This is a genomic window from Meiothermus ruber DSM 1279, assembly GCF_000024425.1.
Taxonomy (GTDB): Bacteria; Deinococcota; Deinococci; order Deinococcales; family Thermaceae; genus Meiothermus; species Meiothermus ruber.
In genome coordinates, this window is record NC_013946.1 from 439,978 (window position 1) to 494,010 (window position 54,033).

Sequence of the window (54,033 nt, forward strand, 5' to 3'; positions counted from 1 at the left end):
ACCACCGGCTGGTGCAGACCCCCCAGGGCTTCCGCCGCGAGCTGCTATGGCAGGCCCACCAGCAGGCCCGGGCGGCCGGGATCGAATTTACCGATGATGCGCAGTTGGTTCGCTGGTTGGGTCATCCGGTGGTGCTGGTGGAGGGCGACCGTCGGATGTTCAAGGTGACCTATCCCGAAGACCTGATTCTGGCAGAAGGGTTGGCGCAGGTATGGAACTGCTAGCCCCGGCCAAGGTGAACCTGGGTCTTTCGGTGCTGGGCCGCCGCCCCGACGGCTACCACGAATTGCACACCCTGTTTGCAGCCCTGCGGGTGGGCGACCGCCTCTGGGTGGAGGCCATTCCCGAGGGAATTGAGCTGGAGGTGTGGGGCAGGGGCCTGCCCGCTGATACCAACAACCTGGTATACAAGGCGGCGCAGGCTTACCTGACGGCTGCTGGCTGGCCCGGTGGGGTGCGGGTGGTACTGGAAAAGAACCTGCCCCTGGCCGCGGGGCTGGGTGGGGGTTCCTCCGATGCGGCGGCGGTGCTGCGGGCTTTATCCCAGCTCTATCCATCCGCCCTCGAGCTGCCGGGGCTGGCCCTTGGGCTGGGGGCCGACGTGCCCTTTTTCCTGGGGCCGGGCCTGGCCGAAGGGCGGGGGGTGGGTGAACGACTGACCCCCCTGCCGCCCATCCGGGCTGCGCTGGTGCTGGTGAACCCGGGCATTGCGGTTTCGGCGGCTGAGGCCTACAAGGGCCTTACACCCGAGATGTGGCAGCCCGAACTGGATGTGGCGGGGGTGGTGGAAGCCATACAGGTGGGGGAGGAGCCCCCTTACTGGAATACGCTCGAGCGCTCCGTATTTCGCCTGCACCCCTACCTCGAGGCCCTCAAACAAGAGCTGTACCGCCTGGGGCTCAGGGGCGTGCTGATGTCGGGCTCGGGTTCTACCCTGTTTGGGCTGGCCCGTGATGGGGCCGAGGCCGGGTATCTGGCTGGGGTGCTGCGGGATAAGCACCCTGGGTTCTGGGTGGTCGCTACCGAGACCGTAAGCTAAGCGCTGTACATTTGATGGTGTAAGCCGTATTATCCGGGCGTCATCGGGGGTGCCTGGGCAGCCCAGGCTGAGAAACACCCTTTGAACCTGATGCGGTTTGTACCGCCGTAGGGAGCATGACGCGGAACCCTCCCGATGACATGGAGGGATTTTTTTATGTACAGAACCCCAAAAGCTGGATGGTTGGTTGGGTTAGGTGCGCTGCTACTGCTGACGTTTGGGCTATGGCCCGCACGGGCGCAACAAACCACCCTGACCGTCCTGACCCACGATAGCTGGAGCCTCGACAAGAACCTGGTTGCCCGCTTCGAGCGGGAGAGCGGTATTCGGGTTCGCTTTCTGAAGGGCGGCGATGCCGGCGAGATGCTCAACAAAGCCATTCTGAGCAAAGGCGCCCCCATTGCTGATGTGATCTACGGCTTCGATAACACCATGCTCTCGCGCGCCCTCGAGGCTGATATCCTCCAGCCGTACCGCTCGCCGGAGCTGGCCAACCTGCGCCCTGAACTCCGGATTGACCAGACCTTCCGGGCCACGCCGGTGGACTTTGGCTATGTGGCCCTTAACTACGACCGGGATTTCTTCAAGGACAAGCCCCTGCCCCAGCGCTTCGCCGACCTGGCATTGCCGGAATTTGCCGGGCTGTTGGTGGTGCAGAACCCGGCTACCAGCTCGCCGGGGCTGGCTTTCCTGCTGGCCACCGTGGCGGCTTTTGGGGAGGATGGTTACCTGGACTTCTGGGAAAACCTGCGCAAGAACGGGGTGCGGGTGGTGAGCGGCTGGAGCGAGGCCTATTACACCCACTTCACCCGGGCCGGCGGCGACCGCCCGCTGGTGGTCTCGTACAGCACCAGCCCGGCCGCCGAACTGTACTACAGCGAGGCCCAGCCCAAGCCCACCGAACCCCCCACGGCCAACCTCTTCTTGCCCCGTAGCTCGTTTTTCCAGGTGGAGTATGTGGGCATTTTGAAGGGTACGCGCAATCTGCGGGCGGCCCAGCGCTTTGTGGACTGGCTGGTTTCTAAGCCCGTACAAGAGAACATCCCCACCCAGATGTGGGTCTATCCGGCCCGGCAGGATGCCAGGCTGCCGGAGGTCTTCCGCTTTGCCCAGGTGCCCCCTGAGCCAGCCCGCCTGACGCCTCAGCAGATCGCAAACAACCGCGAGCGCTGGATTCGTGAGTGGACGCAGGTGGTGGTGCAAGGGCAGACGGCACAGGCGGTAAAGGCGCGGCGTTAGGTTGGCTGCGGGTATGGCAAAGGCCTCCCGCGCCGCCTCCTGGCTGGCCCTGCCGGTGCTGGTGTTCCTGGCCCTGGCGCTGCTGTACCCTTTGGGGCGCATTGTGGCCCTGGGCCTGACCGAGGGGTTTATCGCCACGCTGGGAGATCCCTACTACCGCTCGAGGCTGCTCTGGAGCCTGGCCTATGGCCTGGGTTCCTCCTTGCTTTGTATTGGGATGGCCCTGCCCCTGGCCTACGCTTTTCGCTACCGCTTCCCGGGCCGGGACTTCTGGCTGGCCTTCTCAGTGGTGCCCTTTGTGCTGCCCACCCTGGTGGTGGCCATGGGTTTTTTAAGTCTGGTGGGCCCCCGGGGTCTGCTGGGCATCAACCTGTACGACACCCCCTGGATTCTGTTCTGGGCCAGCCTGCTCTATAACCTGGGCCTGGTTTTGCGCCCCTTGGTGGCCCTGCTGCCCATGCTGAGCACCCCCCTGCAGGCAGCCCGCACCCTGGGGGCCAGCCCCATACGGGCCTACCTGCGGGTGGGGATACCCCTTTTGACCCCGGCCCTGCTGTCCGGCGGAAGCCTGGTGTTCTTGTTTAGCTTTACCAGTTTTGGTGTGCCCCTGCTGCTGGGAGGGCCGGGGTGGGCCACGCTCGAGGTAGCCACCTATCAGGCCCTGGCCCAGCGCCTGGCCTTCCCGGAAGCCAGCGCACTGGTACTGATGCAGCTCGTGGTGACCGGCCTGGTGCTGTGGTTGTACCTGCGCTTGCAGACGGGGTGGGTGGTGGGGCTCGAGGGCGCCGAAGCCCCTCTACCCCTCATGAGGGGCCGCGCTTTGGCTCTGGCCATCGGTGTGGCTGGGGTTTTTTTGCTGCTGTATAGTCCCTTGCTGGCGCTGGTATGGCGGGCACTGGAGCGTCCTGGGGCCTGGCTATCGGTGTGGCGCAACCCCGACTTTACCCCAGGCCTGCTGGCCTTGCAAAACACCCTGGCCTTTGCCGGGGTGGCCCTGCTGGGGGTGCTGCCCGTGGGTTTTTTGTACGCCTATGCAGTCTGGCGGGGGGCCCGCTGGCTGGATGGGCTGGGCCTGCTGCCCCTGATGGTCTCACCGGTGGCCCTGGGCCTGGGCTACCTGCTGGTCTACCCCGGGCTTAGGGGCTCCATCTGGCTTTTGATAGGGGCCTACATCCTGCTCAGCTACCCCTTGCTCACCCGCACCCTGTTGCCGGCCCTGCAGGGGCTGCCCCAGGGGGTGCTCGAGGCCGCCCGGGTGTTGGGGGCCTCACCCTGGCGGCGGTTTATAGGGGTGGAATGGCCCCTGGTTCGCCCCTCGACCACCGCCGGCCTGGCCCTGGCCCTGGCGGCCATCCTGGGGGAGTTTGGGGCCACCCTCACCCTGCAACGCCCGGAATGGGCCACCCTGTCCCTGGCCATCTACGAGCGCCTGGGCCGGCCTGGGGCCACCCCCTTTTACGAGGCGGTGGTGCTGGCGGTGGCGCTGATGGCGCTGTGCACGGTTTTGCTCCTGGGGTTGCAGAAGGGCACCTGGGAGCGCTGATTCTTCCCCAAGAAAACGCTATTGACTGCGCGGGGCTAAGCCCGCACCTCCCGCCGCTGGAAGAGCACGTAGGCCACGGCGAAGAGCCCTATGGTGAGGGCGATCAGGCCCGTAAGCTGCGGCCAGGCCAGGAGGAAGCTCTGCCCCAGGGGAAGGGGTGAGCCCAGCAAGGCCCCCTCGAGCTGGCTGATGAGCACCGGCCCCAGGCTGCGCACCCCAGGGTTGAGCAGGGCCTGAATGGCCTCGGCGTACAGGGTGTTGGGCGAAAGGCGTGAGAAAGCCAGCAGGGCCTCGGTCTGGCGCAGCTCGCTCTCGGGGTTGAAGGGGTCGAAAGGGGCCACAGCCTGGGCCAGCAACTGGGCAATGATGCCCCAGAACAGCGCGAAGAAGAGCCAGACCGCAATGGCCGCCAGCGCCGAGGTGGCGGCGCTGCGGAAGAGCACCGAGGTGACCAGGGCAATCCCCAGCCAGACCCCGGTATAGGCCAGGGTGGCCAGCAAGAAGAGCAACGCCCGCGCGACCTCCTCGCTGCTGGGGGGTACGCCCAGGAAGATCAGGCTCAGCCCCACCACCAGCAAAAACAGGGCCAGCAGGATCAGGGCTATAGTAGCCAGCCCGGCTAAAAACTTGCCCCACAGCAGGGCATCGCGGTAGATGGGCTGGGCCAGGATGCGCGAAAGGGTGTTGCGGCTGTACTCACCGTTGATGGCATCAAAACCCAGGGCAATGGCGGCCAGGGGCAAAAAAAAGCTCAGGAAGGCCACAAACGAGGGCAGCGGATCCTGGGCCGCAGTAAAAACCCGCAGCAGGAGGAAGGGGTCTTCGCTGATGGTCTGGCGCAGGGTCTGGGCCCCGGCATAGACCGCCCCCACCGCCGAGAGCAGGATGAGCACCTCCAGGATGCGCATCCGGGTGCTGCTCAGGTGGTCGGCCATCTCCTTGAAGAAAACTGCCCACAGCCCCGTCCAGGGCGAGCCTTCACGGCGACGCGAGGTAGAGCTATGCTGCATGGCGCACCTCCTGGAAATAGCGGGCGTACACCTCGTCCAGACTGGGCTGCTCCAGCACCAGGCTCTGGAGGGCAGCCCCGGCCTCGAGCACGGCTTTAGCCACCTGGGGGCGGATGTCCTGGGTGGCTTCCAGCCGCAGCCCCTGCCCCTCGGCCTGCACCCGGCTCACCTCGGGCAGGGCCTGAAGCCGCTCGGCCAGGCCGTTTAGGGGGGTGGCCTCGAGGCGGATGCGGTAGGCACCCCCCAGAACCCGCTGGGCCAGCTCCTCCACCCGTCCCTCCAGCACCAGTTTTCCCTTGTGGAACAGCCCCACCCGGTCGCAGATGGCCTGCACCTGGTGCAGCAGGTGCGAGGAGAGCAGCACCGTAATGCCCTCGGACTTAAGGCTGCGGATAATCTGCAGGAATTCCTGGGCGGCCTCGGGGTCCAGGCCCAGGGTGGGCTCGTCCAGGATCACCACCTTGGGCTCTTTAAGCAGCACCTCGGCCAGTCCCAGGCGCTGGCGCATACCCCGCGAAAAAGCACCCACCGGGCGGTGGGCCACCTCGGTCAGCCCCATGCGCTCCAGCACCCGCTCCATGCGGGCCTTGGCCAGGGCAGGGGGCAGCCCGTTGAGCCGGGCGATGTAGGAGAGGTTCTCCCAGGCGCTCATCTCGCCATAAAACCCCACCGAGTCGGGCAGGTAGCCCACCTGCCGCTTGAGCGAGAGCGGTTCGCGCGCCGGGTCGAGGCCCAGCACCCGCACCTGGCCCGCGCTGGGCTCGGTGAGGCCCAGGAGCATCAGGATGGTGGTGGTTTTGCCGGAGCCGTTGGGGCCCAGCAGGCCATACACCTCGCCTGCCTCGATGCGGAGCTCGAGGCCCTCCACCGCCACCACCCTGCCGTAGCGTTTGGTTAGGCCTTGGGTCTCGATGACCATGGGCCCTCCTAGCGCCGCCCAAAGCGTGAGACCGCGAACCCCACCGCACCGACCGCCACCGCAATCAGGGCCACCCCGATCAGCCCCCACAGGGTGGAGGTCTGCACGGTCACCCGGTAATCGGCCGAGGCCTGGGCTCCTTCGGCGCTGGCCCGTAGGGTCAGCATGTAGTCGCCTGCAACGGCCCGGGAGGAGGGCTTGATGCGGGCGGTAACCTCCGACTCGGCCCCTGGGGCCAGCCGCTCGATCTTGTCGGGCTCAAACCTGACCTCCCAGCCCGAAGGCTCGCTGGCGGAAAGCTCGAGGTTCTCTGCCGGGGCGCTGCCGTTGTTCTTGACTACCAGCTTGATGGGGTTCTCACGCCCGGCATAGGCCCGCCCTGAGAGCCGCTCCTCCGGCGTGGAGAGGCTCAGCTCGACCTGGCCGGTGATATCCAGGTTCACGGCCAGCTCGGCCTTGGCCTCCCCGGCCAGGGCCCGCAGGGTAACGGCATAAACTTTGGCCTCCACCTGCCTGGGGGGGGTGACCTGAACCTCCAGATCGCGGCTTTCCCCGGCTTTTAAGGGCAGGCTGTTGATCTCCTGGCCGCCAAAGGCGGTGCTGAAGCTCACCCGGAAGTTCTCGGGGGCGTCGGCCTCGAGGTTGACCAGCAAATCCTGGTCGCTCTCGTTTCGAAGGGTAACCCGGTAGCGGAAGCTGGCGGTGGGGGTGCCTTTGAGCACGGGGAGCTCGGTCTCGAGGGATAGCCGCTTGGGCAGCACCTGGCCCAGCGTGAGGGCAATGGGGAGCTCGGCCCGTACCCCGCTGCCCTCGGCCACCAGCCGGAAGCGGTAGGTGCCGGCTCGCACGTTTTGCGGCGGTTCAAGCCGCAGGGAAAGGCTCTGCTCTCCATCGGGCAGCACATACACCGCGCCCACCACCCGGCCCCCGCCCAGCAGGCTGGCCTTCCAGCCCGGGGCCAGCTCGGCGACCCGCACCTGCACGGTCTGGGGCGGCAGGTTGTAGCCCTTGAGGGTGATGGGTAGGCTGATGGTTTCACCCAACCGCACGCTTTGCGAGGGGTAGGGCGTGTACAGGGCCAGACCACGGAACCCCTGGGCCAGGCCCAGGCTCATCATCAGCAGCAAGAGCGCAAGTAGGCGTGGCATGCTTCACCTCCGCACGAAGTTTTTCACCTGTGAATCTAGAAAAGAAAGATGAAATGTACATTAAAAGCATAACGATACTTGACAATATTATGCTCAACTTTTATAATAAGCGACTGTAGGGAATCTGATAACAAAGCCCTACGAAAGGAGGTTTCAGTATGCTGGACATTGTTCGGAACGTACCTGTTCAGACGATGCCTCTGCGGAGCTGGAATCTCTCGAGCGTAAACGACTTCTTCCATGAGTTCGACCGGCTCTGGAACGAGGTGACGACATCCCTGGGCAGCGCATGGCCCGCTGGTGTCTACCCCTACGATCTTTACGAGACTGGGGACAGCCTGGTGCTGGAGATGGCGGTGCCGGGCCTGCGCAAAGACGACCTCGAGGTACGCCTGGAAGGCAACCGGCTGACCATCCGGGGTACTTACCCAGAGGCCCAGGGCAGCGATGAGCGCCGCTACTGGTCGCGGGGTCTGCCGCGCGGCAGCTTCGTGCAGAGCCTGACCCTACCCGCCTCGGTGGAGGTGGACAAGATTCAGGCCACCATCACCGATGGCCTCCTGCGCCTGACCCTGCCCAAGGTGGAGCAGGCCCGCGTGCGCAAGATCGCCATCAGCGCGGCCTAAGCAAGCCGGCTTTTCTCAAAGCGCAGCTCCATAGCTCATGGAGCTGTGTCATTTTTTAACTTGCAGGAGCCCGGCGAGCAGAGAAATCAGCACGGCCAGCCCCGCTACCGCCATAAAAGATACCCGCAGCGAGGTCACCTGGGCCACCAGGCCGATCAGGGGCGGCCCGCTCAAAAACCCCAGGTAGCCCAGCGTTGCCACCGAAGCCAGCGCCACCCCGGGCTGCACCCCCGGCACCCTGCCGGCGGCGCTGAACACCAGGGGAAACAAGGTGCAGTAACCCAGCCCGATCAGCACAAAGCCCAGCATGGCGACCTCGGGGCGGTTGGTAACAAGCGTGGTTATGAAACCGCTGGCGGCCAGCAGGCCACCGGCTCGAGCCATCGCCACCGGCCCAAACCGATGTATGAGGGCGTCGCCGCTCAGGCGGCCCACCACCATGGCCACCGAAAACGCCGAGAAGGCCAGCGCGGCCACGGCCTCGCTGGTGCCCATCTCGTGCTTCATGAATACCGCGCTCCAGTCGGCCACAGCCCCCTCGCCCAGGCCGGTGCAGAACACGATCAAGCCCAGGCCCAGCAGCACCCCTCGAGGCCAGACAAAGCGCGGCCCGCTCGCGGCTGGTCGAACCTCGAGCAGGTATCGAGTGGCCGCCAGCATCAGCAGCCCCGTGACCAGGGCCGTCCAGGCAAAGAAGGGCAGCGGTGCCAGTCCGCCCGCTGCGGCGGCCCCTCCCAGGGCGGCCCCTACCAGGCCCCCCAGGCTAAACAGCGCATGGAAACTGGACATAATGGGCCGGGTGTAGCGTTTTTCAACCTCCACGGCCTGGGCGTTCATGGCGATGTCCATGGCCGCGTTGGCGAAGCCAAATACAAACAGAGCCAGGCCCAGCGCCCAGCCGTTGGGGGCCAGGGCCAGCAGGGGTAGCGCGGCGCAGTTGCTCATGGCGGCCCAGGCCAGCACCGGTCGGCTGCCCCAGCGCGCGATCAGCCAGCCGGTTAGGGGCATGGCCAGCACCAGTCCGATGGGGCCTCCCATCAGCACCAGGCCCAGCTCGCCGGCGTTCAGGCCTAGCTGCTGCTTGATGGCCGGAATGCGTGAAACCCAGGCGGCCAGCACCAGACCGCATATAAAAAAAGTTACATAGATGGCCTTCCGAGCCGGAGCGAGTTGATTGGGGGCTGCGGTACTCAACGGGTGTTCCTTTCTTGACGCATCGTCTCTTAGCGGGTCAGCCGTTCGATGAGGGGGCGGTGTTGCGGAAATTGCTGTACCAGGGCTCCGCGTTGGGCCAGCTCGAGGTCGGCGAACTCGAAGCCGGGGGCCATGGTGCAGCCTACCAGCGCATAGCTTCCAGGGGTGTCCAGGCTGGCGGCCAACCAGCAGCCGGCAGGAACCGTCGCCTGGAAGCGGTGCCCTTTGCTGGGATCAGGGCCCAGGGATAGCGACGAAAGCGTGCCTTGGGGTGAGATGAGCCACAGGGTCAGGGGAGCGCCGCTGTAGAAATGCCAGACTTCGTCGCTTTTGAGCCGGTGAAAGGCCGAAAAATCGGGGTGTTCGAGCAAAAAGTAGATGGCCGTGGAAAAAGTCCGCGGGCCGTCAAAACGGGGGGGTAGGTGAGGCTGCGCGATAAGCTCGCTGGATACGTAGGTCTGGCGATAGAAGCCACCCTCGAGATGGGGTTGCAGGCCAAGGTGCTCCACCCAGAATTTAGCGCTATACATGAGCAGCCTCCGGTTCACCGCTGGCGACGGCGCCTGTTTGCAAAGATCCGACCGCTATCAGGCCAGATGCCGTCGGCAATGAGATGCAACCATTGCGAGGCATAATACCCCAGAACCAGTGCCCAGATAACCTCCTGGGGTGGGGCCTTGAAGTGGGGTTGCAGGTGGATGTTCAGCCCCAGGTAGCTCGAGAGGGTGGTGAAGAACCAGTACACCAGCACGCCCATTGCGCCCAGGTACAGAATCCGGGTTAGGGGGCCCACCACCCAGGTGTGCGAAAGACCCCGATGGGTAAACATCCAGCCATAGGGCACCCAGAGCCAGCCCATCCAGCCCCAGCGCCCCTTGGCCCGCACCTGTTGCTCAGCCAGATCTAGGTCGGGGGTGATGAGGAAGGTTCCTAGCAGGTAGCTGCCCATAAAGGCCACCGCCACCGGCTGGGGAACCTCGAGGTCTTGCCGATAGACCCAGTAGGCGGCTGTGGCCAGTCCTAAGACGCTGAGATTGATGGCTTCGTGAACGCGACCCGAAGGCACGGCTGTAGTTTACGTGTTTGGGGGAATAAGAGGGGCTCTTGATTCCCAATTGACCCTGGAGCGGCATCCCGGGTAGAGCGGCGATAAATTTGTTTTTATCAGAAATTTTGCACCAATATAGCAAATGGCGAAATCTGGAAAATCTAGAAAAATGCTGTTTTGAACAGGTTTAAAAACACAAACGGCTGCCTGGAAAAACCGGTCTCATCTTTAGCCTTCGGGGTTCTGGTAGACTTTGTAGCCGTGACCGTGGAGGCTCGGACTGCCCCCAAACGCGAAGCAATCCTCGAGGCAACCATCCGAGTGTTGAGGGATCGGGGGTTGTCGGGGCTCAAAGTCGAGGAGGTAGCCCGGGAAGCCGAGGTCGGCAAAGGCACGGTTTATCTCTACTTCCAAGATAAACAAGACCTGCTCAAGGCGCTGGTGGAACACCACACCTTTACCTACTACCGCAAGGTGGAGGAAGTGGTGAGCCGCGGTGGCCCCTTTCGTGAGCGCCTGGCCGAGGTGCTGCGACTTCGGGTGGACTGGGTGGAGGAGTGGCGCGGTTTGTGGGCGGCTGTAGCCCGAGAGGCCCAGCCTGAGGACACCACAGGCTGGCTCAGGGGTATGCACGAGCACTACCAGCGCTTGCTGGAGAGGCTGGTGCAGGAAGGTAAAGCCAGGGGGGAGGTGCGGTCTGAACTCGACACCTGCCTGACCGCCGCCAGCATTGCGGCCCTGGCCTGTAATCCCCAGCTCGAGTTTCCACGGGAAGCCTACCTCGAGCACCTGCTCGAGGTACTACTGAAAGGAGTGGCGTTGTGAGCGAATACCGTCCAGGAGACAAGGTTGTTTTGCCGCCGTATGGTGTAGGAGTGGTGGCGGGGATCGCCCAGCGTTCGGTGGCTGGCTCGGACAGAGCCTATTATCAAGTTGATTTCCCTGGAACCCGCTCGAAGGCTTATGTGCCCGTAGAAGCGCCGCAAACCACCCGTTTGCGTCGGGCCTTGTCGCCGGATCAGGTAAACGAGATTCTAGCCTTGCTACAAGAAGGCCGACTGCCCCTGCCCCGTCAGTGGGCTGCCCGCCACCGCAAGACCACCGAGATCCTGGCCGATGGCGACCCTTTCCGCATTGCCACCCTGGCCGGTCAACTCCGGGCCTGGGAACTTGAAAAGGGCCTGCCCGATCTCGACCGTCAAGCCCTTCGCCGGGCCATGCACCTTCTGGCAGAGGAAATTTCGCAGGTGCTCGAGATCACCCTCGACGAAGCCCGCAAGCTCTTCGAAGAAGCCGTGGGCGAGAGCCTAAACTAAAAAAGCAAAACAACGCCAATCGGTAGGGCCGGCCGGCCCTACCGATTGATCTTAACAGCACTAGGCGCCGTACTTTTGCAGCTTGCCGGCATGGGCTAGCAGCAAGGGCATCAGCTCCACCCCACGCAGGTGGCCCAGGCTGCCTCTGGCGGCCTCGTCCTCGGTGAAGCGCTGGGCGGCGTCGTTGCGGAGGTAGGGGCCATAGAGCAACAGCGGCACCGGGTGCCAGGAGTGGGCTTTCAAAACCGAAGGGGTGGAGTGGTCGCCGGTGATGGCCAGCACATCGGGCTTCAGGGCCAGCAGCTCGGGCAACAGGTGGTCAAAAAGCTCGACCTTATGCACTTTTTCTTCAAAATTACCGTCCTCGCCGGTGCTGTCGGTTTTCTTGAAGTGCAGATAGAAGAAATCGTACTTGGCCCAGTTTTCCTGTAGGGCCTTTACCTTGCCCTCTGGAGCGTCTTCCACCCCTTCCACCGGCAGCACCTCCATGCCCACCAGGCTGGCTACGCCTTTGTACATGGGGTAGCTGGCCACACAGGCCGCGTTTAGCTTGTAAACCTGGGCCATGCCGGGGAACCTGGGCTTTTCGGAGATGCCCCGGAAGAGCGCCCCGTTGATCTGCGGCTCGTCTCGCAATACCTCCTGGATGCGGGTGGTAAGGGTGTTGAGCACGCTGGCGGTTTTGGCGCTGGCGGTGTCGCCGGCCTCGAGGGCCTGGGCTTGCAGCGGGGCCACACCGGTTTTCTGGGGGTCGGTGTCGCTTACCTTGTCGCCCAGCCCTTCCCCACGCAAAATCACCACAAAGCGATGCTCGCTCTCGGTGTAGAAGGTTACCTGGACGCCGTTAATCTCGCGGATGGCGGTTTTCAGTCTGTTCACCACACGCACATTCTCCGCGTCGCTGGGGCGGCCTGCCCGGCGATCCTTGACCAGCCCGGCGGCATCCAGGGTGGCAAAGTTGCCGCGCACCGCCACGTCGCCGTCTTTGAAGTCGGCCCCAATCCCGATGGCCGAGAGCGCCCCGCGCCCCACCAGGTACTTGAAGGGGTCGTAGCCAAAGAGCGAGAGGTGGCCGGGGCCGGAACCGGGGGCCAGACCGGGGTAGACCGGGGTCAGGAGCCCCAGGGCGCTCTTCTGTGCCAGGGCATCCAGGTTGGGGGTATGCGCTGCGGCCAGCTCGGTGGGGCCGCCGGGGGTCTGGGGCAGGCCGCCTACGCCGTCCAGCACAACCAGGAGAATCTTGGTGGGGGTTTTTTGCGATAGCTCTGTGAGGATGGGGAGCATGTCCATGCGCCCATTCTACCGAGGGAGTAGCTGTGCGATAGATACGTGGGCCAGGTGCATGGCAGGTAGAGCCCTCAGTAAAAGATGGGGGGCCGGCTCGACATCCACTCCTCGGGTAGCAGGCTGTACATGTAAAAATCCCAGGGCTCTCCCCGGATCCAGCGCCAGCGGCGCAGAAGCCCCTCGCGCTGGAAGCCCAGTTTTTCCAGCGCCCGCTGCGAGCGGGGGTTATGCACGTGGGCAATGGCCTGGATGCGGCGCAGATCCCAGGGCCCAAAGGCAAAATCGAAGAGCACCACCTTGGCCTCGGTGTTGATGCCACAGCCCCAGTAGGGCCGCCCCAGCCAGGTCTCGGTCTCGCCCAGCTTGTTGGGCCAGTCCAGGTGCAGCCCGATCACCCCCGCCGGCCTTCCCTCGGCCTCGATGATGAAAAAACCCTCCTTGGTCTGCAGATGCCCCAGGTACTGGTAGGTTTCGTCGGGGCTCTGGTGGGGGTTCCAGTAGACAAAGGGGGCCATCTCGGGGTCGGACATCAGCGCGAACAGCGCCTCGGTGTCCTCGAGCCGAGGGGGGCGGAGCAGAAGCCGGGGGCCGCGCAGTTCCATGTGTTCCTAGCATACGCAAAAAGACCCGCCGAAGCGGGTCTTGGGGGTTGCCAGGTTCCTTACGGACGGTCAATGGTGATGACCGGTGAGATCCAGCTCTCCCAGTCGGCGGGGTTGCTCATCCTGCCGGTGGGCTTGAGCACCCGCAGTTGCAGCTTGTACTGCCCATCGGGCACAGCCTGGAACTCACTGGGCACCGGTATCTTGTTGCCGTAGACATCTTCTTTAGCGTACCTGGTGATGCGGGTGCCGTCCCAGGGAATGGCAAAGAATCCGTTGGCGCTGGAGTTGCGCGGGATGTACTCGCCGTAGTCGGCCCGGCTGTACTTGGGATGAATGGGGGCGTTGGTGGCCGCGTTCAGAATCACCATCTCGTAGACCTGGGCCCCGTGCTCGAAGTGGGCCAGCACCACTGGCAGGTCGTTGCCCTGCAGGGTGAAGGTGCCACCGCTGGGGAGCAGGTCGTAACCGGTGCCGGCGGCGTTAAGCTTGCCGAGCAGGGGGAAGCCTGCGGAGGCCGGGGTCAGAATCTGCACCGCCTGGTAGCCGCCCTGCATTCCTACGTAGGGCACGTTCATCATGAGGCCCGCGCCCACCGGCTGCAGGAGGATATAACCGCCAAACAGGCCCTTGTTGGGTAGGCCTGCGGGCGGGGTGATGGTGACCGTAAGCACGGCCTCACCCCGGGCCGGTACGGTGACCTGGGTGTGGCTAAAGCTCACCGTGGCTGGGGCAATGGCAAAGCTGGGGCTGTAGATGCTGCCGAAGGCCGAGGGGCCGGGCAGGTGGACGGGCCGGTAGATGAGCGGCACGTTGCTGCGGTTCTTCAGCACTAGCCGCTCGGTGTGGGTGCCGGCTTTCTCGGCAAAGGAGATGGCCGAGGGGGTCACGGTCACCCGGTTCTGCACCGCCGCCACGATGTCAATCATCCCTGCGCCCTCGCGGTAGCTGGTCTCGGGCAGGCCGGAGCTCGGGGCCAGGGCGAAGAGCTTGGGCATGGCGGTGTTTTGCAGGTACTTGCGCACCTCGCTGGGTTTTTGTGGGCCCCAGAAGGCGGGGTTGCCTTCTAGCAGCAGTGCCACCGCGCCGGCCACGTGCGGGGCCGACATCGAGGTGCCGCTCAGGATGGCGTAGCTGCCCTGCTCCAGGGGTACCGCCGAGCGGATCAGGCCACCCGGAGCGCCCAGGTCGGGTTTAAGCTTCAGATCCTGGCTCAGACCCCAGGAGCTAAAGCTGGAGATCAGGTTGCCGGTGGGGTTGCTGACCTGGGTGGTGTCGGGTGTCCAGGTGAGGGTGGTGGGGCTGGTCAGGCCGCGCAGGGCCAGGCCATCGGCCTGGGAGATGCTGATGCCGAACTTGCCGGCCACACCGGCCACCCCACCGCCGGCAAACAGGCCGGGGGCGTTGTTGTGGATGATCACGCCCACCGCCCCAGCGGCCACGGCTTTCTGGTACTTTTCGTTGAAGGTGCAGGCCCCGCGTTCCATCAGGGCCACCTTGCCGTTGGGGTCGGCCAGCAGGGCATCGGCGTTGCAGCCCCGGCCCACCCAGACCACCTCGGCGCTGGTGCCGCTGGTGGGGGGGGCTTCGGCCCCGCCCAGCACCAGGTAGCCCAGCGGGGCCCCGGTGGCATTGACCACAGCTTTCTGGGCATTCACCGCAATGTTGTCGAAAGAGGCTACGCTCAGCACGCCCTCGGTGGCGGCAGGGTCGCCGGTAGCAAAGAGGCCCAGGTTGCCGTTGTTGCCGGCGGAGGCCACCACCACGGTGCCGCGTTTGACCATCTTGGTGATGGATTTGCCCAGCACGCTCCAGCCGAAGGGGGAGCCCAGGCTCATATTGACCACGTCCATGCCGGCGGTCTCGGCCCGCTCGAGCGCGGCCAGGATCACGTCGTCACCGGTGGAACCCTCACAACCAAACACCTTGTAGGCGCCGAATTGAACCCCTGGGGCCACGCCGGTAATTTGGCTGTCCTTACCGCCCACAATCCCGGCCACATGGGTGCCGTGGCCGTCGCAGTCGTCGGGGTTGGGGTCGGGCACGGGGGTGGACTTCGCAGGGTCGGAGGCGTCGTAGGCATCGCCCACGAAGTCGTAGCCGTCCACGATTCGGCCCGCAAAAGCGGGGTGCTCGAGGTCGATACCCGAGTCGATGATGCCCACCTTGACCCCCCGCCCGGTCAGGCCCAGGTCGTTTTGCGCGATGTCGGCCCCGGTCTGGGTGATGGCGCTGGCCAGATCGGGGTTGGCTGCCTCACGCGGGGGAAGTTTGTAGGTGCCGATGGGGTAGACCCCTTCCACGCCTGGCAGGGTGTAGAGCAGTTTGCGGTTATTGCCCGGTACTTCTACGGAAAAGCCGTTGAAAAGCTGAGTGTAGGCGAACAGAATCTTGACCCCGGCGGCCTGGGCGGCCTGGCGGAAGGCGGCGTGCTGGGCCTGGATGCTCTGTAAGCTGATGCCGTCGCTTACAGCACCCCCGGAGAGCTCCACAAACCAGCGGGTGGGGGTTTCATCTACCATTGGGCTGGCGGGGGCCGGGGGTAGGGACGCGATGACCTCGAGGCTGGGTTTGCTGCTCCTGGGGCCCCCACAGGCTGCCAGTAGAGCCGACATCCCGACTAGCAAAAGTAGCTTTCGCACACGAACTCCTTTTGGGTTTTTACGCAGACAAAGCTTTTATTGACCTGTTCCCACGAACTTTGCTTAAATAGCCAATAGTCAACCAATCAACCCCCCCTTTCTGAGAACTCTCTGTGAAGACATCTGCAATCCTATCGCTTTTAGTGCGGGGAGAGGGTAACCCGCCACAGTTACTTAGACGTTTCATCAAGACGGGATTCGTTACAGCTTATTTTTTTATTGCCAGCACCGAATTGTGCGGCATCGGCTATGATGGGTCGGTATGGCGAAGGACAAAGGCCTCACCCCACAATCGCAAGACTTCAACGAGTGGTACAACGAGGTGGTGCTCAAAGCCGATCTGGTGGACTATGGCCCGGTGCGCGGCACCATGGTGGTCAAGCCCTACGGGTACGCCATCTGGGAGAACATCCAGCGTGAACTCGACCGCATGTTCAAGGAGACCGGCCACCAGAACGCCTATTTCCCCCTCTTCATTCCCATCAGCTTCCTGCAGAAGGAAGCCGAGCATGTGGAGGGCTTTGCCCCGGAGCTGGCTGTGGTGACCCAGGCCGGTGGTGAAACCCTGGAAGAGCCCCTGGCGGTGCGCCCGACCTCCGAGACCATCATCGGGCACATGTGGGCCAAGTGGATCCGCACCTACCGCGACCTGCCCCAGCTTTTGAACCAGTGGAACAGCGTGGTGCGCTGGGAGCTGCGCACCAAACTATTCCTGCGCACCACCGAGTTCTTGTGGCAGGAGGGCCACACCGCCCATGCCACCCAGGAAGAAGCCGAGGAGGAAGCCCGCCGCATGGCCGGGGTGTACGCCACGGTGCTGCGCGACTGGTGCGCCATTCCGGGCTGGGAAGGCCCCAAGACCGAGTCGGAGAAGTTTGCCGGGGCGGTCTACTCGATTAGCTACGAGGCCATGATGCGCGATGGCAAGGCCCTGCAGTCCTGCACCTCGCACTACCTGGGCCAGAACTTCGCCAGGGCCTTCGATATCCAGTTTCAGGACAAAGACCAGCAGAACAAGTACGTGCACACCACCTCCTGGGGCTTCACCACCCGGGTGGTGGGGGCCCTCGTGATGACCCACGGCGACGACAAGGGCCTGATTCTACCGCCCCGCCTGGCCCCCATCCAGGTGGTGATCGTGCCCATCTACAAGGCCGAGACCCGCGAGGCGGTGCTGCCGGCTGCCGAGCGGCTTTACCAGGAGCTCAAGGCCGCCGGTATCCGGGTGCACCTCGACGACCGCGACCAGTACAGCCCGGGCTACAAGTTCAACGAGTGGGAGCTGAAGGGCGTGCCGCTGCGCCTCGAGCTGGGCCCGCGCGATGTGGAGGCCGGAACCGCGGTGCTGGCCAGCCGCCTGGGGGGCAAGGAAACCCTGCAGATCTCCGAGCTGCTGGGCCTGCTGCCGGCCAGGCTCGAGCAATTCCAGCGCGACCTGTACCAGCGGGCGCTGGAGTTCCGCGACGCCCACACCTGGGCGGTGGACAGCTACGAAGCGTTCAAAGAAAAGGTCGAACAGGGCTTCGTGAAGGCTTTCCACTGCGGCGACAAAGAGTGCGAAAAGCAGATCAAGGCCGAGACCACCGCCACCACCCGCTGCATTCCCTACGACGAGCCCGAGGCCCAGGGAAGCTGCGTCCGCTGCGGTAAGCCCAGCGCTTATGGCAAGCGGATTCTGTTCGCCAAGGCCTACTGAGCGATGCCGAAAGTACCAAAGGCTACCAGCCCAAAGCCGAAGGACAAAGCGCAGGGCTCGAGCGGGAGGGAATCGCTCAAAGCCAAAAAGCAACGGGCCCAGCGAATTCTGGCGGTTATGGAGCAGCTCTACCCGCAGGCCGCCACCGAGCTACAGCACAAGAACCCCTTTGAGCTGCTAATTGCCACGGTGCTCTCGGCCCAGGCCACCGACGCCTCGGTGAACAAGGCCACCCCGGCCCTCTTCCAGCGCTACCCCGATGCGTTTGCCCTGGCCCAGGCCACACCCGAAGAGGTGGAGCCCTACATCAAGACCATCGGCCTGTACCGTTCCAAGGCCAGGAATATCGTGCTGCTGGCCCGCCGCCTGGTGGAGCAGCACGGGGGGGAGGTGCCAGTGGACAAGGCCAAGCTGCGCGCGCTGCCGGGGGTGGGCTGGAAGACCGCCACGGTGGTGCTGGGGGCGGCCTTTGGGGTGCCGGGGATTGCGGTGGACACCCACCTGACCCGCCTGGCCGCCCGGCTGGGCTTGTCGGCCCAGAAAGACCCCGAGAAAATCGGGGGCGACCTCGAGCGCCTCTTCCCCAAGGAGAAGTGGGTGTTTGTGCACCACGCGCTGATTCTTTTTGGCCGCTACCGCTGTACAGCCCGTAAGCCGCAGTGCCCGGGCTGCCCCCTGTACGACGACTGCCTGAGCCAAGGGGCTTGGTAGCCGGAATCAGTCTTCCCAGCGCCGGACTTTTTGGGGCAACCGGCGCCAGCGCCTGGGGCGAAAACGGGCCTCCAGGCGCCGCCAGCCATAGGCCAGCGCCCCCACCAGGCCTGCGCCCACCGCCAGCACCCACAAGGTGGTGATGAGCCAAAGCACCAGGAACAAACCCACCGTTCCAGCCAGCAGTAGTATCAACACCCCCAGGGGGCCCTGTGGAAGCCTGAACTGAAACTGCCTCACACCAGACAGGGTAAAATAAAAGGGATGAGGAGGGTGATGGCCCGGGCGCTCGAGCCCGGCCCGGCCTTGGCGACAAGAGGGGTGGAATCGGTGTGATTTTTTGGCCGCCTTCTGCCGGGGTGTGGCCTATAATGCGCTCTATATGCCGGGCTCCGACAGCCTACCCATGGTGTTCACTGCGGCCCTGACCGACCCGGGTCGCAAGCGGGCCCTCAACGAGGATGCGGTTACCCAACTAGTAACGCCCTACGGCGGTATTTTTATTGTGGCCGACGGTATGGGGGGCCACCGCACCGGCGAGGTGGCCTCGCAGATGGCCGTCAGTCAGATATTGGAGATTCTCAGACATAAGGAGCCCTCGCCCCAAGGCCTGCTCGAGGCTTACGAGGCTGCCAACGAGGCCATCTATCTGGCCGGACAGAAGCCCGAGTCGCGGGGGATGGGCACCACCTGCACAACCCTCTGGCTCGACCTGCCCTATGCCCTGATCGCCCATGTGGGCGACTCGAGGGCCTACCTGCTGCGCGACGGCGAGCTTATGCAACTCACCCAGGATCACTCCTGGGTGGCCGATCGGGTACGGCAGGGCCTGCTCAGCGAAGAAGAAGCCCGCAACCACCGCTGGCGGAACGTGATCACCAACGCCCTGGGCTCCTTCTCCAGCGCGCGGGTGGATCTGGTGGGCCTGAAGGTGCGCCCTGGCGATGTGTTTTTACTCTGCTCCGACGGCCTCAGCGGGGTGCTGGAAGACAGGGTGCTGGCCGAGATGATCCTGACCAATCCCCCTGAGCCGGCGGTGGTTAAGCTGGTGAAGCTGGCCAACGACTGGGGAGGCCCCGACAACATCAGCGCGGTGGTGGTGACGATTGGCAGCCAGGTGGCTGAGAATCCCAGGCCCTACGCTTTGCCCCTGGAAGCCAGTGAGGGGCGCCCTGTGCGACTGCAAAGCGGCAGCGACCCCGAGGTGCTCACCACCCAGATTGTCGAACCGGAGAGGAAGGTCACTTTCTGGCAGCGCTGGGGTAGTCTGATTCTGCTCCTGCTGTGGTTTGGTCTACTGGGCTTTGTTCTGTTCAACCAATTTGGTACAGGGTCTACCCCGTGAAGGACATTTTTCCATCCCCAACTGCCTACAATGCGGCGCGGGGGTGGGTATGCCTATCCAGTGGAGTCAACAATATGAAGTAGGAGACCCTCGCACCGATCGTCAGCACCAGAACCTTTTTGAGTACGTCAACCGCATCGAACAACTGATTGAGCAGGGCAGAGCCGGGCGGCTCAACTCCCAAGAGGTGGAGCATCTGTTTATTTTTTTGGATGCCTATGTGAACACGCACTTTGCCTATGAGGAGCTGTGCATGACCTTGCGCGGTTGCAAGATGGCGCAGAAAAACAAAGAGGCCCACGACAGGTTTCTGAAATTCTGGGCGGAGTTTAGCCGTGCGCATACGCCGCAGAACATCACGGTCGCTGCGCTGGAGACCCTGCGCACCACGCTGGCTGGCTGGCTTACCCAGCATATCTGCAAAATAGATGTGGCCCTGCGGCAGACCACCTAATAGGAGCGCTGCACCACCCGGAGCCCCTGGCCCTCGAGCCAGCCCACCAGCCACTCCACCGCGGCTTTGACCCCCGCGGTGCTCAGGGGTGCGCCAAAGCGGCCGATGCCCACATACAGGCCGTGGGCGCTGGGGCGAACCTCCAGGAGCACATCCTGAATGAGATCTTCCTCCTCGAGGTGGGCGTGGAAGTAATAGCCGCCTTCAGGGCCAAGGGCGCGGGCGGCCTCGAGCAGCACCGCCGTACCCCCTTCAAAGCGAACCACGGTTTTCTCGAAGCTTTCAAGTTCGGGCAGCGTACCGGACATCAGGGCATGGGGCATAGGGTACCTCGGAAGGGGCGGCCAGGGGGTGGGGTCTTCGGCGACCTTGCGGAACACCGCATGATAAAACTGGCGGCCCTGCGCTTTCCATTTGAGTGCGTACTTGGTGGTGAGGTGGTGCTCGGGGGGTGGAGGGGTCTCGATCTCGAAAAGCCCGCTGGCCCGGCCCTCGGCCTGGGCGAACCTCCAGTACTCCTCGTGATCGGTGGTAAGGAGCAGCTCACCCCCTGCGGCCAGGCGGGTGGAAAGGCGTCGAAAGAAGCTTTGCTGCAAGAGGCGGTTTTCCTGGTGCTTGGACTTGGGCCAGGGGTCGGGAAAGTTGACATAGACCCGTTGCAGGCTCTGGGGGGCGATCAGGTTGCGCAGGGCGAAGCCGGCTGTGCCGTGATAAACCTGCACGTTGGTGATGCCCTCACGCCGCAAGCGCTTGAGGGCCCGGGCCACCGAGCCCGCTGAAATCTCCACCCCCAGGATGCGCCATTGGGGGTGCAGGCGGGCCACCTGAGCGGTAAAGCGCCCGTCGCCAAAACCGACCTCGAGCACCTGCGGTGCCGCGGGCAGGGGAAACTCGGTCTCGCCCAGACGAATCAACACAAGGGGCTATTATACCCACAGGGGTGGTAGACTCGAGCCAACTATGGTGGATGTGGGCCTCGAGCAAGCCTTTGCCAAGGTGCGGGCTTTTTTGGAGGGCGATTTTGAACACCCCGGCCTGACCCTCTACGATTTGCAGAACCTGGTTGGCTACAACAGCCGTCTCAAAACCGATGGTCCGCTCTCGTATACCATGCCGCCTGAGCCGGCCCTGAGCGGGGTGGCGGCGGTACGGCTGTACTACTACCCCAAAGACCCCGAGGTCAACCTGATTGTCGAGATAGAAGACAAGACCCGCAAGCGCCACCTGCGCCACTTTAAGTGGAACGGTGTCTCCTGGACAGCGGCCCGGGGTCTTAAGGCCGACCTGACAGCCACCCGCGAGGTGCTGCCCTCTATCGAAGAAGTGGGCGGTGACTTCTTTCTGGGCTACGCCTCCGAGGAGGCCAAGGAGCTGGCCGAGGCCATCCGGCGCGGGGAGGCCGCGGGGGCCAAATACATGCTGTGCACACGCGACAACACCCGCATCTTTTATGCGCCTACCAGCTCACCCCCGGCGGTGCCCTGCCCGCGTTGCGGCAACACCAACATGATCTTCAAAACCCTCACCCTGGCCACCCCTGAGGATCGCATCGAGGCCATTTTGCGTGAACAACGGGCTTTGCGCACGGCGCTGGAGGATTTGCTGCTGTACTTGAAACGCAAGCTTGGGCCGTGATGGGCCAGCTTTTGTGAAATACTAAAAAACCCTGTCTGGCACAGACTTGCTTAGATCATTATTTATCATTTGGTAAAAGTTTTTTATGAGCCGTAAAAAACATACTTCCTTACGATTGGCCGGCCTGGAATCTGCTGTAATGTAAGATTGATGACAAAGAACCGCCACCAAAAGCTGAAAACCGACTGGCCGGAACCGGAAGGAGTATCCCATGGTTGAAGACCGCGAACTGATCGCCGCCCGGGCAGAGCTATCTGCTGAGGAGCAGGTCAAGCTAGAAGACCTCGAGAACCAGGAGTGGCGCGAGAGCCTCGAGTACGTTCTGCGCACTGCCGGGCGCGACCGGGTGGCGCAGCTCATGGAGATGCTCGAGAACTACGCCTACCGCAACGGGGTGGTCATCCACGACAAGGTCAACACGCCTTACGTAAACACCATCTCGCTGGAGCACCAGCCCCCCTACCCGGGCGACCTCGAGCTCGAGCAGCGCATCGCCAATATCCTGCGCTGGAACACCATCGCCATTGTGCAGCAGGCCAACAAAAAATCCGACGGTATCGGCGGGCACATCGCCACCTACGCCAGCATCGCCGAGCTGATGGAGATGGGCTTCAACCACTTTTTCCGTGGGCACGACGCCCCCGACCGCGACCTGGTCTTCTACCAGGGGCATATGTCGCCGGGGGTGTATGCCCGCAGCTACCTGGAGGGCCGCCTGACCGAGGACGATCTGGGCAAGTTCCGCCGCGAACTTTTGGGCGGGCCGGGCCGGGGTCTTTCCAGCTACCCCCACCCCTGGCTGATGCCCGACTACTGGGAGTTCCCCACCGTTAGCATGGGTCTGGGGCCCATACAGGCCATCTACCAGGCCCGCTTCATGCGCTACCTGGAAGACCGGGGCCTCAAACCCAAGACCAACGCCAAGGTCTGGGCCTTTTTAGGCGATGGCGAACAGGACGAGGTCGAAACCCTGGGGGCTTTGCGGGTGGCCGCGAGCGAGGAGCTCGACAACCTGATCTTCGTGATCAACGCCAACCTGCAGCGCCTCGACGGGCCGGTGCGCGGCAACTCCAAGGTCATCCAGGAGCTCGAGAGCGTCTACCGGGGCAACGGCTGGAACGTGATCAAGGTGGTCTGGGGTAGCGCCTGGGACGAGCTGTTTGCCAAAGACACCGAAGGCGTGCTGCTCGAGCGCATGGAGCAGCTCGTGGACGGCGAGAGCCAGCGCTACGCGGCCTACGGCGGTAAGGAGCTGCGCGAGAAGTTCTTCAACACCCCCGCCCTCAAAAAACTGATCGAGGGCCTGAGCGACGAAGACCTCGACCGCCTGACCCTTTCGCGCGGGGGCCACGACAACCGCAAGATCTACGCCGCCTATAAAGCCGCTGTGGAGCACCGCGGCTCGCCCACCGTCATCATCGCCCGCACCGTCAAGGGCTACTGCCTGGGGCCCACCGCTCAGGCCAAGAACGTGGCCCACCAGGTCAAGAAACTCACCCTGGAAGACCTGCGGGAGGCGCGGGATCACCTGGGCATTCCCATCCCCGACGAAGACCTGGAGAAGACCCCCTTCTACCACCCCGGCAAGGATTCGCCGGAGGTCAGGTACATGCTCGAGCGCCGTAAAGCCCTGGGCGGCCTGATTCCCGAGCGGCGGGTGCGCGAATACCGGCTCAAAACCCCCGATCTGGCCTTCTTCGAGGAGTTCCTGGCAGGCTCCGGCGGGCGCGAAATCTCCACCACCATGGCCTTCGTGCGCATGCTGACTAAGCTGGTGCGCCACCCCGAGGTGGGCAAATACATCGTGCCCATCGTGCCCGACGAGGCCCGTACCTTTGGCATGGAGGGCGTGATCAGCTCGGTGGGCATCTACTCGCCCAAGGGCCAGCTCTACACCCCGGTGGACGCCGGCACCGTGACCGTCTACCGTGAGTCCGAGACCGGCCAACTGCTGCAGGAGGGCATCAACGAGGCCGGGGCCATGAGCAGCTTCATCGCCGCTGGAACTGCCTACGCCCACCACGGCATTCCCACCATCCCCTTTTACATCTACTACTCGATGTTTGGCCTCCAGCGGGTGGGCGACCTGGTCTGGGCGGCGGCCGATCAGCGCACCAAAGGCTTCTTGCTGGGGGCTACCGCGGGCCGCACCACCCTGAACGGCGAGGGCCTGCAGCACGAGGACGGCCACAGCCACGTGCTGGCCCTGCCGGTGCCCAACATGCCGGCCTACGACCCGGCTTTCGCCTACGAGCTGGCGGTCATCCTGCAGGATGGGATGAAGCGCATGTACCAGGACGGTGAGGACATCTTCTACTACATCACCCTGATGAACGAGAACTATGTCCAGCCGGCCATGCCCGAGCCGCGCGAGGAAACCCGCCAGGGCATCCTGAAGGGCCTGTATTTGTTCAAGAAGAGCGAGCTGAAAAAGCCCAAGGCCAGGGTGCAGCTCCTGGGCAGCGGCACCATCCTGAACGAGGTGATCAAAGCAGCGGAGATGCTGGAGCGGGATTATGGCATCGCCGCCGACATCTGGAGCGCCACCAGCTACAAGACCCTCTACTACGAGGCCCTCGAGACCGCCCGCACCAACCGCCTTAACCCCAGCAGCAAGCCCAGGCTGTCCTATGTGGCCCAGTGCCTGAATCCCACCGAAGGCCCCATCGTGGCGGCCTCGGACTACATGAAGGCCCTGCCCGATCTGCTCTCGGGCTACCTGAACCGGCCCATCCACAGCCTTGGCACCGATGGTTTTGGGCGTTCCGAAACCCGCGAGGCTTTGCGCGACTTCTTCGAAGTGGACGCCAAACATGTGGTGATAACAGCCCTTTCGGCGTTGCGCGGCGAGGGTAAGGTCAGTGCCAGCACCTTTACCGAGGCCATCAAGAAGCTTGGCATTGACCCTAAGCGGGAGCACCCCCACAAACGCTAAAAGTTAGCTTGTTGGTGCGATATACGGGAGCGAACATGGCTGAATTGAAACTACCCGATCTAGGCGATAACGTAACCTCCGCTGTGGTGGTGGGGGTCTTGATCAAGGAAGGCGATACCATTGCGGCAGGGCAGCCGGTGTTGGAACTGGAAACCGACAAGGCTGTGATGGAGGCCCCTGCCTCCGAGGGGGGGACGGTTTCCAAGGTTCTGGTCAAGCCCGGCGACGAGGTGAAAAGCGGACAGGTAATTGCGGTGCTGGGGGATGCCGCGCCCAGCGCAGAGAAGCAGGAACCCAAAGAGAAACAAGAACCCAAAGAGGAAAAGGCCGCACCGGCCCCTGCCCCGACCCCGGCGCCCGCGGCCACCCCATCCGCTCCCGCAGCCGCACCCAGGCCGCCGGCTTCGGCGGCGCCGGCGGGCCAGCGCAGGCTGATTCCGGCGGCCCCCAGCGTGCGCAGGCTGGCGCGGGAGATGGGCATCAACCTGATGGAGGTGGTGGGCAGCGGCCCGGCCTACCGCATCTCGGAGAACGACCTCAAGCGTTTCGCGGCGGGGGAAGCTCCAACCACCGCAGCGCCGCAACCCTCCAGCGCGCCTGCCCTGCCCGACTTTAGCAAGTTTGGGCCGGTGCGCCGCGAGGCCATGTCGGGGGTTCGCCGGGCCACCGTGCGCAGCATGGCCCAGGCCTGGAGCACCATCCCCATGGTGACCCATTTCGACCGGGCCGACATCACCGAGATGGAGGCCCTGCGCAAGCGGATGGCCCCCAGGGCCGAGCAGCGGGGCGCCAAGGTTACCATGACCGCCATCCTGCTCAAAATTGCTGCGGCGGCCCTCAAGCAGTTCCCCAAGTTCAACGCCTCGATTGATACGGCGAGCAACGAAATCATCTACAAGGACTACATCCATATCGGTGTGGCGGTGGACACCCCCACGGGCCTGCTGGTGCCGGTGGTGCGCGACGTGGACAAGAAGGGGGTGATTGCCCTGGCTAAAGAGCTGGGCGAGATTGCCGCCAAAGCCCGCGAGCGCAAGCTAACCCCGGAGGAGATGCAAGGGGCTACCTTCACCATCTCCAACCTAGGCGGTATTGGCGGTACGGGCTTTACCCCCATCGTCAACTGGCCTGAGGTGGCTATTATGGGCGTCTCGCGCAGCAGCATGGAGCCGGTCTGGAGCGCCGAAAAGGGCGTGTTTGAACCCAGGAACATCATGCCCTTCTCGCTCTCCTACGACCACCGCCTGATTGACGGGGCCGACGCGGCTCGTTTCTGCCGCTTTGTGGCCGAGCTGCTGGAAGATCCCTTCTTGCTAGGGTTTGAGGGCTAACCTTTAGCTTTGGGTGGGAGGGTCGGCTCCAGCCGACCCTCCCTTTCAGCTAGGAAAGGGGGTGGATGTGCTCGAGCACCCTCTGCACCACCCCATCCAGGTCGAGGTGGCTGGTGTCCAGGATGATGGCGTCCCTGGCCGGGTCGCTCTGGCGCTTATCGGCCTCGTCGCGCCGGATGATTTCGGTCAGCACGGTGTCGAAGGCGGCGCCCCGCTCGGGAACGCGGCGCTGGGCCCGTACCTCGGGGCTGGCGGTGAGGTAGAACTTGTAGCGGGCCTGGGGAAACACCGCGCTGCCCATGTCGCGCCCGTCCACCACGAAAGGGGGCGGAATCTGGCGCAGCACCTGGTTGACGTATTCCCGGATGGCCGGGCGCACGGCTACCGCTGAGACAATCTGGTCTACCTCGAGGCTGTGCAAAGCCTTGCTCACCTCGCGGCCGTCCAGGAAAACCAGGTTCTGGGTGGGGGTGGGCTGGAGCTCGAGGCGGTGCTTCGCCAAGCGTGTCTCTACCTCCTCGGCAGAAACGTTCTCGAGCAAGCACATCAGGGCCACCGCCCGGTACAACAGGCCGCTGGAGATGTAGGGAATGCCCAGGTGCTGGGCGACCCGCTGGGCCACGCTGGTCTTGCCCGAGGCGGAGGGGCCATCTATGGTGATGATCTCTGTCATGCGCTTGTGGGGTTGCTGGTCTCGTGCTGCGCTCAAGGCCAAAATCCTTACTTTTTACCTGCGAGCCGTTCCAGGTCTTCCCAGAAGCTTGGGAAGCTGATGCTGGCCCACTCGGCGTCCTGCACCGTGACCCCTTTGGGCAGGCCACACACCGCAAAAGCCATGGCGATGCGATGGTCGTGGAAGGGCTCAACCAGACCGCCCCCCGCCACGTGGCCGCCGCGAATCCGCAGCCAGTCGGGGCCGGCCTCGACCGGAACGCCCAGGTTTTGCAGGTTTTTGGCGATGGCCGCTACCCGGTCGGACTCCTTGACCCGCAGTTCCTCGAGGCCCGGAATATAGGTCTCGCCCGCGGCCCAGGCCGCCGCCGCTGCCAGGATGGGCACCTCGTCCACCATCAGCGGGATGAGCTGGGGATCCACCACTACACCCCGGAGCTGGGAGGAGCGGGCCCGGATCCAGCCCACCGGCTCGCCGTCCTGCCCTTCGGTCACTTCCCAGCTCAGGTCGGCCCCCATCTCTTTGAGCACCGTCAGCAGCCCGGTGCGGGTGGGGTTGAGGCCCACGCCCTCCAAGGTCACCTCCGAATCGGGGGTGATCAGGGCGGCCACGATAAAAAAGGCCGCGCTGCTGAAATCGCCGGGCACGGTGAGGTCTTTGGCGGCAAAGGGCTCGGCCCGGCGGGTGCGGATCAGGCGGCCTTCCACCTCGATGGGCAGGCCGTAGTGCCTGAAGACCCGCTCGGTGTGGTCGCGGGTGGGGGCGGGTTCTACCACCTCGGTGTCTTCCTCGGCAAAGAGCCCGGCCAGCAGCAGGGCACTCTTGACCTGGGCACTGGCCACCGGCAGCTCGTAGTGGATGCCCCGCAGCCCGCCGCCCCGGATGGCCAGGGGGGCTAGCTGGCCGTTCTCGCGGCCTTCGATGCGGGCGCCCATCTGCCGCAAGGGGAGGGTCACCCGGCCCATGGGCCGCCGCCGGAGCGAGGCATCGCCGGTGAGTACCGCGAATGTTTCCTGCCCTGACAAAAGCCCGGCCACCAGCCGCATCAGGGTGCCGGCGTTGCCACAGTCGAGCACGTCGCCGGGTTCTTTGAGCCGAAGGCCCACCCCTTTGATGTGAAAGTGCTGGCCCTGCTCGGTAATTTCGGCCCCAAGCTGGCGCATTACCTGGGCGGTGGAGAGGGTGTCGCCGGCCTTGAGCGGGTAGTAAAGCGTGCTTTCGCCCTGGGCCAGCGCGCCCAGCATGAGGCCGCGGTGCGTGACCGACTTGTCGCCGGGAACCCGGAGGGTGCCCTTGAGGGAGGGGGTGGGGGGGATGAGCCGTTCCATAAGTCCAACCGGGATTATAGCCTGTACGCGCAACCGGCCCGAGGTCTTGGGGCATTGATTTTTTCCGCTGCGAGGAGGGGGTTGGCGAATAGCATACTCACTTGGCTGGGTGATTTGCCGTTATAGTGGGGTGTCATGGATGATGCACACAACGCCCCTGAGCCCCGTTACTGGGAGAAGATTCGAACCGTGGCCGACACCCTGCGGGAACTCGAGGGCCCCATCATCGTGGTCTCGCACGTAGACCCCGATGGCGACGCCATAGGCTCGTCGCTGGGGCTCTTTCGAGCCCTGCAAGCCCTGGACAAGAAAGTGACCTGGATTGCCGACCCTCCGCGGTTTCTGCGGTTTTTGGTGCGGGAAGACGAGTACAGCGACCCCATCCAGCACGTGCCGGAGGGGGCCACCCTAGTGGTGCTGGACTCGGCGGAGCCCAGCCGGGTGGCGGGCGCGCCGGTGGAGGGATTCGTGATCAACATTGACCACCACGGCACCAACCCGCGCTTTGGCTACCTTTCGGTGGTGGATCCCTCCAAGGCTGCCACCGCCCAGATTGTCAAGGATCTGATTGACGCGCTGGGGGTCACCTGGACGCCCGAAATTGCCACCCCGGTGCTCACCGGCCTGATTACCGATACCGGCAACTTTCGCTTTGCCAACACCACCCCCGAGGTGCTGCACACCGCCGCCGAGCTGGTGGGGTATGGGGTGCGGCTGGCTGAGCTCACCGACCGATTGCAGTGGCGCCCGGTGAGCTACTTCAAGGTGATGGGGGCGGTGCTTTCCACGGTGGGGTTCCACTTTGGAGGCCTGCTGGTGACGGCCCATATGCCCAGCGGGATTAACGTGGAAGACTCCGACGACTTTGTGGGCATCATCCGCTACGCCGAAGGCAGCCAGATTGCGGTTTTTTTGCGCGAGCGCGAGGAAGGCGTGAAGATCAGCATCCGCAGCCGCGGCGGGGTCTCGGCCCAGGCGGTGGCGGTCAAGCTGGGCGGCGGGGGCCACGTGCCGGCGGCAGGGGCCACCCTGCGCGGTCTGACCCTGGAAGAGGCCTACCCCAGGGTGCTGGCGGCGGTGGAGGAAGAGCTCCGGCGGGCGGGCTACCTGTAGCACGGCCCTTTGGAGAAGCTGCTCGTAGACTGAACCGGCCCTGCGCAACGCGCGAAGGCTTCAACAGCCGCAGTCCGATGCGGCTGTTTGCTCCTGTACTTATCTTGACGATGACCCTTCCAGCCCATACCATTGCATAGAACCTTACCCGCCCAGGGTAAGCAGTTCTTCTATCCAGAGCAGCGGAGGGAACGGCCCGATGAAGCTGCGGCAACCTGCGGGGGCAATCGCCCATTACCGAGAAACCCCCGCGCTTGGTGCCAAATCCGCCCCGGTGTCGCTAGGCACAGCAAAGGCACCAGGGGAAAGATGGAAGAAGGGAAAAAAAGCCCTTCTTCGAGCAGGACTGAAGGAGGGTAGATGGATTTTTCCAGTCTGGCTGTTTTGAGTGGGCTTCCCCAACAAGATCCCCATAACGCGGTGGGCGTGCCGATCTACGCGACGGCGGCCTATGGTTTCGCCGACCTGGAGGACGGCGCGCATAAGTTTGCCACCAACCAGGGCTACACCTATACCCGCCTCCAGAACCCCACAGTGGCGGCCCTCGAGGCCCGTCTCACTGCCCTGGAAGGGGCTTTGGGGGCGGTCTGCCTGGCCTCGGGGCAGGCCGCCAGCTTTGCCGGTCTGCTGGCCTTGGTGCGCGCGGGCGACGAGGTGGTGGCCAGTCCCGGTTTGTTTGGCGGTACGGTGGGGCTGTTGAACCAGGTCTTCGGCCTGATGGGGGTGCGGGTGCACTTTGTGGCGCCCGAGGTGGCGGCGGTGCAGGCAGCCCTGAACGAGAAGACCCGGGCGGTTTTTGTGGAGGTGCTGGGCAACCCCTCGCTCGAGCTCCCCGACCTGCAAGGGCTGGCTGAGCTGTGCGAGGCCCACCGGGTGGCCCTGGTGGTGGACAACACCTTTGGCGCGGTGGGGGCCCTGGCCCGCCCCCTGGAGCACGGGGCACACGTGGTGGTGCACAGCCTGACCAAGTGGGCCAGCGGCCATGGCTCGATTCTGGGCGGGGCGGTGCTCTCGCGGGAAACCGCCCTCTGGCAGCATTACCCGCAGTTCACCAGCCCCGATGCCCAGGGCAAGATCCCCTGGGAGCAGTTTGGGGCGCGGTGTTTTCTGGAGCGGGTGCGCCAGCTGGGGCTCTCGCTGGGCGGGATGGTGCTCTCGCCCTTCAACGCCTATTTGCTTTTTCAGGGCCTGGAGACAGTGGCCCTGCGCATCGAGCGGGCCAGCCAGACCGCGCTGACCCTGGCCCGCTGGCTCGAGTCCCAGCCCCAGGTGGCCTGGGTGCGCTACCCCGGCCTGCCCACCGACCCAGCCCACCCCCGGGCCACCCAGTACCTGCGCGGGGGGTTTGGCAGCATCCTGACCTTTGGCATCCGGGGGGGGCTCGAGGGGGCCAGCCGCTTCCTTGCCAACCTGAAGATCATCCAGGCGCCCAACGTGGGGGATGCCCGCACCCTGGCGGTGCACCCCTGGACCACCACCCACAGCCGCATCCCCGAGGCGGCCCGCCGGGCGGCGGGGGTGGGCCCGGAGACCATCCGCCTTTCGGTGGGCCTCGAGAGCCCCCAGGACATTCAGCAGATGCTCCTGGAGGCGTTGGCCAGTGTGGAGCAGGTGGGCCATGAAGGTTAGCACCCTGCTGCAAAGCGGGAAGCCGCTTTTCTCCTTCGAGTTCTTCCCGCCCAAAACCCCCCGGGGCGAGGCCGCGTTGTTCCGCACCCTGCACGAGCTAAAGCCCCTGAAGCCCGCCTTTGTCTCCATCACCTATGGGGCCGGGGGCAGCGAGCGCAACAAAACCGCCGAGTGGGCCGCCCGCATCCAGAACGAGGTGGGGCTTCCGGCCATGGCCCACCTGACCTGCGTGGGCAGCACCCGCGAAGAGCTGCTGGCCCGGCTGCACGAGTATGCCCGGGCGGGGGTGGAGAACATCATGGCGCTGCGGGGCGACCCCCCCCAAGGGGCACGGGAATTCCAGCCGGTGGCTGGGGGATTCCGCTACGCCGCCGAACTCGTGGCCCTGATCCGGGCCGAGTTTGGCGACCGCTTCACAGTGGCCGGGGGCGCCTACCCCGAGGGACACATAGAGGCGGTGAGCCTCGAGGCCGACCTGCGCCACCTGAAGCAAAAGGTGGAGGCCGGTCTCGACTTCGTGGTCACCCAGCTCTTCTTCAACAACGCGCTTTACTTCGGCTTCGTGGAGCGGGCCCGCCGCATTGGCATCCAGGTGCCCATTGTGCCAGGCCTGATGCCCATTACCGACCTGGCCCAGGTGCGCCGATTCATGGACCTGTGCGGGGCCAGCATACCGGGGCCGCTGCTTTCGCGCCTCGAGCGCGCCCAAAGCCCCGAGGAGGTGCTGGAGATTGGGGTCGAGCACGCCACCCGCCAGGCCCAGGAGCTGCTCGAGGCCGGTGCTCCGGGCCTGCACCTCTACACCCTCAACAAATCGCCGGCTACACGCAGGGTCATGCAAAACCTACAAATGGTTCTGCGGTGACTTTTCCCCAGGCCACAAATGGGAGCAAAATGGAGGGGCATGCAAACCTCGACAGCGGCGCCAACTACCCAAAGCCTGACCCGTTTAAGTGCTGATTCACGGGTGCTTATGCGCGGTTTGCTTTTTACGCCCTCGGTTCCTCGCTATGTGGCCGCCAGGCTGTTGGGTAAGCGCTACCCGTCCAGGGCGCTTTCCCTGCAACTGGTTACCCTGCCCGAGCCCGAACGGCCCGCGGGTTTTGAGCGCCTCAAGGTGCGGTTGTCGGGCATCTGTGGGAGCGACCTAGCTTTGCTCTACGGTAAACAGGCCCCCACCCTTTCCGGGATGTTTTCTTTCCCAGCGATCCTGGGGCACGAAATTCTGGCCGAGCTGGGTGGGGTGCGGGTGGTGGTCAATCCGGTGCTGGCCTGCCTCGAGCGCGGCCTGCCGGACTGCCCGGCCTGCGCCAGGGGCGACGACCACCTCTGCTTCAACGTGGCTGAAGGCAACTTCGGCCCCGGTATGCTGGGCTTCTGCAAAGACCTGGGGGGTGGCTGGGCCCAGCGCATGGTAGCCCACCGCGAGCGCATTTTCCCCATTGCCGAAAGCGTGCCCGATGAGCGGGCCGTGCTGGCTGAACCGGCGGCGGTGGTGCTGCACGGGCTGCGGCAGGCCTGGGGCGAAGGTAAACCCTGGCCCAACCCGGCGGTTCATCGTATGCACTGGCCCGCTCAGATACTGGTCATCGGGGCCGGAACCATCGGCCTGCTGGCCGTCAAAATGCTGCGTGTGCTGGGGTTCGAGGGGCCTTTGTGGGCGGTGGCCCGCCACCCCCGCCAGGCCGAGCTGGCCCGGCAGTTGGGCGCCAGCCAGGTCTTTCCCTCTGCCCAAGCGGCCCAACAAGCCGCCGGCGCCCGGCGTTACCGGGGTATTCTGGGGTCTACCGCCTGGCGGGGCGGTTTTGAGGGGGTGGTGGAAGCCTCGGGCTCCCCCAGGGGTTTACAGGAGGCTAGCTGGGCTGTGCAGGAGGGGGGGCGGGTCTTGCTGCTAGGGGCCCCGGCCACCGCCTTGCACGACTTTTCGCCCTACTGGTTCCGCGAGGTGGGCCTGGTGGGGAGCTATGCCTATAGCTGGGACGACTTTGCTCAGGCGGTCAAGCTGCTGCCCGAGCTGGAGGGTGTGGAGGCCATGGTCACCCACAAATTTGGCCTCGAGGCCTGGCCCGAGGCCATCAAAACCGCGGCCACCCGGCGGGGCATCAAGGTGGTGTTCAAACCCTAACTGCTTTTCTAAGGGCCCTACGCGCGGCTTTGTCGCTTGGTTTGTCATGGAAACAGCGTTTTTCGAGAGCCTATTGGCGCTGCTGTAGGAGCCCCTGAAAATCGCTCAAACGGTCATGCCCGTCGGAAGGGCAGGGGTGCATCGGGAGGGTTTATGACAGGGGATAAGTCGGTAAGAGATTGGGCCGCCATCGCCCTGGGGGCGGTGGTGTTGCTGGGTTTTGCGGCCCTGGTGGTGTATATGTTGGGTCTGCTCACTGCCGACGAAACCACCTGGGGCCGGGCGCTGTACCTGTTTGCCGGCGTGGAGGCCATTGCCTTCGCGGCCGCGGGATACCTCTTTGGTCGGGAGGTGCACCGTGCCCGGGCCGAGCAGGCCGAGGCTCGAGCCCACCACGCCGAAGAGCAGTGGCAGCGGTGGAGCCGGCGGGCCCTCGAGGCCGAGGCCAAAGGCCAGAGCCTGAGCACCACGATAGCCCTGTGGGCCCAGCAGCATCCCGAGCTGGCGCCGGCAGCCCAGATGGCCCAGCGGCTTTTCCCGGACAGGCCCTGAGGTGGGCCTTTTGCCCGCATGGGGTTTTGCGCTACTCTAAAGTATGCCCATTCGCGAGTTCCGCATGGCCGATTACACGAGCGTACTGGCCCTCTGGCAAGGCGCGGGCCTGGAGCTCAACCCCTCGGATAGCTTCGAGGGTCTACAGAAGAAGCTCGAGCGCGACCCCGATCTGTTCTTGGTGGTCGAGGAGGACGGCCAGATTCTGGGGGCCTTGCTGGCCGGTTACGACGGGCGGCGGGGCTGGCTGTACCACATGGCTATTCACCCCTTCGGCCAGGGGCAGGGCTGGGGCAAGCGGATGATGGAGGAGCTCGAGGCCCGCCTCAAAGCCAAGGGCTGCCAGAAGCTGAACCTGCTGGTGGAGCCCTCCTACACCGGGGCCCAGGACTTCTTCGAACGGCTTGGCTACCGCCGCGACGACCTGATCTTCATGGAGAAGTGGCTGGACTGAAGATTCAGCCACAGGCCCATCGGCATTCTGCCTCAGGCGGGCGTAGAATGGCCCCCATGTGGAACTACATTTTGCTGGGCTTTGTGCCGCTGGCAGTCGCCCTGGAAGTCCTGCATGCGCCGGCGGTCTGGATTTTTCTGGTATCGGCCCTGGCTTTGCTGCCGCTGGCGGGTCTGATGGGCCGGGCCACCGAGGAGCTGGCCGCGCGCGCGGGTAGCACGGTGGGGGGTCTGCTCAACGCCACTTTTGGCAACGCGGCGGAGCTGATTATCGCCATCGTGGCGTTGCTGGCGGGCAAAATTGAAGTGGTGAAGGCCAGCATCACCGGCTCGATCCTCTCCAACCTGCTGCTGGTGCTGGGGCTCTCGATTTTTATGGGGGGCCTGCGCCACAGCACCCAGCGCTTCAACGCCCAGGCCGCAGGGGTGATGACCTCGCTGCTGACCCTCACCCTAATTGCCTTCCTGCTTCCGGCTTTCTTCGACCTGGCCGAGCGGGGCTTCTTTAAGGTGCTCGACCCCGCGCTGCCCGACCAGATGTTTAGCCTGGCTACTGCCGGGGTGCTCATCCTGATTTACCTTGCCAACATCTACTTTTCCCTCAGAACCCACAAAGACATGGTCTCGGGCCTGTCCGATGAGGCCCACCATGAGGCCCACTGGAGCCTACCGGTGGCGGTGGGGGTGTTGGCAGCGGCCACGGTGGGGGTGGCGGTGATGGCCGAGTTTTTGGTGGGGAGCCTCGAGGAGGCCACCCAAGCCCTGGGGCTTTCGGAGTTCTTTGTGGGCATCATCTTGATTCCGCTGGTGGGCAATGCCGCTGAGCACTTCGCGGCGGTGGTCTTCGCCATGAAAAACAAGATGGATCTAGCGGTGCAGATCGCGGTGGGCTCTTCCCTGCAGATTGCCCTTTTGGTCGCGCCCATTCTGGTGATTGTGGGCTATCTGGCGGGCCGTCCGATGGATCTGGTCTTCCAGAACCCTCTGGAGCTGGCCGCCCTGGCGGCCTCGATCCTGGCGACCAACGCGGTGGTGCGGGATGGAGAAAGCCACTGGCTGGAGGGGGTGATGCTTTTGGGGGTGTATGCGCTGCTGGGTTTTGCCTTCTTTTTCACGCCAAAATAGCAGGCCGTGCTAGAAGCGCAGGTCAATGTTTATTGGTTCTTGTGCTTTCCTTTTGCTTTCCAAAGCCCCGCCCACAATGGTAAGTGCGATGCCCACCATCAGGTATACGTCGCCCAGGCTGATTACGTTGGTGTAGCCCAGCACCCGCACCGGGATGATGTCGGCCAGGAACCATAGCTGTGTGGAGCCGTCCATCAGGGTATGAACCGCGTCGTACTGCTGCTGAAGTTTGGGGATGTAGGACTCCAGCCCCACCCTGTAGAGCGCCTCGCTGCTTACGGGCATATGCCCCCGGTTGGCAAAAATGACCAGCGCATTACAGAAAAGGCCCAGCCCCACAAACCACAGCCCGCGCAGATGGGTGTTGGCCCACAAGCCGTAGCCCACCAGCACCAGCACCAGGGTTTTTGCCAGCGGGCCGGCAATTTCGGGTGCTACCAGACCGCGAACGGTGGCAAAGGCCAGGCCCCCTTCCAGCAGCGCTGCTGCTACGAAGGCCCAGGCCGATCGGAGCTCGAGGTTGGCGATGTCGCGGAGGCTGGCCCGGAATGCGAGGGCGAGGGCCACGCCGATAAGTGCGCTGGCAAGGTATAGCGTCGTAGAAATTCCCCCCGATCCTTCCAGATAGGGCTTTCGAGCCACAAGGCCTCGAAGTGCCGCACCAACTGCGGGTCGAACTGCCGCCCCGCTTGCATGATTATCTCATTAAGGGCTTCCTGGGGTGTTTTGGCCGGGCTGTAGGCCCGGCCCGCGGTCATGGCCTCGTAGGCGTCGGCTAGCGCCACGATACGCGCCCAGAGCGGAATTTGCTCCTCCCTAAGCCGGCTGGGGTAGCCGCTGCCATCCCAGCGCTCGTGGTGGTGCACGATAACGTTTTGTACCTCCTGGGGTAGTCGGCTGCGCATGGGGTGGAGCACCTCGAGGCCCTTCTTGGGGTGGCTCCTGATGAGCTCAAATTCCTCCGGGGTTAGCTTGCCCGGCTTCAGCAGGATGGAGTCCGGGATGGCCACCTTGCCGATATCGTGTATACGGGCCGCATAGGTGATGCGCTTTACATCCTGCTCGTCGAAGCCCATCCGCTTGGCGATGCTGCCGGCGATGGCCGCCACCCGCTCGGAGTGCAGCCGGGTGAAGGGATCTTTGGCGTCCAGGGCCGCCACCAGCACCTCGATGGTGTCGTCGAAGGCCGCCTCGATCTTCACCTTTTCATCCCAGTAGAAGCGCGAGAAGTAGAGCAAAAGCATCATAAAGAGCACCGTAAACCCGCCCCAGCCCCAGATGAGGGGGGTCTGGTAGGCCTTGGCCAGCAGCAGGCCGATGGGGGCCTGGAGCAGGTAGCTCACCCAGAGCCAACTATAGTTTTCAAACCAGACCTTGCGCAGGCTGGCCCCGCTGGCCAGATGAATTACGTAGGTGACGCTCCCGACGTTCACAAAAAAGTACACCAGCGAGGCGACCAGGATCCCCGCGGCCTCCTGCAGGTAGGGGTGGGCGCCGAGGTGGGCCTGCGCCCAGCCCCAGGCCAGGCCGGCCAGGCTGGTGGCCAGGCCCGACTGGGTGCGGTTGAAGAGGTCCTTGTACCAGGTGTAGCCGGGTCGGCCAAAGTCTCTGTTGAAGCTAAAAACAAACACCAGGCCCGCGGCCAGCCAGGGGGGAAAGAGGGTGACAGCGGCCAGGGCCACCACGAAGGCGTGGGACATGGAGGCGCTGAAGGGCAGGGCCACATGGGCTCGCCTGGCAATGACGATTAGGGCGGCCCAGAAGACCAGGTCCAGGGGGTTGGGGGCGTAGGGGCCGAAGGGCAGCAGGAGGTAGAGCAGCCCAGCAAAAGCCGCCAGCAGCACCAGCAGGAAGAGCAGAACGCGCAGAGGAGGCATGGGGAGCGGCGCCTTCACCCCCCTAGTCTAGGGCAGAGACCAAAGCAAGCGGGTGCGGTTTGCACCACCGCACCCGCACGAGCGTTACGTAGTTACTGCCACTGAGTATCGGCGCCGACGGCTACGGCCAGGGCAACCAGGGCGGCGATCAGGGTGGCGATCTTGAAGGCGAGCTTCTTCATAATTTCCTCCTCCTAGACGATGTGGAAGCGCTTTTGTTTTTTGACTTCCAACCTTGGAGAAGACAATACACCACCCCCCTGTGTGCGGTCAATGCACACAGGAATACGTGCACTTGGTTTACAATGTGCTTAAGCCACAATACACCCCAACTGTCTCTCGCCTACCGAAGTAGACAGCTCTAGCTTAGAAGCAATCCACAGACTGGGCTGTGATATTTGCACCACCCGGCCCGACCGGGTGTTACGCGCCTCAGGAGAGGGCTATGTCGAAGGTGGTCTGGTCGAGGGTGAGCTCGAGCCGGTGTGCGGTTAGGTCACCTACGGCCAGGCGGAAGCCCGCTTTGGGGGTCAGCTCCGTGGTTTGCAGGGGGACGCCCTGGGGGTTCAGCAGCGTGGCTGTGCCGGTGCTAAACGAAACCCCATCTTCGTGCAGCACCTGCCCGACCAGAAAGGCTTGCTGGCCGTTTTGCTTGTAGCTGAGGTCGAGGTAGTAGTCGGCAGCCAAGTAGAGCTTGCTCCAGCCGGTTCCGGTGGTGGTGCGTAAGCCGGATGGGTTGCGTTCTGATGTCATGATGAGAATAGCCGCCTGCTTCATAGCTTCCACCTTTTCAATGCTGCGCTGGGTACTGCAACGTTCAGTGGATGTGCATGGCATAAATCCGAACCAGGGTGCTTTGTGGCACCCTTTGTGTCATTATAATCTAAAACGGTAGGAGAGTTCCTAGCACGTATGCCCAAAAAGACGCCGGGACAATATTTTCTGAGCAAGGGTATATCGCCGAGCCAACTGGCCGATCGCCTCGAGCAACTCTATCCCCTCGAGCGCGAGGTCTTGCTGGCCCGGGCATCGGGCGAGACCCTGCGGGCCATTGGGGGGCGGCTCGACCTGACCCCTGAAGGGGTGCGCCAGGTGGAGATTCGCGCCCTCAAAAAACTCCGTGAAGAAGACGATACCGCGCAAATTCAGGGCCGTCGTTTTCGCCTGGCTGTTGAACAGCGCCTGGGAGTACCGCTGGAGAAAGCGGTTGAGGGATTGCCCGAACCCCAGCCCATGCTGGTTTTAGCCTATGCCCGGGGCGAACCGCTGGCCGATCTGGCCCCTACCCTGGGGTTGAGCATCACCGAGGCCACCGCCCTGCGTGACCAGGCGGTGGCGTGCTTGCTGGGTGAGGATCGGGGCTCGAGGGCCGGCAAGTGGGCCGAGCTAAAAGCAGCGGTAGCAGCAGCCTTAATCGAGAGTCCGCTCACCTACGACGACCTCGAGGCCCGCTTTCCTATGTCCCGCCGACGCCTGATGAAGCTGATGCAGGAGCTGGTGAACGAAGGCCGGGCCGAGCTGAGCGATGAGTACCCGTTCCGCTTTTTGGGGGTTAAACCGCCCCAACGGGCTTTGGACTGAGCCGGTAAGAAGAACCCTATTGAAAACCCCCTTTATGCGCTCTTTGCATAAAGGGGGTTTCTCGTGCTGAACGTGGTGGGCGCGATTGGACTCGAACCAACGACCCCTACCGTGTCAAGGTAGTGCTCTAGCCATCTGAGCTACGCGCCCGCAGGGGGCTTCAATCCGGTATTCTCGCCAGAACAAGCAGAGAACCTTTGGAGGCGCTGACCGGATTCGAACCGGTGAATGGAGGTTTTGCAGACCTCTGCCTTACCACTTGGCTACAGCGCCACACCGGCTGCCCCTCGAGGGGTTCAGCAACCGTTAGGTTAGCACCTGTGAATAGGGTGTGTCAAACCTTTTTCGGGTACGATTGAACCGTGCGCGAAGTCTTTATCAAGACACCGGGGGGGTTTCGCTGGCCCTTTTCCAAGGGGCTTTTGGTGGAGTCCATGATGATGGCGGGCCTCAAGATGGAGCCGGCCATGTCGGTGGCCCATACCATCGAAGAACAACTGCGCTCCCGCAAAAAGCCAGAAGTTACTGCCCTGGCGCTCAAGAAGATGCTGATTCAAGAGGTGGAGAAAAACTTTGGCCCCGAGATGGCCGAACGGCTCAGGGGCCAGACCCAGGCCTTTGAAGACATCGTGGTTCGGGAGGGCTACCGCCGCCGGCCCTTCTCCAAAGGGGTGCTGGTGCGCAGCCTGGAGGATGCAGGGTTTTCTATGCGCGAGGCTCAGACCATTGCCCGCTCGCTGGAGAACCGCCTGCGCCGCAGCGGGGTGCGCTCGATTGATGCCGATGAGCTGGAGCGGCGTATTGCAGCCGAGATCGAGGAACTATTTGGGCCTGCGGCCAGGAACCGCTACGCCGGAAGGCAGGCCCTGGCTGGGGAAATTTTTGTGGAGGAAGGGGAAGGTGAGCCGCGGGTGCCTTTCTCCAAAGGGGTACTGGCCCAGTCGGTAATGGCGGTGGGGCTATCGCCCGATGCGGCCTACCGGCTGGCCCGCGATGTGGAACGCCGCTTGCGCGATAGCGGTTCGACTGTGGTCAAGCGCGACTACCTGCGTAAAGCGGTCTCGGAAGAGCTCATGGAGGAAGCCGGGGAAGAGGTGGCCCGGCGCTACCACCTGTTGCGCAGCATCCGGCGGGCTGTGAAGCCGGTGCATCTGCTGATTGGGGGGGTGGCCGGGGTGGGGAAGAGTGTGCTGGCCTCAGCGCTGGCCTACCGGCTGGGCATCACCCGTATGATTTCGACCGATGCGGTGCGGGAGATCCTGCGGGCCACCATCCCCAAAGACCTGCTGCCCACCCTGCACACCAGCAGCTTTGAGTCGTGGCGGGTGCTGGCTACGCCCCAGAAAGCCGAACCCAGCGCGGCGCTGGTAATGCAGGGGTTCCGCGACCAGGTCTCGAGGGTGGCGGTGGGGCTGCGGGCCATCCAGGAGCGCAGCGCCCGGGAGAAAACCTCGCTGGTGGTGGAGGGCGTGCACGTGGTGCCGGGCTACATGACCCACCAGTACCAGCACGAGGTCATACAGATTCCCATCATGCTGGTGCTCGAGGACGAGGCCCTGCACCGCGACCGTTTTGCCCTGCGCGAGCGGGAGACCGGGGGGTCGCGCACTAGTGGGGCTTATGCGCAGTACTTCAGTGAAATTCGCCTTATCCAGCAGCATCTGATTGAGCTGGCTCGAGGTGCCGGGGTTCCCCTTATTCCGGCCGAGAACCTGGATCGGGCCATTGACAAAGGCCTCGAGGTGATCGTAGACCGGCTGCAAGAGGCCTATTTCGATGTGGTGCAGGGGTAGCCAGGCTCATACGTCACATACCCGGGCCGGATGGGCAAGGTAGGCTCGAGGGGTGAGCGAGCAGATTCAGATCAAGGGACTTCCGGCCATCCCGCCCCTGGGCATTGGCACCTGGCAGTGGGGCGACCGGCTGGTCTGGGGCTACGGCAATGGCTACCAGGCAGGCGATACCGAGGCGGCCTACCGGGCGGCCTTGCAGGGTGGGGTGCGGCTTTTTGACACTGCCGAGTTCTATGGTTTTGGTCTTTCGGAAAGGCTAATCGGGCGCTACCGCCAGGCCTACGAACCCAAGCCCCTGGTGGTGAGCAAGCTATTTCCCTACCCCTGGCGCTTCTCCCGCAAGACGCTGTTTGCCGCGCTTAAAAAAAGCCTGCAGCGCCTGCAGATGCAGCAGCTAGATCTGTACCTGCTGCACTGGCCCTGGAAGCCGGTTCCGCTCGAGCAGTGGGCGCTTTCGCTGGCCGAAGCCTACGAACAGGGGCTGACCCGGGCGGTGGGGGTCTCCAACCATAACCTCCAGCAGCTTGAACGCGTGGCTAAGGTACTTGATCAGCACCGGGTGCCGCTGGCGGTCAACCAGGTGGAGTACCACCTGCTCGAGCGCAAACCTGAACGAACGGGCCTTCTACGCGCCATGCAGGCCGAGGGTATCGTGCTGATGGCCTATAGCCCGCTGGCTATGGGCTGGCTAACCGGCAAGTACGGCCTGGACAACCCCCCACCAGGCCGCTACCGGGCCCAGCGCTATGTCACCCGCAAGGCCCAGATTCCCGCACTGCTCCAGGCTCTTAACGAGATCGCCGAATCGCTGGGGGCCACCCCCGCCCAGGTGGCCCTGCGCTGGTGCATACAAAAAGGCACCCTGCCCATTCCGGGTGCCAAAAACGCGTGCCAGGCCGAGGGAAACGCAGGGGCTTTGCGAATCTGCCTTTCCGAGGCGCAGATGGCCCGGCTGGATGCCTTGAGCGGTGGGGAAGGGCCGGGCTAGAGCTCACCCACCTCGATGGCCGCGGTCAGGGCCGCCCCCAGCAGCCCGGCCTCGCTGCCCAGCTTGGCCAGGTGGAGGGGTGGGGTGATCCAGTTCTCCATGTAGCGCTGGTAGCTGCGCTGCACCTCCTCGAGGTAGGCCGGCCCTGCGTTGAGGGCCACCCCACCCCCCAGCACCACCACCTCGGGGTCGTAGCACTTGACCAGCGAGGCCAGCGCGATGCCCACCCAGCTTGCGGCCTGCAGCACGATGCGGCTGGCCCGGGGGTCGCCCTGCTGGAACAGCGCGAACAGCTCGCGGGTGTTCATCTCGCGCTTGAAGGAGGCCAGGGCCATGCGCTCCATGGCCGGGCCGGTGGCCAGGGCCTCGAGGCAGCCATCCAGTCCGCAGCCGCACGAGGGGCCGCCCGGCTGCATGGTGATGTGCCCGATCTCGCCTCCCTGCCCGTTTACGCCGCGCAGCACCTTGTTGCCCCAGACAAAGCCGCCCCCTACCCCGGTCGAGACCGTCATGTAGAGGGTGCTTTCGGCGCCCTGGGCGGCCCCCAGCTTGTGCTCGGCCAGGGCCGCGGCGTTGGCGTCGTTTTCCATGTAGACCTTGTAGCCGGTGGCCTGCTCGAGCCGCTCCACAATGGGGAAATCGGTAAAGTTGGCGATGTTGGGAGCAAACTTGATCCGGCCCCGCTTGAAGTCGAGGGGCCCCGGCGTGCCCAGGCCGATGGCCTGCACCGCCACGCCCGAGGCCTCGATGGCCGCCTTGGCAGCCTGGGCCATGGCCTCGATCACGGCCTGGCCGCCTTCTTCTGGCGTGGGTACGGTCACCTTGGTCTTAATCACGCCCTCGCTGAACACCCCGGCCATGATCTTGGTTCCGCCTAGATCAATTCCCACTACGCTCATGACGCTTCTCCTTGGTGGTCTCGCTCGAGAATCAGGGTGGCCTCGTGGTAGAGGGCCTCGGGCACCCAGAGGCTCACATCCCCGGTGTAGGTGCCCATGTAGGCTTCGGGCAGGCTAAAGGGGGTCTCGAGGTGAACCGGAATCTGGTGCACTTCCAGCCGGGCCTTGAGCCCCTCGGCCACCACCCTGGGGGCCGATAGGAACAGCACGTACGACACTTCCCCAATCCGGCGACGGGGGAGGGAGGGGTCTACTGCATCATTCATCGGCTAACAGCATAACAGCGTCAATACCCCAAGATTATCTAGCCCCGTCCCCTGGCCTGTCGCTGCGAACCGGGTTTTCCCGTTCGAACACGTGCCGGGGGCCCCAGGATGAGGGGGAAATTGGTGCTGGAGCACGTAGACTGAAGGGCATGTTGGCGCAGGTACGCACCTACAGTCTGTTCGGCCTCGAGGCCCAGCCCATCACGGTCGAGGTGGATGTTTCGCAGGGCATGCCTTTCTATGCGGTGGTGGGCCTGCCCGACAAGGCCGTGGAGGAGTCGCGCGAGCGGGTGCGGGCGGCCCTCAAGAACGCCGGGTTTCCCTACCCCCAGGGGCGGGTGGTGATCAACCTGGCCCCGGCCGAGCTGCGCAAAGAAGGCACCCACTACGACCTGCCCATCGCGCTGGGGCTGCTCTGTGCGCAGGGGGTCATTCCGCTCGAGGCCCTGCAAGGCTTTGCGGCGGCGGGTGAGCTGGGCCTGGACGGTGAGCTGCGCGCGGTGCCCGGCGCGGTGAACCTGGCGTTGGGGGCCTACCAGGAGGGCTACCGACTCCTGATGCCCCAGGCCTCGGCCCAGGAGGCCGCCCTCATCGAGGGGGTGCAGGTGTTTGGGGCGGCCCACCTGGCCCAGGTGGTGCGCTTCTTGCAAGGCCAGGAAGACCTGGCCCCCGCCCGTCCCAGCCCGGAGCCTGAACCTGCTGAAGCAGCCCTCGACCTGCTGGACGTGAAGGGCCAGGCCAAGGCCAAGCGGGCCCTGGAAATTGCCGCAGCCGGCGCCCACCACCTGCTCATGACCGGTACCCCCGGCTCGGGCAAGACCATGCTGGCCAAGCGCATGGTGGGGCTGCTCCCACCCTTGCAAAACCAGGAGGCGCTCGAGGTCACCCGTATTCATTCCGCTGCTGGACGGCTCTTGCGCGGTCTGATCCGAACCCCGCCCTTCCGCAGCCCCCACCACACCGTCTCCGACGCGGGCCTGATTGGCGGGGGCACCATCCCCAAACCCGGTGAGATTTCCCTGGCCCACCGGGGGGTGCTCTTCCTGGACGAGTTCCCCGAGTTTTCCCGCGATGCCCTGGAGGTGCTGCGCCAGCCCCTGGAGGACGGGGTGGTGACCATCTCGCGGGCCCGGGCCAGCTTCACCTATCCCGCGCGGTTTTTGTTGATTGCGGCCATGAACCCCTGCCCGTGTGAGGTGCAATCTGCCCGAACCGGTAATGTACTTCAACTTCAACTTCTCCCTTCCCTGGCCGTACCGTCACCCTTTCTACCAGCTCCCGCGCCACCGCCTGTTTCTCTTCCAGGGTAAGGCGGTCAAGCCGATCGTGCAGGTGGGCCGAGAGGCTCTCCAGGGAGTGAAGGGCTACCTTGCGCTGGCGCTCGACGATGGAACGCTGCCGGGCTGATTCCACGCTCGCCTGGACTTCCCGGACGCGGGCGTCCAGATCCTCGAGGCGGGCGTAGTAGGTTTCCTTTTCCATCCCTCCCTCAAGATAAAGATCCAGCAGGCGGGCCCGGGCTTCGAAGAGGGCCTGCAAGCGTCTTTCCAGCAGGGAGACTTCATGGCTTTCCGGGGACTCCTCATTTATGAAAGCCTGCAAGGCCTCGCCAGGGTTGAGCAGGAAGGAGCGGATGTCGTGCCAGATCCTCTCTTCCAGGTCTGCCCTGCGCACGTGCGGAGCGGTACATCTCATCTCAGGAATGGGAGACGCCTGACGGTTGGTTCGCCCCACGCACGCGTAGTAGTCGGCTGATCCGACGTAAGCGCGCCCGCACATCCCGCAGCGGATAAGCCCCTTTAGCAGGTACACGCTCCTCGCGTTGCGGGTAGCGAAGAGAGCGTTACGGGTTAGCTGCTCCTGTACAGCTTCGAAAAGGGTAGGTTCCACGATGGGAGGCACTGCCACCTTCACCAACTCTGGCTGGGGTTTGGTGGTGCGCTTACCATAGGTGTACTCGCCAATATAGGTGCGGTTCTTGAGGATTCTCAGTACCCCACCACCGCGCCAGACTCCGGCAGTGCGCTTACCACGTACCCCTCGACCGTCTCGACGGTACTTGGGGGGGATTCCCAGTCGATTGAGTTCCTGGGCTACCCGCTCGGTGCTCCAGCCCCGTTCGGCCACCCAGGCAAACATCTGCTGCACCACCGCCGCCTCCTCGGGCAAAGGAGCCAGGCGACCGTCTTCGACGGTGTAGCCATAGGGCACGATGCCACCGAGGTACTTTCCCATCCGGGCAGCTTTGTGCATGCCCAGGCGGCTGCGTTCGGCAAAGGTGTCGCGCTCCCACTCAGCGAAGACGGCCATGATCCCCAGCACCGCCTTGCCGATGGGGGTGGTGGTGTTGATATTCGGCTCGGAGTAGCTCATGAGTCCCACCCCACACCGCTCCAGCCGCTCGATGAGGTCGTAGGCCAGGCGCACCTTGCGGGCCAGGCGGTCAAGGCGATAGACCAGCACCACCATAAAACGCTTCTCCTGAGCATCCGCGAGCAGGCGGGTCAGGGCAGGCCGATCCTCCTGGGCTCCTGAGTAGCCGGGGTCGGTGTAGGTTTTGACCACCTCATACCCCAGAGCTTCGGCCCAGCGCGTGAGCACCTCCTGCTGAGCCTCGAGGGAGTAGCGCTCGACCTGCTCCTCGGTGGAAACACGGGTATAGAGAGCGCAAAGCTTCATACGTGACGGAACTCCCCGTGGATGACACCCACCGGGACAGGGTACATAGCGGCTTTCTTACCGGAGGGGGGCTGGAGAGAGCCGTCCGGCAGGAGCCAGTACACCGCCCCCATCCCGCTGACTGGCCGCACCAGCCGGGGCTCCGGGGGTAGGCGGTACAGCAGGGGTCGTCGGATTTCCTCGACGAAACCGAGCAGGGCGATGCCTCTCTCCCGGGCGGGTTTCCGCTCCACCACCAGCACCGAGCCCTCGACCAGGCTGAGATCCTCAGATCGAAGTACGTCCTGCTCCAGTATGGCCAGGAAGAAGTTGGTGTAGCTGGGCCGGGTGGGAAGCAATCGGGTGTCGAAATGGCTGCGCGTGGACGCTTCCTCCCCAGCACAGGCCAGGGTCAGCGATGAGTAGTAGGGCAGCGGGGTGATGCCGGGGGCGGAAGGGGTGAACTCCTCGGTCGGGCCCTCCCCCAACAAAAAGTCTATGGAGGGGAGGTGAAGCGTGCGCAACAACGCGTGCAAACGGCCCACGCTCACGTCCCTGAGGTCGTGATTGCCCTGCTCGAGTTTGGCGATCAGGGAAGGAGACACACCAGCAGCCAGGGCCAACGCCTCACGAGAGAGGCCCAGCTTTTCTCGCCTGGTCTGCAATAGTCGCCCCCAGTCAGGTGTGACGTTTTCAGGGGTAAGGGAGGCAGTACGGAAGCTTTTCTTAGGCATGGGAGTATTTTATTGCATGTAATATATTGTCTTATAGAAGGTAATATATTACTATCAAACCTATGGAGCGCCCCAACATTATTCGCCGGTTGAGGAAGCAGGCGGGCCTCAGCCAGGAGGCGCTGGCGGTGGAAGCAGGGATCACCGTTTCGCTGCTGACAAAGTACGAGCGGGGCGAGGTGCGACGGCCCTCGCTGGTATGCAGCCGCAAGCTGGCCAGGGCGCTGGCACTGCGGCTGGGTGTGAGCGAGGAACGCCTGCTGATGCGGATCGCGGAGGAGTTCGAATGCCAGCCCAGCGACGACGCATCCGCTTAGTGCGTCACTACAGCGAAAGTGGAGATTTTTCTCATCTTGTCCGGCGAGCCCTGGAAATTGTGCTAGCGTCAGGAGATAACCAGGGTGCGCAGGGCGCACCAGAACACTATGCAAATGGAGAGAGACCTGTTTTTGCTGATACCCCGCCACAAGGGTTTGGCGTTGAGCCTTCCTGCGGGCAGGATCACGGAACTGCTGCGCTTTGCTCAGGGGATGTTGGCACGACTCCCGGACACCAGACCTGCGCCGGATATCGCCGTCGAACTGGAAGGTATGGGGATGATGCTGCACCCGCTGGCCCTGCTCCCTGACCCGATCCGGGAGTTGCTGGAGATGACCGGCAGGGCCCGCTGTGTCTGTCAGGCGTTGGGCATTGAAATGGGCGGGCGGCTACTGGTGTCTGTGGGGCTGGCGTGGCTTGAGGTTCAGGTCTGGCGCGGAGAGAGCCTGGAGGTGCTCTGCCACGAGCTGGAGGAAGAAACCGATGACGAAGGACGCCCTGACCCAGTCCATCGAGGACGTTGACCTGCCTGCGCTGGTGGCCGAACTCTGGCCGGAGTCGGGGGCCAGGCCAGGGAAAGCGGGCATCTGTCGGGCGGTGTGGCGGGGGGACACGCACCCCTCGCTTTCGCTTTTTCAGGCGCGGGGGGTGTGGTTCTGGAAAGACCACGCCACCGGGGAGAGCGGCAATGCCTTTCACCTGCTTCTCAAGGCGGGGATGAGCAAGGAGGCGGCGGCGGCATTGCTCAAGGCCCGGGCCGGTAGCGGCGGCGGGGCCGTGACCCATGAGGCCAGCATCAAATGCCGAGCAAGCCCCCGCCCTGTGCGGGGCCTTACCCCGACGGAGAGGAGGGCCCTCGAGGCGGCCCAGCAGCGCCTCGACGAGGAGGCCATACGCGGACGGGGCATCACCCTCGAGCAGGCCCGGCGGGTGGGGCTGGGCAAGAGCCGTCAGGGTGACCTGGTGATCCCCATCCTGGGGCCCACCGGGGAGGTGCAGGCCATCAAGGCCAGGCTGCGCGAGCCCAGGGAGGGTTTCCGCTACCGCTACCTGACCCCCGAGCGAGGGGCGCCCGCCTGGTACTCCCCCGGTTTCGGGCAGGATGCAGGCCGACCCGTGATCGTGATGGAGGGGGAGCTCAACGCCATCACCAGTTGGTTTGCCCTGGAGGGTCGGGCCGACCTGCTGGGCATTCCCGGCGTGGAGGGCCGGGTGCCCTGGGAGGGCCTGACAGGCCGCCGGGTCTACCTCTATGCCGACGGAGACCCCGGCGGACGCAGGGCGATAGAGCGCTGGAAGGAGGAAGGGCAGGCTGGGGGAGTTGCGATGTTTGTCCTGGAACCCCTGGAGGGCGGACTCGACGCCTGTGAATACGCCGCCCGGTGGGGGCAGCAGGGTTTGGCCGGGCAACTGTTGCAGGAATAAAAAATACACCCCACCCCGCCAGGTGGGATGCAAAGGAGTTCTGTATGGTCAAGAGTATACCACCCGTACATCAAGACTTTATAAGCCCGGTAGAGCTTGAGGAGGTTCTGCCCGGCCATCCCCGCTACCGCATCCAGCAAGGGCGCATTGAGATGGCCCGGCTGGAAGGGCGGGGTGAGCATCGGACTGTTGTCTACGTGCCGCTTTGCAACTTTGCCTGTCGCATCCGGCGGGAGGTGCGCTACACGGATGGGGTGCAGGACGAGCTGCTGTTCGAGCTCGAGGGCTCCACCGCAGCCGGCCCCCTTCCGTCCGCCCGGGTGCGCTCGAGCGAGTTTGCTGCGATGCACTGGCCGGTGCGGGAGTGGGGGGCCCGGGCCATCGTGACGCCGGGACATGGGGTCAAAGACCATCTTCGCGCCGCCATCCAACACCTGAGCACCCCTGAGCAGGCCACGGTCTACGCCCACACCGGCTGGGTTCGGCAGGGCGGGGATTGGGTGTACCTGCACGCCGGGGGCGGCATCGGGCCGGAGGGCAGCGTGGAGGGCCTCGAGGTGGATCTCCCCCCCGAACTGAGCGGCTTCGCCCTGCCCCAACCGCCCACCGGCGAGGCCGAACCGGAGGCGCACCGGCGGCTGCTGGCAATGCTGGAGGCAGGCCCCCGGCGGGTCACCTGGCCCCTTTTGCTCTATGCCCTGGGAGCACCCATCAACCACCCGCTGGGCAGCCTGTACGTTGCCGGGCTGACCGGGGCCCGCAAGACCAGCCTGGCCCTGCTGGTGCAGGCGTTGTGGGGGCACACTGCCCCGCACCCGCCGACGAACTGGGAGGGCACGGCGAACGCCCTGGAGGCCCTGGCCTTCGCGGCCAAGGATGCCCTGCTGCTGATTGACGACTACGCCCCCACCGGACATGAGGGCAAGCAGAAGGAGCTCCAGGGTAAGGCCGCCCGGATTCTGCGCAACCAGGGCAACGCCACGGGGCGGGCGCGGATGCGCTCGGACGGACGGATGCAGCCCGACCGGGCCCCCCGGGGCAGCCTGCTGGTCACCGGCGAGGATCTGCCCCCCGGCCACAGCGTGCGGGCGCGGTGCCTGATCCTCGAGCTAACCCCGGGCGAGGTGAACCTGGAGGCGCTCACCCGGCTGCAAAACCAGGCGGCGGGGTTTCCCCTGGCCCTGGCCGCCTGGGTGCGCTGGCTGGCCGGGCGGCTGGAGGGGGTGCGGCAGCAGGTGCGGCTTCGCACCGGCGAGCTGCGCTCATGCTATCCAGCCGCCCACGGACGCACCACCGACGCCCTGGCCCGGCTTCAGGCAGTGTGGGAGATCGTGCGGGCTTACTGGCTCGAGGTGGGGGTCATCTCCCCGGCGGAGGCGGAGCGGTTCACGCGGGAGGTGGAGGCCGTCCTGCATGAGGTGGGGGAGGCGCAGCAGGGCTACCAGAGCGACATGAACCCGGTGGAGCGCTTCATCCCGCTGGTGCTGGGGCTCCTGAGCAGCGGGCGGGCCCACCTGGGCAACCGCCATGACGCCCAGACCCCCCCTGCCGAACCCGAGCGGTGGGGCTGGCAGGCCCGGGCGGACGGGTGGGTGCCCCAGGGGCCGCTGGTGGGCTGGGTGGATGCCCAGGGCATATACCTGGAACCCACCGCCGCCTACGCCGCGCTGAACCGCCTGGCGGCGGAGAGCGGGGAGCCGCTCCCTACCCCCCGCACCCTGTGGAAGCGGTTGGGCGAGCGGGGGGTGATCCGCTCGCAACAGCGGGGTGGGCGGGTGCGCTACGGGGTGGGGGTGCGGATTCAGGGCACGACCCGTGACGTGGTGCAAATTCCAGGGGGTGTCCTCGCCAAAACTCCCAACAGTCCCAACATGGGGCAAAATACTGTCCTGGACGACACAAAAGACGTTGGGAGAAAACCGGCTGTTGGGAGTTCAGTTTGTCCCAACGGCGAGGGGGAGGTGGGGGCGTATGAGGTGGAACTCTAGTGGGGTGTCCTATCGCCAGGAGTCCCAACAGTCCCAACAGGTTGATGGATTTGCGTGCTGGACGACGAAAAAGCGTTGGGAGAAGGGGCGGCTTGCAGGGGCAAAAACGGCGATTTTCTCCCAACGCACCGGAATCACGTCCAGCACGGGGAAAGAGGCTAATGAAGTGGGAGGTGGGGGGAGGACTGGCCCTACATCGGCAGATGGTGGGAAAATGCTGTTCAGGAAGTGGAAAGGGCGGTTCGGCGGGAAGAGGTGTTGGGAGTGTTGGGAGTTCTGAACGGAGGGTGCGATGAGTCCTTGGGGGGTGCTGCTACGGATGGTGCCGGAGGTGACGGCGAAGCTAAAGGGGCTGGGGTGTCGCAGGCTGCGGTGGTTGGTGGACGGGGAGGTGGTCTACTGGGCGCTGCTGGTGCCGGAGGAGGCCGACCTGGAGGCCCACGCCCGGTTTCCGGGGATGCCGCAGCAAAGCCTGGAGGGGTGGTTGAGGGAGTTGCTCGAGCGCTTCGAGGCGGGCTGGCCCCAGGCCCGGGTGGTGGAAATCCTGGGGGTCTGGCCTGACCGGTTGGAGCGGGTGGTGCGGGTATTCCCAAAGGGGCCGGGGGTTTCCCTTTCCGAGGAATGCTATGCTGATCCGTCCTCGGGCTAAAATCGTGGCGCTCTCGCTCAGGATGCCGCCAGGGGCTATCGTGGTAAGGGCTTGCCACGATGCCGAGCTTTTCCTCTCGAGGCCCGTGGAGGCCGGGGGGGAGGTGTGGCGGGAGGTGCGGGTGCGGGAGCGGGAGGGCTTTCGTACCCTCTACGAGCTTGTGGCCGAGGGCAGGTTCGAGGAGCGGCTGTTGAAGAGCCGGGTGCAGTTCGAGAAAATACAAGAAGGTTCCAGGGTCTACTATGTGTGGCGGCTGGGCCGACCGCGTGGGGTGAGCGATAAGGAGGTGGACGGGCTTGATCTTGAAGCTGAACGGGATGATTGGCGAGCGTGAGGTGTTCCGGTCGTATCGGGGCCTGGGTGAATGGTTTGTGCGCCAGCCGAATATTCACACCTTCCAGGCGGTGCACCGCGCTGAGGACGGCAGGGAAACGGTGATCGGAAGCTACGCCAGCTTTGACGAGGCTTTCTGGGCGGCGGATCGGGCAGCGGATGAGGCCCACCAGGAGTTCGTTGGGGAAGCGGAGGATGGCCTGCCGTTCTAGCGGGCGATCCTAAGATAACGTCGCAACAAGCTGAGGCCGCCCCGGGAGGCCGGGCGGTTCATTTTTTGGTGACAGAGTGTGTTGGCATTCTCGGTAACAGGATGTTGTCATATAATGCCTGTATGAAGGTAATAAGTTATTGCAAACAACTGGCCCTGGTGTTCATGCTGCTCACGCCGCTGGCGATGGGCCAGTCGGTGCTCAAGACCTACTACGCCGATGACCTCACGCGGGTTCCGGGGGTGATCGAGGTCAGCCCCGGCTTTACCACGGTGCTGGACTTCTGGGACACGGTGAGCACCCTGGCCTCGGCCAAGGGCGAGCTTCTGCGGGTGGAGAGCGCCGGGCCGCGCATCCTGGTTTCGGCCACCCAGAAGGCCGGGCAGACCGACCTGGTGGTGGAGGTGGCCGGGCGCACCCTGCTTTTCACCCTCAAGATCGGGCCGGGGGTGGGGCCCCGGCGCTATGTGATCGAGCTTTCCCGGCGCAGCAGCGTGAGCGCACCGGCGAGCGCCTACGTCCCACCGGCGAGCCCGGCCCCGAGCAGCCCGGCCCCGCAGGCCGCACAGCCGCCGCAGAGCGCACCTCTGAACCCGGAGGCGGTGCGGTTTACCACCACCGCCCAGGTGCCCTCGGATGGGAAGGGCACGGTGACGATCTTCTTCACCCTGGAGAACCGGGGAAACCGCACGCTGGCGGCGGACCCCGGAAGGCTGGTGATCACCCAGGGCGGCAACCGGCTCTCCTACAGCCTCAAGCGAGAGCCTCTGAAGACCCTGGTCAACCCCGGTGAGGCCCTTTCGGGCCTCATCACGCTGGAGGGGGCCCGGGCCGGGGAGATCGGGCTGGAGTGGGGGTTGGTGGAGATCGGCAGCGGGCGGCAATTCGCCCTCAAGCGCTCGGTGATGGCGGGTACGCGGATCGAGCTCGAGGGGCGATGAGTCTGGCCGAGAAGCACCGGCGGTTCATCTGTAGTCTCCACCTACGAGGGCCGATGCTGGTGGAGGAGGTGCTTGAGCGAATACCTCGCGCCACCTTCTACGATCTGGTCAAGCGGAAGTATCTGGTGATAGTCCCTACGGTCATTGGCCGGGCGGTGGTGGTGGGCCCCAGGGGGCGGGTCGAAGTGCTCTCCATGACCCGCTTCTACCGCCCCAGGGCCACGGCGGTGGCGGATGCGGTGCTCTTGCGGCGGGCGATTCGGATTGCCGAGCGGGAGGGCTGGCGCTTCGTGGGGCGAAACCCCCGGGGGCGGATCGCCTTCATGGGCCGCAACGGGGAGCGGCTCATGCTGATTGCCAGCTTGCGGGCGTACAGCACCCGCAGCCTCAGAAACACCCTCAAGCGCATGGGATGGTACAGCCGCAGGAAGCAGGGAGAGGCCGAGGGGGTGCGGGTGTACCACCCCTACCCCAGGCGGTTTGACCGGATGGTGAAGGAGGGGGGGCTGGAGGTGAGGGCGCTGAGCGAAATCTTGCCCCCGGATGTGGATGCTGAGGAGTAAGGGAGGGGTAAGAGCAGGCAAAAAAGAACCCCCCAGAGAAAAGGATCGTCTCTGAGGAGAAGAAGGACTGAGGGCTACTCAGCTACTCGGCCTAGAAACCAACCTCTAGCGGTTGGGATGAGAATCTCATCGCCCGGGAGGAACTCGTGTTCCTCCACTATTACCGGCTCGATGGCGGAGACGCTCACTTCCTCTGCAAGGTCGGCGGTGGAGCGGTCAAAGATCGCTCCACGATCCAGCAGTTTCCTGCCAGCGCTGTCGCTGAGGTCGGTAAATCTGATGACCTTTACACCCCTGGCGTTGAGCAGCCTGAACGTGGTAACCTTGTACACGCAGTTTCCTTTCCGACGAAGAGGCCCGGGCCGCCAAGCACAGGGTCTCTTCGTCTTTTTGGACAAGAGACCTGTTGCCGATGTGCCTGGGCCGGGTCTTGCGGAGAGAACCCGTTCCAAGGTCACGCTTTCAAGGTACGCTGAGGCAATCCCTCGCCTATCATGGTAAGAGGAGGAGGAAAGGCAATGCAAGTTGCGGATAAGGTGGTGCTGGTAACCCTGTACCCTGACCGGCCCATGAGCGGGGCCGAGGCCGAGGAGTGGGCGGCGGGCAGGCTGCAAGCGCAGCTTCCGCTCGAGGCGTTTGAGGATGGGAAGCCCCTGCCGCCGGTGGCGGTGGTGCAGGAGGGACAGACGGTAGGCTTCCTGGAAGGGGCAAGGCTCCTGACGGATACCCACGCAGGGTTGCGGCTGGTAGGGGTCGCGGGCCGGTGGGAGGGACAGAACGTGAGCGGGATGATCAACCTGGATGGCTAGAGGGGAGCTAGACCAGCTTCACAACCACGCCCTCAACGAGGGGGTGAAGATGATGGGTGAGCGGTACGGCCTCGAGGCGGCGGACGGGGCCATCATCCGCCCCACCCTCGAGGCGGCGATGGAGGTGCTGCCCCTACCGCACCAACGTTTCGTACAGGAGCACCTGGACTACTACCGGCGGCGTTTTTCGGTCATGGAAAAGGAAGGGGCAGAGGCGGTGCTGGTGGTGTGGAGCCTGGAAGAGCCGCTGGTTCGGATGATGGGCCTGGGCCAGATGCCTGACCTCGTGCGGCTCCCCTGGGTCGGGAGCCGGCCCCTGCGGAAAGACTTCCGGGATGCGCCGGTGCTCACGCGGCAGGAGGCCCTGCGACAGATTGCCCATATCCTGCAAGCAGAGGGCTTTACCCCACAGGAGGAGCCGGTGCTGCTGCCCCCTGAATCCGACCAATTGGCAGTCGAGGTAGCGGCCCGGCTGCGGCTGGTGGCCGAGGGGCGGAGCCTGGAAGACACCGCCCGGCTGCTGGTGGAGCGTAACCGGGCCCGCTGGGAGCAGGAGGGGGAGGCCCCGCAGGCGGTGGCAGTGGTGGACGTGGGAGGCCCCCTCCCGGTGATGCTGGCCTTTGACGATCCCCGCCCCCTCGTGTGGGGAGGGGCGGTGGCATAGGCCTGCACAGCAAAAAAGAACCCCCCGGAGAAGGAGGGGCAATGCAAGTTGCAAAGGATCTCAAGGCCAAGCTCTATCTGGCTGCCAGCCGGGCTGCTTTTCAAGAACTACAGCAGATCAAAACACAACTGACCGCGTAAGGTGAGTTACTAAATAGGAGGAATACAGTGCGAGTGGCAGTGTTTCCCAGCTTCCTGACAGGTGACCAGATTGAAGCATGGCTCGCTCGAGGCGTCACGGCGGAACTTGACCGGGCCACTGTGAGCGACCCTTCTCCCAGGCCGGTGAGGCTGCCCGTTTATAAAGGCGAGGAGGCCGGGGGTGTTCTGGAAGGGCGGCTGGTAGGTCTTGAAGAAGGTGTCCTGGTTGTCGAAGGAACCTATGAAGGGCTGCCGGTGCGGGTGGCGGTATCCCGGGAGGAGATAGCCCGCCAGTTCGACCTGGAGGATACCCCACTCTACCTGTGGCGGCCCCTGCAACTTCCCGAGGCGGCGTGGGCAGCGTGGCAGGCCGACCTTGCGCGACTTGGCCTGCTGGACAGGGCCGGGCTTCTGGGGGCTGCCAAAGATGGCGGCCCGCTCTGCCGCGCCGAACCCACCCCGGAGAACGCCTGGGTC

At 64.4% G+C, this 54,033-nt stretch carries 57 protein-coding genes, 2 tRNA genes, 1 pseudogene and 2 riboswitches (2 of these 62 cut by a window edge); of the genes and pseudogenes, 37 read left to right on the forward strand and 23 right to left on the reverse strand.

Annotated features, from left to right (window positions below; all coding sequences use genetic code 11):
* The 4 genes from ispD to MRUB_RS02315 form a co-directional block, all read left to right on the forward strand.
* Positions 1-224 carry the final stretch of a 2-C-methyl-D-erythritol 4-phosphate cytidylyltransferase gene (gene ispD / locus MRUB_RS02300; RefSeq protein WP_013012749.1) on the forward strand. 409 nt of this gene lie to the left of the window's left edge, so only the last 224 of its 633 coding nucleotides appear in the window; its start codon lies off the left edge, out of view; its stop codon occupies positions 222-224.
* A complete protein-coding gene (gene ispE, locus MRUB_RS02305) occupies positions 212-1,039 on the forward strand; it encodes a 4-(cytidine 5'-diphospho)-2-C-methyl-D-erythritol kinase (protein WP_013012750.1) in 828 nt (275 codons plus the stop codon). Before ispD ends, ispE begins: the two co-directional genes overlap by 13 nt.
* Before the next feature lie 35 nt (positions 1,040-1,074).
* A riboswitch (TPP riboswitch) is annotated at positions 1,075-1,171 on the forward strand.
* A 24-nt stretch (positions 1,172-1,195) separates the two neighbouring features.
* Positions 1,196-2,278 (forward strand): thiamine ABC transporter substrate-binding protein, encoded by a 1,083-nt coding sequence (locus MRUB_RS02310; RefSeq protein ID WP_013012751.1) that lies wholly within the window; start codon positions 1,196-1,198, stop codon positions 2,276-2,278.
* Between the two features lie 13 nt (positions 2,279-2,291).
* Positions 2,292-3,821 (forward strand): ABC transporter permease, encoded by a 1,530-nt coding sequence (locus MRUB_RS02315; protein ID WP_013012752.1) that lies wholly within the window; start codon positions 2,292-2,294, stop codon positions 3,819-3,821.
* 35 nt (positions 3,822-3,856) lie between these two features.
* Here the strand turns inward: MRUB_RS02315 and MRUB_RS02320 are convergent, their stop codons facing one another.
* The 3 genes from MRUB_RS02320 to MRUB_RS02330 are packed head-to-tail and all read right to left on the reverse strand — an operon-like array spanning position 3,857 to position 6,898.
* Complete coding sequence (locus MRUB_RS02320) at positions 3,857-4,831, reverse strand: ABC transporter permease (protein WP_013012753.1); 975 nt, start codon at positions 4,829-4,831, stop codon at positions 3,857-3,859.
* Complete coding sequence (locus MRUB_RS02325; protein WP_013012754.1) at positions 4,821-5,750, reverse strand: ABC transporter ATP-binding protein; 930 nt, start codon at positions 5,748-5,750, stop codon at positions 4,821-4,823. Before MRUB_RS02325 ends, MRUB_RS02320 begins: the two co-directional genes overlap by 11 nt.
* An 8-nt stretch (positions 5,751-5,758) precedes the next feature.
* A complete protein-coding gene (locus MRUB_RS02330; protein ID WP_013012755.1) occupies positions 5,759-6,898 on the reverse strand; it encodes a COG1470 family protein in 1,140 nt (379 codons plus the stop codon).
* Between the two features lie 158 nt (positions 6,899-7,056).
* Here MRUB_RS02330 and MRUB_RS02335 point away from each other — a divergent pair, with 158 nt between their 5' ends.
* The gene (locus MRUB_RS02335; RefSeq protein ID WP_013012756.1) at positions 7,057-7,524 is read left to right on the forward strand and encodes an Hsp20/alpha crystallin family protein; all 468 of its coding nucleotides are present in this window, start codon (positions 7,057-7,059) and stop codon (positions 7,522-7,524) included.
* 48 nt (positions 7,525-7,572) lie between these two features.
* On the opposite strand, the gene MRUB_RS02340 is transcribed toward MRUB_RS02335, so the two are convergent.
* From MRUB_RS02340 to MRUB_RS02350, 3 genes are read right to left on the reverse strand one after another with little or no spacing between them, the layout of a single operon-like run.
* Complete coding sequence (locus tag MRUB_RS02340; RefSeq protein ID WP_013012757.1) at positions 7,573-8,718, reverse strand: MFS transporter; 1,146 nt, start codon at positions 8,716-8,718, stop codon at positions 7,573-7,575.
* A gap of 29 nt (positions 8,719-8,747) precedes the next feature.
* Positions 8,748-9,248, reverse strand: a complete 501-nt coding sequence (locus MRUB_RS02345; protein ID WP_013012758.1) for a cupin domain-containing protein — start codon at positions 9,246-9,248, stop codon at positions 8,748-8,750.
* Between the two features lie 14 nt (positions 9,249-9,262).
* Positions 9,263-9,784, reverse strand: coding sequence for a metal-binding protein (locus MRUB_RS02350; RefSeq protein WP_013012759.1), 522 nt, complete (start codon positions 9,782-9,784; stop codon positions 9,263-9,265).
* A gap of 243 nt (positions 9,785-10,027) precedes the next feature.
* On the opposite strand from MRUB_RS02350, the gene MRUB_RS02355 reads away from it, so the two are divergent.
* Both MRUB_RS02355 and MRUB_RS02360 read left to right on the forward strand, forming a co-directional pair.
* Positions 10,028-10,591 carry a TetR/AcrR family transcriptional regulator gene (locus MRUB_RS02355; RefSeq protein WP_036198252.1) on the forward strand — a complete coding sequence of 188 codons (564 nt, stop codon included), beginning with the start codon at positions 10,028-10,030 and terminating at the stop codon, positions 10,589-10,591.
* Positions 10,588-11,082: a CarD family transcriptional regulator gene (locus MRUB_RS02360; protein ID WP_013012761.1), complete on the forward strand. Its 495-nt coding sequence runs from the start codon at positions 10,588-10,590 to the stop codon at positions 11,080-11,082. The genes MRUB_RS02355 and MRUB_RS02360 overlap by 4 nt, the downstream gene beginning before the upstream one ends.
* Positions 11,083-11,142: 60 nt before the next feature.
* Here the strand turns inward: MRUB_RS02360 and MRUB_RS02365 are convergent, their stop codons facing one another.
* The 3 genes from MRUB_RS02365 to MRUB_RS02375 form a co-directional block, all read right to left on the reverse strand.
* A complete protein-coding gene (locus MRUB_RS02365; protein ID WP_013012762.1) occupies positions 11,143-12,372 on the reverse strand; it encodes a 2,3-bisphosphoglycerate-independent phosphoglycerate mutase in 1,230 nt (409 codons plus the stop codon).
* Between the two features lie 68 nt (positions 12,373-12,440).
* Positions 12,441-12,971, reverse strand: a complete 531-nt coding sequence (locus MRUB_RS02370) for a GNAT family N-acetyltransferase (protein WP_013012763.1) — start codon at positions 12,969-12,971, stop codon at positions 12,441-12,443.
* A 59-nt stretch (positions 12,972-13,030) separates the two neighbouring features.
* The gene (locus MRUB_RS02375) at positions 13,031-15,613 is read right to left on the reverse strand and encodes a S8 family serine peptidase (protein ID WP_013012764.1); all 2,583 of its coding nucleotides are present in this window, start codon (positions 15,611-15,613) and stop codon (positions 13,031-13,033) included.
* Between the two features lie 262 nt (positions 15,614-15,875).
* Between MRUB_RS02375 and proS the strand changes: the two genes are divergently transcribed.
* Positions 15,876-17,309, forward strand: coding sequence for a proline--tRNA ligase (gene proS / locus MRUB_RS02380; protein WP_013012765.1), 1,434 nt, complete (start codon positions 15,876-15,878; stop codon positions 17,307-17,309).
* A gap of 3 nt (positions 17,310-17,312) precedes the next feature.
* A complete protein-coding gene (gene nth / locus MRUB_RS02385) occupies positions 17,313-18,020 on the forward strand; it encodes an endonuclease III (protein ID WP_013012766.1) in 708 nt (235 codons plus the stop codon).
* 6 nt (positions 18,021-18,026) lie between these two features.
* Here the strand turns inward: nth and MRUB_RS02390 are convergent, their stop codons facing one another.
* Positions 18,027-18,260: a hypothetical protein gene (locus MRUB_RS02390; protein ID WP_013012767.1), complete on the reverse strand. Its 234-nt coding sequence runs from the start codon at positions 18,258-18,260 to the stop codon at positions 18,027-18,029.
* A 142-nt stretch (positions 18,261-18,402) separates the two neighbouring features.
* Between MRUB_RS02390 and MRUB_RS02395 the strand changes: the two genes are divergently transcribed.
* Positions 18,403-19,365: a PP2C family protein-serine/threonine phosphatase gene (locus MRUB_RS02395; RefSeq protein WP_013012768.1), complete on the forward strand. Its 963-nt coding sequence runs from the start codon at positions 18,403-18,405 to the stop codon at positions 19,363-19,365.
* A 49-nt stretch (positions 19,366-19,414) separates the two neighbouring features.
* Positions 19,415-19,819, forward strand: a complete 405-nt coding sequence (locus tag MRUB_RS02400) for a bacteriohemerythrin (RefSeq protein WP_013012769.1) — start codon at positions 19,415-19,417, stop codon at positions 19,817-19,819.
* Here the strand turns inward: MRUB_RS02400 and trmB are convergent.
* Complete coding sequence (gene trmB, locus MRUB_RS02405) at positions 19,816-20,736, reverse strand: tRNA (guanine(46)-N(7))-methyltransferase TrmB (protein WP_013012770.1); 921 nt, start codon at positions 20,734-20,736, stop codon at positions 19,816-19,818. The two genes, MRUB_RS02400 and trmB, sit on opposite strands and share 4 nt — an antisense overlap.
* A gap of 43 nt (positions 20,737-20,779) precedes the next feature.
* Between trmB and MRUB_RS02410 the strand changes: the two genes are divergently transcribed.
* The 3 genes from MRUB_RS02410 (at position 20,780) to MRUB_RS02420 (ending at position 25,720) form a co-directional block, all read left to right on the forward strand.
* On the forward strand, positions 20,780-21,454 hold the full coding sequence (locus MRUB_RS02410; RefSeq protein ID WP_013012771.1) for a hypothetical protein: 675 nt from the start codon (positions 20,780-20,782) through the stop codon (positions 21,452-21,454).
* Positions 21,455-21,665: 211 nt separating this feature from the next.
* Positions 21,666-24,389: a pyruvate dehydrogenase (acetyl-transferring), homodimeric type gene (gene aceE / locus MRUB_RS02415; protein WP_013012772.1), complete on the forward strand. Its 2,724-nt coding sequence runs from the start codon at positions 21,666-21,668 to the stop codon at positions 24,387-24,389.
* Between the two features lie 35 nt (positions 24,390-24,424).
* Complete coding sequence (locus tag MRUB_RS02420; RefSeq protein ID WP_013012773.1) at positions 24,425-25,720, forward strand: 2-oxo acid dehydrogenase subunit E2; 1,296 nt, start codon at positions 24,425-24,427, stop codon at positions 25,718-25,720.
* Positions 25,721-25,769: 49 nt separating this feature from the next.
* Here the strand turns inward: MRUB_RS02420 and cmk are convergent, their stop codons facing one another.
* On the reverse strand, positions 25,770-26,393 hold the full coding sequence (cmk, locus tag MRUB_RS02425; RefSeq protein WP_013012774.1) for a (d)CMP kinase: 624 nt from the start codon (positions 26,391-26,393) through the stop codon (positions 25,770-25,772).
* A gap of 47 nt (positions 26,394-26,440) precedes the next feature.
* Positions 26,441-27,721: a 3-phosphoshikimate 1-carboxyvinyltransferase gene (gene aroA, locus MRUB_RS02430; protein ID WP_013012775.1), complete on the reverse strand. Its 1,281-nt coding sequence runs from the start codon at positions 27,719-27,721 to the stop codon at positions 26,441-26,443.
* Between the two features lie 135 nt (positions 27,722-27,856).
* Here aroA and MRUB_RS02435 point away from each other — a divergent pair, with 135 nt between their 5' ends.
* From MRUB_RS02435 to cax, 7 genes are all read left to right on the forward strand, one after another.
* Complete coding sequence (locus MRUB_RS02435) at positions 27,857-28,834, forward strand: DHH family phosphoesterase (protein ID WP_013012776.1); 978 nt, start codon at positions 27,857-27,859, stop codon at positions 28,832-28,834.
* Between the two features lie 167 nt (positions 28,835-29,001).
* Positions 29,002-29,150: riboswitch (SAM riboswitch) on the forward strand.
* 44 nt (positions 29,151-29,194) lie between these two features.
* Positions 29,195-30,463: an O-acetylhomoserine aminocarboxypropyltransferase/cysteine synthase family protein gene (locus tag MRUB_RS02440; protein WP_013012777.1), complete on the forward strand. Its 1,269-nt coding sequence runs from the start codon at positions 29,195-29,197 to the stop codon at positions 30,461-30,463.
* Entirely contained in the window at positions 30,453-31,328 is an 876-nt protein-coding gene (gene metF, locus MRUB_RS02445; protein WP_013012778.1) for a methylenetetrahydrofolate reductase [NAD(P)H], read from the forward strand. Before MRUB_RS02440 ends, metF begins: the two co-directional genes overlap by 11 nt.
* 108 nt (positions 31,329-31,436) lie before the next feature.
* A complete protein-coding gene (locus MRUB_RS02450; RefSeq protein WP_013012779.1) occupies positions 31,437-32,588 on the forward strand; it encodes a zinc-dependent alcohol dehydrogenase in 1,152 nt (383 codons plus the stop codon).
* Between the two features lie 153 nt (positions 32,589-32,741).
* On the forward strand, positions 32,742-33,140 hold the full coding sequence (locus tag MRUB_RS02455) for a hypothetical protein (RefSeq protein WP_013012780.1): 399 nt from the start codon (positions 32,742-32,744) through the stop codon (positions 33,138-33,140).
* Positions 33,141-33,183: 43 nt separating this feature from the next.
* Complete coding sequence (locus tag MRUB_RS02460; protein ID WP_013012781.1) at positions 33,184-33,594, forward strand: GNAT family acetyltransferase; 411 nt, start codon at positions 33,184-33,186, stop codon at positions 33,592-33,594.
* A gap of 56 nt (positions 33,595-33,650) precedes the next feature.
* The gene (gene cax / locus MRUB_RS02465; RefSeq protein WP_015586341.1) at positions 33,651-34,718 is read left to right on the forward strand and encodes a calcium/proton exchanger; all 1,068 of its coding nucleotides are present in this window, start codon (positions 33,651-33,653) and stop codon (positions 34,716-34,718) included.
* Between the two features lie 9 nt (positions 34,719-34,727).
* Here the strand turns inward: cax and MRUB_RS02470 are convergent, their stop codons facing one another.
* From MRUB_RS02470 to MRUB_RS02480, 3 genes are all read right to left on the reverse strand, one after another.
* The gene (locus MRUB_RS02470; RefSeq protein WP_015586342.1) at positions 34,728-35,285 is read right to left on the reverse strand and encodes a DUF5317 domain-containing protein; all 558 of its coding nucleotides are present in this window, start codon (positions 35,283-35,285) and stop codon (positions 34,728-34,730) included.
* A complete protein-coding gene (locus MRUB_RS02475) occupies positions 35,207-36,613 on the reverse strand; it encodes an HD-GYP domain-containing protein (protein ID WP_015586343.1) in 1,407 nt (468 codons plus the stop codon). The genes MRUB_RS02470 and MRUB_RS02475 overlap by 79 nt, the downstream gene beginning before the upstream one ends.
* Positions 36,614-37,027: 414 nt before the next feature.
* On the reverse strand, positions 37,028-37,372 hold the full coding sequence (locus tag MRUB_RS02480) for a hypothetical protein (protein WP_013012785.1): 345 nt from the start codon (positions 37,370-37,372) through the stop codon (positions 37,028-37,030).
* Positions 37,373-37,507: 135 nt separating this feature from the next.
* Here MRUB_RS02480 and MRUB_RS02485 point away from each other — a divergent pair, with 135 nt between their 5' ends.
* Complete coding sequence (locus tag MRUB_RS02485; RefSeq protein WP_013012786.1) at positions 37,508-38,176, forward strand: sigma factor-like helix-turn-helix DNA-binding protein; 669 nt, start codon at positions 37,508-37,510, stop codon at positions 38,174-38,176.
* Positions 38,177-38,249: 73 nt separating this feature from the next.
* Here MRUB_RS02485 and MRUB_RS02490 read toward each other — a convergent pair.
* Both MRUB_RS02490 and MRUB_RS02495 read right to left on the reverse strand, forming a co-directional pair.
* Positions 38,250-38,326 (reverse strand) — tRNA-Val (locus MRUB_RS02490).
* A gap of 48 nt (positions 38,327-38,374) precedes the next feature.
* Positions 38,375-38,449 (reverse strand) — tRNA-Cys (locus tag MRUB_RS02495).
* Between the two features lie 89 nt (positions 38,450-38,538).
* Here MRUB_RS02495 and MRUB_RS02500 point away from each other — a divergent pair.
* On the forward strand, positions 38,539-39,969 hold the full coding sequence (locus MRUB_RS02500; RefSeq protein WP_015586344.1) for an ATP cone domain-containing protein: 1,431 nt from the start codon (positions 38,539-38,541) through the stop codon (positions 39,967-39,969).
* A 52-nt stretch (positions 39,970-40,021) separates the two neighbouring features.
* On the forward strand, positions 40,022-40,957 hold the full coding sequence (locus MRUB_RS02505) for an aldo/keto reductase (RefSeq protein WP_013012788.1): 936 nt from the start codon (positions 40,022-40,024) through the stop codon (positions 40,955-40,957).
* On the opposite strand, the gene MRUB_RS02510 is transcribed toward MRUB_RS02505, so the two are convergent.
* Both MRUB_RS02510 and MRUB_RS02515 read right to left on the reverse strand, forming a co-directional pair.
* On the reverse strand, positions 40,954-41,856 hold the full coding sequence (locus MRUB_RS02510) for an ROK family protein (protein WP_013012789.1): 903 nt from the start codon (positions 41,854-41,856) through the stop codon (positions 40,954-40,956). The two genes, MRUB_RS02505 and MRUB_RS02510, sit on opposite strands and share 4 nt — an antisense overlap.
* The gene (locus MRUB_RS02515) at positions 41,853-42,122 is read right to left on the reverse strand and encodes a hypothetical protein (protein WP_013012790.1); all 270 of its coding nucleotides are present in this window, start codon (positions 42,120-42,122) and stop codon (positions 41,853-41,855) included. The genes MRUB_RS02510 and MRUB_RS02515 overlap by 4 nt, the downstream gene beginning before the upstream one ends.
* A gap of 149 nt (positions 42,123-42,271) precedes the next feature.
* On the opposite strand from MRUB_RS02515, the pseudogene MRUB_RS02520 reads away from it, so the two are divergent.
* A pseudogene (locus MRUB_RS02520) lies at positions 42,272-43,315 on the forward strand (YifB family Mg chelatase-like AAA ATPase); the annotation flags it as partial.
* On the opposite strand, the gene MRUB_RS16060 reads toward MRUB_RS02520, so the two are convergent.
* On the reverse strand, positions 43,263-44,801 hold the full coding sequence (locus tag MRUB_RS16060; protein WP_081439935.1) for a recombinase family protein: 1,539 nt from the start codon (positions 44,799-44,801) through the stop codon (positions 43,263-43,265). The pseudogene MRUB_RS02520 and the gene MRUB_RS16060 sit on opposite strands and share 53 nt — an antisense overlap.
* Positions 44,798-45,514 (reverse strand): helix-turn-helix domain-containing protein, encoded by a 717-nt coding sequence (locus tag MRUB_RS02530; RefSeq protein ID WP_013012791.1) that lies wholly within the window; start codon positions 45,512-45,514, stop codon positions 44,798-44,800. Before MRUB_RS02530 ends, MRUB_RS16060 begins: the two co-directional genes overlap by 4 nt.
* Positions 45,515-45,576: 62 nt before the next feature.
* Here MRUB_RS02530 and MRUB_RS02535 point away from each other — a divergent pair, with 62 nt between their 5' ends.
* The 9 genes from MRUB_RS02535 (at position 45,577) to MRUB_RS02575 (ending at position 51,943) form a co-directional block, all read left to right on the forward strand.
* Positions 45,577-45,831: a helix-turn-helix domain-containing protein gene (locus tag MRUB_RS02535; RefSeq protein WP_013012792.1), complete on the forward strand. Its 255-nt coding sequence runs from the start codon at positions 45,577-45,579 to the stop codon at positions 45,829-45,831.
* 114 nt (positions 45,832-45,945) lie between these two features.
* Complete coding sequence (locus tag MRUB_RS02540; protein WP_015586347.1) at positions 45,946-46,356, forward strand: hypothetical protein; 411 nt, start codon at positions 45,946-45,948, stop codon at positions 46,354-46,356.
* Positions 46,316-47,257, forward strand: a complete 942-nt coding sequence (locus MRUB_RS02545) for a toprim domain-containing protein (RefSeq protein WP_015586348.1) — start codon at positions 46,316-46,318, stop codon at positions 47,255-47,257. The genes MRUB_RS02540 and MRUB_RS02545 overlap by 41 nt, the downstream gene beginning before the upstream one ends.
* Positions 47,258-47,301: 44 nt before the next feature.
* Positions 47,302-49,245 carry a DUF927 domain-containing protein gene (locus MRUB_RS02550; protein WP_013012795.1) on the forward strand — a complete coding sequence of 648 codons (1,944 nt, stop codon included), beginning with the start codon at positions 47,302-47,304 and terminating at the stop codon, positions 49,243-49,245.
* A 292-nt stretch (positions 49,246-49,537) separates the two neighbouring features.
* A complete protein-coding gene (locus MRUB_RS02555) occupies positions 49,538-49,894 on the forward strand; it encodes a hypothetical protein (RefSeq protein ID WP_013012796.1) in 357 nt (118 codons plus the stop codon).
* Positions 49,872-50,228, forward strand: a complete 357-nt coding sequence (locus MRUB_RS02560) for a hypothetical protein (protein ID WP_013012797.1) — start codon at positions 49,872-49,874, stop codon at positions 50,226-50,228. The genes MRUB_RS02555 and MRUB_RS02560 overlap by 23 nt, the downstream gene beginning before the upstream one ends.
* Entirely contained in the window at positions 50,191-50,439 is a 249-nt protein-coding gene (locus MRUB_RS02565) for a hypothetical protein (RefSeq protein ID WP_013012798.1), read from the forward strand. Before MRUB_RS02560 ends, MRUB_RS02565 begins: the two co-directional genes overlap by 38 nt.
* 122 nt (positions 50,440-50,561) lie before the next feature.
* Positions 50,562-51,380, forward strand: coding sequence for a hypothetical protein (locus MRUB_RS02570; protein ID WP_013012799.1), 819 nt, complete (start codon positions 50,562-50,564; stop codon positions 51,378-51,380).
* Positions 51,381-51,433: 53 nt separating this feature from the next.
* The gene (locus tag MRUB_RS02575; protein ID WP_013012800.1) at positions 51,434-51,943 is read left to right on the forward strand and encodes a hypothetical protein; all 510 of its coding nucleotides are present in this window, start codon (positions 51,434-51,436) and stop codon (positions 51,941-51,943) included.
* A gap of 74 nt (positions 51,944-52,017) precedes the next feature.
* On the opposite strand, the gene MRUB_RS02580 is transcribed toward MRUB_RS02575, so the two are convergent.
* Entirely contained in the window at positions 52,018-52,275 is a 258-nt protein-coding gene (locus tag MRUB_RS02580; RefSeq protein WP_013012801.1) for a hypothetical protein, read from the reverse strand.
* 186 nt (positions 52,276-52,461) lie between these two features.
* On the opposite strand from MRUB_RS02580, the gene MRUB_RS02585 reads away from it, so the two are divergent.
* From MRUB_RS02585 to MRUB_RS02595, 3 genes are all read left to right on the forward strand, one after another.
* Positions 52,462-52,752, forward strand: coding sequence for a hypothetical protein (locus MRUB_RS02585; protein ID WP_013012802.1), 291 nt, complete (start codon positions 52,462-52,464; stop codon positions 52,750-52,752).
* A complete protein-coding gene (locus MRUB_RS02590) occupies positions 52,745-53,416 on the forward strand; it encodes a hypothetical protein (protein ID WP_013012803.1) in 672 nt (223 codons plus the stop codon). Before MRUB_RS02585 ends, MRUB_RS02590 begins: the two co-directional genes overlap by 8 nt.
* A gap of 167 nt (positions 53,417-53,583) precedes the next feature.
* On the forward strand, positions 53,584-54,033 hold the 5' portion of the coding sequence (locus MRUB_RS02595; protein WP_013012804.1) for a hypothetical protein. It continues 189 nt past the right edge of the window; 450 of the gene's 639 nt are visible here — the first part of the coding sequence; the start codon lies at positions 53,584-53,586; its stop codon lies off the right edge, out of view.

Coding starts and splice junctions, on each gene's coding strand:
- ispE (WP_013012750.1), top strand. CDS start 212: ATGGAACTGCTAGCCCCGGCCAAGGTGAACCTGGGTCTTTCGGTGCTG.
- MRUB_RS02310 (WP_013012751.1), top strand. CDS start 1,196: ATGTACAGAACCCCAAAAGCTGGATGGTTGGTTGGGTTAGGTGCGCTG.
- MRUB_RS02315 (WP_013012752.1), top strand. CDS start 2,292: ATGGCAAAGGCCTCCCGCGCCGCCTCCTGGCTGGCCCTGCCGGTGCTG.
- MRUB_RS02320 (WP_013012753.1), bottom strand. CDS start 4,831: ATGCAGCATAGCTCTACCTCGCGTCGCCGTGAAGGCTCGCCCTGGACG.
- MRUB_RS02325 (WP_013012754.1), bottom strand. CDS start 5,750: ATGGTCATCGAGACCCAAGGCCTAACCAAACGCTACGGCAGGGTGGTG.
- MRUB_RS02330 (WP_013012755.1), bottom strand. CDS start 6,898: ATGCCACGCCTACTTGCGCTCTTGCTGCTGATGATGAGCCTGGGCCTG.
- MRUB_RS02335 (WP_013012756.1), top strand. CDS start 7,057: ATGCTGGACATTGTTCGGAACGTACCTGTTCAGACGATGCCTCTGCGG.
- MRUB_RS02345 (WP_013012758.1), bottom strand. CDS start 9,248: ATGTATAGCGCTAAATTCTGGGTGGAGCACCTTGGCCTGCAACCCCAT.
- MRUB_RS02365 (WP_013012762.1), bottom strand. CDS start 12,372: ATGGACATGCTCCCCATCCTCACAGAGCTATCGCAAAAAACCCCCACC.
- MRUB_RS02370 (WP_013012763.1), bottom strand. CDS start 12,971: ATGGAACTGCGCGGCCCCCGGCTTCTGCTCCGCCCCCCTCGGCTCGAG.
- proS (WP_013012765.1), top strand. CDS start 15,876: ATGGCGAAGGACAAAGGCCTCACCCCACAATCGCAAGACTTCAACGAG.
- nth (WP_013012766.1), top strand. CDS start 17,313: ATGCCGAAAGTACCAAAGGCTACCAGCCCAAAGCCGAAGGACAAAGCG.
- MRUB_RS02395 (WP_013012768.1), top strand. CDS start 18,403: ATGCCGGGCTCCGACAGCCTACCCATGGTGTTCACTGCGGCCCTGACC.
- MRUB_RS02400 (WP_013012769.1), top strand. CDS start 19,415: ATGCCTATCCAGTGGAGTCAACAATATGAAGTAGGAGACCCTCGCACC.
- MRUB_RS02410 (WP_013012771.1), top strand. CDS start 20,780: ATGGTGGATGTGGGCCTCGAGCAAGCCTTTGCCAAGGTGCGGGCTTTT.
- aceE (WP_013012772.1), top strand. CDS start 21,666: ATGGTTGAAGACCGCGAACTGATCGCCGCCCGGGCAGAGCTATCTGCT.
- MRUB_RS02420 (WP_013012773.1), top strand. CDS start 24,425: ATGGCTGAATTGAAACTACCCGATCTAGGCGATAACGTAACCTCCGCT.
- cmk (WP_013012774.1), bottom strand. CDS start 26,393: ATGACAGAGATCATCACCATAGATGGCCCCTCCGCCTCGGGCAAGACC.
- aroA (WP_013012775.1), bottom strand. CDS start 27,721: ATGGAACGGCTCATCCCCCCCACCCCCTCCCTCAAGGGCACCCTCCGG.
- MRUB_RS02435 (WP_013012776.1), top strand. CDS start 27,857: ATGGATGATGCACACAACGCCCCTGAGCCCCGTTACTGGGAGAAGATT.
- MRUB_RS02440 (WP_013012777.1), top strand. CDS start 29,195: ATGGATTTTTCCAGTCTGGCTGTTTTGAGTGGGCTTCCCCAACAAGAT.
- metF (WP_013012778.1), top strand. CDS start 30,453: ATGAAGGTTAGCACCCTGCTGCAAAGCGGGAAGCCGCTTTTCTCCTTC.
- MRUB_RS02450 (WP_013012779.1), top strand. CDS start 31,437: ATGCGCGGTTTGCTTTTTACGCCCTCGGTTCCTCGCTATGTGGCCGCC.
- MRUB_RS02455 (WP_013012780.1), top strand. CDS start 32,742: ATGACAGGGGATAAGTCGGTAAGAGATTGGGCCGCCATCGCCCTGGGG.
- MRUB_RS02460 (WP_013012781.1), top strand. CDS start 33,184: ATGCCCATTCGCGAGTTCCGCATGGCCGATTACACGAGCGTACTGGCC.
- cax (WP_015586341.1), top strand. CDS start 33,651: ATGTGGAACTACATTTTGCTGGGCTTTGTGCCGCTGGCAGTCGCCCTG.
- MRUB_RS02480 (WP_013012785.1), bottom strand. CDS start 37,372: ATGAAGCAGGCGGCTATTCTCATCATGACATCAGAACGCAACCCATCC.
- MRUB_RS02485 (WP_013012786.1), top strand. CDS start 37,508: ATGCCCAAAAAGACGCCGGGACAATATTTTCTGAGCAAGGGTATATCG.
- MRUB_RS02510 (WP_013012789.1), bottom strand. CDS start 41,856: ATGAGCGTAGTGGGAATTGATCTAGGCGGAACCAAGATCATGGCCGGG.
- MRUB_RS02515 (WP_013012790.1), bottom strand. CDS start 42,122: ATGAATGATGCAGTAGACCCCTCCCTCCCCCGTCGCCGGATTGGGGAA.
- MRUB_RS16060 (WP_081439935.1), bottom strand. CDS start 44,801: ATGAAGCTTTGCGCTCTCTATACCCGTGTTTCCACCGAGGAGCAGGTC.
- MRUB_RS02530 (WP_013012791.1), bottom strand. CDS start 45,514: ATGCCTAAGAAAAGCTTCCGTACTGCCTCCCTTACCCCTGAAAACGTC.
- MRUB_RS02535 (WP_013012792.1), top strand. CDS start 45,577: ATGGAGCGCCCCAACATTATTCGCCGGTTGAGGAAGCAGGCGGGCCTC.
- MRUB_RS02540 (WP_015586347.1), top strand. CDS start 45,946: ATGGAGAGAGACCTGTTTTTGCTGATACCCCGCCACAAGGGTTTGGCG.
- MRUB_RS02545 (WP_015586348.1), top strand. CDS start 46,316: ATGACGAAGGACGCCCTGACCCAGTCCATCGAGGACGTTGACCTGCCT.
- MRUB_RS02550 (WP_013012795.1), top strand. CDS start 47,302: ATGGTCAAGAGTATACCACCCGTACATCAAGACTTTATAAGCCCGGTA.
- MRUB_RS02555 (WP_013012796.1), top strand. CDS start 49,538: ATGAGTCCTTGGGGGGTGCTGCTACGGATGGTGCCGGAGGTGACGGCG.
- MRUB_RS02560 (WP_013012797.1), top strand. CDS start 49,872: ATGCTGATCCGTCCTCGGGCTAAAATCGTGGCGCTCTCGCTCAGGATG.
- MRUB_RS02570 (WP_013012799.1), top strand. CDS start 50,562: ATGAAGGTAATAAGTTATTGCAAACAACTGGCCCTGGTGTTCATGCTG.
- MRUB_RS02575 (WP_013012800.1), top strand. CDS start 51,434: ATGCTGGTGGAGGAGGTGCTTGAGCGAATACCTCGCGCCACCTTCTAC.
- MRUB_RS02585 (WP_013012802.1), top strand. CDS start 52,462: ATGCAAGTTGCGGATAAGGTGGTGCTGGTAACCCTGTACCCTGACCGG.
- MRUB_RS02590 (WP_013012803.1), top strand. CDS start 52,745: ATGGCTAGAGGGGAGCTAGACCAGCTTCACAACCACGCCCTCAACGAG.